This window comes from Pseudomonas sp. B8(2017) (assembly GCF_002113575.1).
GTDB classification, from domain to species: Bacteria; Pseudomonadota; Gammaproteobacteria; order Pseudomonadales; family Pseudomonadaceae; genus Aquipseudomonas; species Aquipseudomonas putida_Z.
In genome coordinates, this window is the sequence record NZ_NEIO01000026.1 from 1 (window position 1) to 50,667 (window position 50,667).

At 63.4% G+C, this 50,667-nt stretch carries 47 protein-coding genes, 5 tRNA genes and 2 pseudogenes; 25 read left to right on the plus strand and 29 right to left on the minus strand.

Translation table 11 applies throughout. From position 1 onward, the window contains the following. Positions 1–140: 140 nt before the first annotated feature. The gene (locus tag CAG22_RS24660; protein ID WP_085590133.1) at positions 141–929 is read left to right on the plus strand and encodes a hypothetical protein; all 789 of its coding nucleotides are present in this window, start codon (positions 141–143) and stop codon (positions 927–929) included. Positions 930–1,051: 122 nt separating this feature from the next. Here the strand turns inward: CAG22_RS24660 and murB are convergent, their stop codons facing one another. From murB to CAG22_RS24700, 8 genes are all read right to left on the minus strand, one after another. Continuing rightward, entirely contained in the window at positions 1,052–2,071 is a 1,020-nt protein-coding gene (murB, locus tag CAG22_RS24665) for a UDP-N-acetylmuramate dehydrogenase (protein WP_085590131.1), read from the minus strand. Continuing rightward, a complete protein-coding gene (locus CAG22_RS24670) occupies positions 2,068–2,532 on the minus strand; it encodes a low molecular weight protein-tyrosine-phosphatase (protein WP_003259973.1) in 465 nt (154 codons plus the stop codon). The genes murB and CAG22_RS24670 overlap by 4 nt, the downstream gene beginning before the upstream one ends. After that, entirely contained in the window at positions 2,532–3,296 is a 765-nt protein-coding gene (gene kdsB, locus CAG22_RS24675; protein WP_085590129.1) for a 3-deoxy-manno-octulosonate cytidylyltransferase, read from the minus strand. Before kdsB ends, CAG22_RS24670 begins: the two co-directional genes overlap by 1 nt. Continuing rightward, positions 3,293–3,478 (minus strand): Trm112 family protein, encoded by a 186-nt coding sequence (locus CAG22_RS24680; RefSeq protein WP_011532874.1) that lies wholly within the window; start codon positions 3,476–3,478, stop codon positions 3,293–3,295. The genes kdsB and CAG22_RS24680 overlap by 4 nt, the downstream gene beginning before the upstream one ends. A gap of 44 nt (positions 3,479–3,522) precedes the next feature. Next, complete coding sequence (gene lpxK / locus CAG22_RS24685; RefSeq protein WP_085706356.1) at positions 3,523–4,524, minus strand: tetraacyldisaccharide 4'-kinase; 1,002 nt, start codon at positions 4,522–4,524, stop codon at positions 3,523–3,525. After that, complete coding sequence (locus CAG22_RS24690) at positions 4,524–4,958, minus strand: biopolymer transporter ExbD (RefSeq protein ID WP_025338207.1); 435 nt, start codon at positions 4,956–4,958, stop codon at positions 4,524–4,526. Before CAG22_RS24690 ends, lpxK begins: the two co-directional genes overlap by 1 nt. Then, positions 4,955–5,590, minus strand: a complete 636-nt coding sequence (locus CAG22_RS24695) for a MotA/TolQ/ExbB proton channel family protein (protein ID WP_016391244.1) — start codon at positions 5,588–5,590, stop codon at positions 4,955–4,957. The genes CAG22_RS24690 and CAG22_RS24695 overlap by 4 nt, the downstream gene beginning before the upstream one ends. Positions 5,591–5,920: 330 nt before the next feature. Continuing rightward, positions 5,921–8,137 carry a DNA internalization-related competence protein ComEC/Rec2 gene (locus tag CAG22_RS24700; protein WP_085706371.1) on the minus strand — a complete coding sequence of 739 codons (2,217 nt, stop codon included), beginning with the start codon at positions 8,135–8,137 and terminating at the stop codon, positions 5,921–5,923. Between the two features lie 142 nt (positions 8,138–8,279). Here CAG22_RS24700 and CAG22_RS24705 point away from each other — a divergent pair. Continuing rightward, a pseudogene (locus CAG22_RS24705) lies at positions 8,280–8,786 on the plus strand (DUF2062 domain-containing protein); the annotation flags it as partial. A 9-nt stretch (positions 8,787–8,795) separates the two neighbouring features. Here the strand turns inward: CAG22_RS24705 and CAG22_RS24710 are convergent. From CAG22_RS24710 to CAG22_RS24720, 3 genes are all read right to left on the minus strand, one after another. Then, the gene (locus tag CAG22_RS24710) at positions 8,796–9,575 is read right to left on the minus strand and encodes an ABC transporter permease (protein ID WP_003260104.1); all 780 of its coding nucleotides are present in this window, start codon (positions 9,573–9,575) and stop codon (positions 8,796–8,798) included. Then, a complete protein-coding gene (locus CAG22_RS24715; RefSeq protein WP_085693398.1) occupies positions 9,572–10,504 on the minus strand; it encodes an ABC transporter ATP-binding protein in 933 nt (310 codons plus the stop codon). Before CAG22_RS24715 ends, CAG22_RS24710 begins: the two co-directional genes overlap by 4 nt. A gap of 144 nt (positions 10,505–10,648) precedes the next feature. Continuing rightward, positions 10,649–11,272, minus strand: coding sequence for a glutathione S-transferase (locus tag CAG22_RS24720; protein WP_013971559.1), 624 nt, complete (start codon positions 11,270–11,272; stop codon positions 10,649–10,651). 282 nt (positions 11,273–11,554) lie between these two features. Between CAG22_RS24720 and CAG22_RS24725 the strand changes: the two genes are divergently transcribed. The 6 genes from CAG22_RS24725 to CAG22_RS24750 all read left to right on the plus strand — a co-directional run bounded on the left by CAG22_RS24725 (position 11,555) and on the right by CAG22_RS24750 (position 19,703). Next, entirely contained in the window at positions 11,555–14,002 is a 2,448-nt protein-coding gene (locus CAG22_RS24725; protein ID WP_085706357.1) for an acyl-CoA dehydrogenase, read from the plus strand. A gap of 78 nt (positions 14,003–14,080) precedes the next feature. Continuing rightward, entirely contained in the window at positions 14,081–14,491 is a 411-nt protein-coding gene (locus CAG22_RS24730) for a PA2817 family protein (RefSeq protein ID WP_085590121.1), read from the plus strand. A gap of 187 nt (positions 14,492–14,678) precedes the next feature. Then, positions 14,679–15,230 (plus strand): fimbrial protein, encoded by a 552-nt coding sequence (locus CAG22_RS24735; protein ID WP_085706358.1) that lies wholly within the window; start codon positions 14,679–14,681, stop codon positions 15,228–15,230. Between the two features lie 62 nt (positions 15,231–15,292). After that, positions 15,293–16,015: a molecular chaperone gene (locus tag CAG22_RS24740; protein ID WP_085590117.1), complete on the plus strand. Its 723-nt coding sequence runs from the start codon at positions 15,293–15,295 to the stop codon at positions 16,013–16,015. A gap of 30 nt (positions 16,016–16,045) precedes the next feature. Continuing rightward, positions 16,046–18,547, plus strand: coding sequence for a fimbria/pilus outer membrane usher protein (locus CAG22_RS24745; RefSeq protein ID WP_085706359.1), 2,502 nt, complete (start codon positions 16,046–16,048; stop codon positions 18,545–18,547). A gap of 64 nt (positions 18,548–18,611) precedes the next feature. Further along, the gene (locus CAG22_RS24750) at positions 18,612–19,703 is read left to right on the plus strand and encodes a fimbrial protein (RefSeq protein ID WP_139833519.1); all 1,092 of its coding nucleotides are present in this window, start codon (positions 18,612–18,614) and stop codon (positions 19,701–19,703) included. Between the two features lie 44 nt (positions 19,704–19,747). Here the strand turns inward: CAG22_RS24750 and CAG22_RS28815 are convergent, their stop codons facing one another. Beyond that, positions 19,748–19,882: a hypothetical protein gene (locus CAG22_RS28815; RefSeq protein WP_256573549.1), complete on the minus strand. Its 135-nt coding sequence runs from the start codon at positions 19,880–19,882 to the stop codon at positions 19,748–19,750. Positions 19,883–20,081: 199 nt separating this feature from the next. On the opposite strand from CAG22_RS28815, the gene CAG22_RS28300 reads away from it, so the two are divergent. Next, positions 20,082–20,525: a hypothetical protein gene (locus CAG22_RS28300; RefSeq protein ID WP_139833520.1), complete on the plus strand. Its 444-nt coding sequence runs from the start codon at positions 20,082–20,084 to the stop codon at positions 20,523–20,525. 361 nt (positions 20,526–20,886) lie between these two features. Then, positions 20,887–23,076 carry an autotransporter outer membrane beta-barrel domain-containing protein gene (locus CAG22_RS24755; protein ID WP_139833522.1) on the plus strand — a complete coding sequence of 730 codons (2,190 nt, stop codon included), beginning with the start codon at positions 20,887–20,889 and terminating at the stop codon, positions 23,074–23,076. 203 nt (positions 23,077–23,279) lie between these two features. On the opposite strand, the gene CAG22_RS24760 is transcribed toward CAG22_RS24755, so the two are convergent. The 5 genes from CAG22_RS24760 to CAG22_RS24780 all read right to left on the minus strand — a co-directional run bounded on the left by CAG22_RS24760 (position 23,280) and on the right by CAG22_RS24780 (position 23,840). Further along, a tRNA-Gly gene (locus CAG22_RS24760) sits at positions 23,280–23,355 on the minus strand. Positions 23,356–23,440: 85 nt separating this feature from the next. After that, positions 23,441–23,516 (minus strand) — tRNA-Gly (locus CAG22_RS24765). A 3-nt stretch (positions 23,517–23,519) separates the two neighbouring features. After that, a tRNA-Glu gene (locus tag CAG22_RS24770) sits at positions 23,520–23,595 on the minus strand. Positions 23,596–23,684: 89 nt separating this feature from the next. After that, a tRNA-Gly gene (locus CAG22_RS24775) sits at positions 23,685–23,760 on the minus strand. 4 nt (positions 23,761–23,764) lie between these two features. Beyond that, positions 23,765–23,840 (minus strand) — tRNA-Glu (locus CAG22_RS24780). 377 nt (positions 23,841–24,217) lie between these two features. Here CAG22_RS24780 and CAG22_RS24785 point away from each other — a divergent pair. Next, a complete protein-coding gene (locus CAG22_RS24785; RefSeq protein ID WP_085664907.1) occupies positions 24,218–24,985 on the plus strand; it encodes a hypothetical protein in 768 nt (255 codons plus the stop codon). Positions 24,986–25,112: 127 nt separating this feature from the next. Here the strand turns inward: CAG22_RS24785 and CAG22_RS24790 are convergent, their stop codons facing one another. Together CAG22_RS24790 and CAG22_RS24795 are read right to left on the minus strand one after the other, a co-directional pair. Further along, the gene (locus tag CAG22_RS24790; RefSeq protein WP_003260813.1) at positions 25,113–25,595 is read right to left on the minus strand and encodes a GAF domain-containing protein; all 483 of its coding nucleotides are present in this window, start codon (positions 25,593–25,595) and stop codon (positions 25,113–25,115) included. After that, complete coding sequence (locus tag CAG22_RS24795) at positions 25,596–26,483, minus strand: ATP-binding protein (protein ID WP_085706361.1); 888 nt, start codon at positions 26,481–26,483, stop codon at positions 25,596–25,598. 204 nt (positions 26,484–26,687) lie between these two features. Between CAG22_RS24795 and CAG22_RS24800 the strand changes: the two genes are divergently transcribed. After that, positions 26,688–29,045: a response regulator gene (locus tag CAG22_RS24800; protein ID WP_085706362.1), complete on the plus strand. Its 2,358-nt coding sequence runs from the start codon at positions 26,688–26,690 to the stop codon at positions 29,043–29,045. Here the strand turns inward: CAG22_RS24800 and CAG22_RS24805 are convergent. Both CAG22_RS24805 and msrB read right to left on the minus strand, forming a co-directional pair. Continuing rightward, positions 29,035–29,523 carry a glutathione peroxidase gene (locus CAG22_RS24805; protein WP_015269382.1) on the minus strand — a complete coding sequence of 163 codons (489 nt, stop codon included), beginning with the start codon at positions 29,521–29,523 and terminating at the stop codon, positions 29,035–29,037. The genes CAG22_RS24800 and CAG22_RS24805 overlap by 11 nt on opposite strands. 13 nt (positions 29,524–29,536) lie before the next feature. Beyond that, positions 29,537–29,932, minus strand: a complete 396-nt coding sequence (gene msrB, locus CAG22_RS24810) for a peptide-methionine (R)-S-oxide reductase MsrB (protein ID WP_085590101.1) — start codon at positions 29,930–29,932, stop codon at positions 29,537–29,539. Positions 29,933–30,099: 167 nt separating this feature from the next. Between msrB and CAG22_RS24815 the strand changes: the two genes are divergently transcribed. After that, positions 30,100–31,311, plus strand: coding sequence for a pyridoxal phosphate-dependent aminotransferase (locus tag CAG22_RS24815; protein ID WP_013971543.1), 1,212 nt, complete (start codon positions 30,100–30,102; stop codon positions 31,309–31,311). Between the two features lie 292 nt (positions 31,312–31,603). Next, entirely contained in the window at positions 31,604–32,491 is an 888-nt protein-coding gene (gene htpX / locus CAG22_RS24820) for a protease HtpX (RefSeq protein WP_003259721.1), read from the plus strand. 169 nt (positions 32,492–32,660) lie between these two features. Here the strand turns inward: htpX and CAG22_RS24825 are convergent, their stop codons facing one another. After that, positions 32,661–33,311 (minus strand): thiopurine S-methyltransferase, encoded by a 651-nt coding sequence (locus CAG22_RS24825; protein ID WP_085706363.1) that lies wholly within the window; start codon positions 33,309–33,311, stop codon positions 32,661–32,663. A 101-nt stretch (positions 33,312–33,412) separates the two neighbouring features. Between CAG22_RS24825 and CAG22_RS24830 the strand changes: the two genes are divergently transcribed. Then, complete coding sequence (locus CAG22_RS24830) at positions 33,413–34,180, plus strand: class III extradiol ring-cleavage dioxygenase (protein ID WP_085706364.1); 768 nt, start codon at positions 33,413–33,415, stop codon at positions 34,178–34,180. 152 nt (positions 34,181–34,332) lie between these two features. Here CAG22_RS24830 and CAG22_RS24840 read toward each other — a convergent pair. Beyond that, positions 34,333–36,046, minus strand: a pseudogene (locus tag CAG22_RS24840) (DEAD/DEAH box helicase). Positions 36,047–36,452: 406 nt separating this feature from the next. Then, positions 36,453–37,208 (minus strand): spermidine synthase, encoded by a 756-nt coding sequence (locus CAG22_RS24845; protein ID WP_025338183.1) that lies wholly within the window; start codon positions 37,206–37,208, stop codon positions 36,453–36,455. A gap of 116 nt (positions 37,209–37,324) precedes the next feature. On the opposite strand from CAG22_RS24845, the gene CAG22_RS24850 reads away from it, so the two are divergent. Then, complete coding sequence (locus CAG22_RS24850) at positions 37,325–38,671, plus strand: class II 3-deoxy-7-phosphoheptulonate synthase (RefSeq protein ID WP_003247094.1); 1,347 nt, start codon at positions 37,325–37,327, stop codon at positions 38,669–38,671. A gap of 773 nt (positions 38,672–39,444) precedes the next feature. Here CAG22_RS24850 and CAG22_RS24865 read toward each other — a convergent pair. Further along, positions 39,445–39,663 carry a DUF1127 domain-containing protein gene (locus CAG22_RS24865; RefSeq protein ID WP_085590093.1) on the minus strand — a complete coding sequence of 73 codons (219 nt, stop codon included), beginning with the start codon at positions 39,661–39,663 and terminating at the stop codon, positions 39,445–39,447. Positions 39,664–39,759: 96 nt separating this feature from the next. Here CAG22_RS24865 and CAG22_RS24870 point away from each other — a divergent pair, with 96 nt between their 5' ends. Beyond that, positions 39,760–40,611 carry a LysR substrate-binding domain-containing protein gene (locus CAG22_RS24870; RefSeq protein ID WP_085706372.1) on the plus strand — a complete coding sequence of 284 codons (852 nt, stop codon included), beginning with the start codon at positions 39,760–39,762 and terminating at the stop codon, positions 40,609–40,611. Positions 40,612–40,722: 111 nt separating this feature from the next. Here CAG22_RS24870 and CAG22_RS24875 read toward each other — a convergent pair whose 3' ends face one another. Then, the gene (locus CAG22_RS24875) at positions 40,723–41,472 is read right to left on the minus strand and encodes a sulfite exporter TauE/SafE family protein (RefSeq protein ID WP_025338180.1); all 750 of its coding nucleotides are present in this window, start codon (positions 41,470–41,472) and stop codon (positions 40,723–40,725) included. A 114-nt stretch (positions 41,473–41,586) separates the two neighbouring features. Between CAG22_RS24875 and CAG22_RS24880 the strand changes: the two genes are divergently transcribed. From CAG22_RS24880 to CAG22_RS24890, 3 genes are all read left to right on the plus strand, one after another. Continuing rightward, positions 41,587–42,540 carry a LysR family transcriptional regulator gene (locus CAG22_RS24880; RefSeq protein ID WP_025338179.1) on the plus strand — a complete coding sequence of 318 codons (954 nt, stop codon included), beginning with the start codon at positions 41,587–41,589 and terminating at the stop codon, positions 42,538–42,540. 58 nt (positions 42,541–42,598) lie between these two features. After that, positions 42,599–43,054, plus strand: coding sequence for a MarR family winged helix-turn-helix transcriptional regulator (locus tag CAG22_RS24885; RefSeq protein WP_025338178.1), 456 nt, complete (start codon positions 42,599–42,601; stop codon positions 43,052–43,054). A gap of 141 nt (positions 43,055–43,195) precedes the next feature. Beyond that, entirely contained in the window at positions 43,196–43,624 is a 429-nt protein-coding gene (locus CAG22_RS24890; protein WP_085590091.1) for an organic hydroperoxide resistance protein, read from the plus strand. A gap of 217 nt (positions 43,625–43,841) precedes the next feature. On the opposite strand, the gene efp is transcribed toward CAG22_RS24890, so the two are convergent. Then, entirely contained in the window at positions 43,842–44,411 is a 570-nt protein-coding gene (efp, locus tag CAG22_RS24895) for an elongation factor P (RefSeq protein WP_013971530.1), read from the minus strand. Positions 44,412–44,459: 48 nt separating this feature from the next. Beyond that, positions 44,460–45,587, minus strand: coding sequence for an elongation factor P maturation arginine rhamnosyltransferase EarP (earP, locus tag CAG22_RS24900; RefSeq protein WP_085706367.1), 1,128 nt, complete (start codon positions 45,585–45,587; stop codon positions 44,460–44,462). 130 nt (positions 45,588–45,717) lie between these two features. On the opposite strand from earP, the gene CAG22_RS24905 reads away from it, so the two are divergent. Together CAG22_RS24905 and CAG22_RS24910 are read left to right on the plus strand one after the other, a co-directional pair. Continuing rightward, positions 45,718–46,116 (plus strand): hypothetical protein, encoded by a 399-nt coding sequence (locus tag CAG22_RS24905; RefSeq protein WP_085590087.1) that lies wholly within the window; start codon positions 45,718–45,720, stop codon positions 46,114–46,116. Positions 46,117–46,118: 2 nt separating this feature from the next. After that, positions 46,119–46,589: a GreA/GreB family elongation factor gene (locus CAG22_RS24910; RefSeq protein ID WP_085590085.1), complete on the plus strand. Its 471-nt coding sequence runs from the start codon at positions 46,119–46,121 to the stop codon at positions 46,587–46,589. A 115-nt stretch (positions 46,590–46,704) separates the two neighbouring features. Here the strand turns inward: CAG22_RS24910 and CAG22_RS24915 are convergent, their stop codons facing one another. Continuing rightward, positions 46,705–47,643 (minus strand): LysR family transcriptional regulator, encoded by a 939-nt coding sequence (locus tag CAG22_RS24915; RefSeq protein ID WP_085706368.1) that lies wholly within the window; start codon positions 47,641–47,643, stop codon positions 46,705–46,707. A gap of 118 nt (positions 47,644–47,761) precedes the next feature. Here CAG22_RS24915 and CAG22_RS24920 point away from each other — a divergent pair, with 118 nt between their 5' ends. From CAG22_RS24920 to CAG22_RS24930, 3 genes are all read left to right on the plus strand, one after another. Continuing rightward, the gene (locus CAG22_RS24920; RefSeq protein ID WP_085706369.1) at positions 47,762–48,511 is read left to right on the plus strand and encodes a 3-oxoacyl-ACP reductase family protein; all 750 of its coding nucleotides are present in this window, start codon (positions 47,762–47,764) and stop codon (positions 48,509–48,511) included. A 160-nt stretch (positions 48,512–48,671) separates the two neighbouring features. Next, positions 48,672–49,859, plus strand: a complete 1,188-nt coding sequence (locus CAG22_RS24925; protein WP_085706370.1) for an MFS transporter — start codon at positions 48,672–48,674, stop codon at positions 49,857–49,859. Positions 49,860–50,079: 220 nt separating this feature from the next. Beyond that, on the plus strand, positions 50,080–50,460 hold the full coding sequence (locus CAG22_RS24930) for a hypothetical protein (protein ID WP_085692434.1): 381 nt from the start codon (positions 50,080–50,082) through the stop codon (positions 50,458–50,460). Positions 50,461–50,667: the final 207 nt, after the last annotated feature.

Sequence of the window (50,667 nt, forward strand, 5' to 3'; positions counted from 1 at the left end):
TCGCAAACTCAACGTTAGCCAAGAACCACGATGACCATCCTCTTTCGCCCGCAGGGCGCCTTCGGCTGGTTCAGTTACACCACTTCCCGGGACACGATCGTTAAAGCGCACACTTCATCAAGCATTCACCGGAGACGTAAATGAAAAGTCAATCAGGCATCATGGCGTGCTTTTTCCGCTGCTGGCGCGACATCTCAGACGACCCGCTCAAAAACAAGGTATCCATGAGCGACTTACCGGAGGAAGTAGACATCGCATTACTCCGTACCAATGGCTCAGAGTCGGGTTTCTGGCCGGCACTCGAAGGAAAGATCATTCCCGCACTGCACAAGAAACAGATCAAGGTCGTCCGCTCACTGCCTATCAGTGAACTACTCAAACCTGATGCGACAGCAGAAGGTATCTTCGAAAAATTCTTCAGCTGGACCAAAGGCCTCGATGGCCTTTGTATTACTACCTTCAACCCCTTGCCAGAGCACGAACGCCAGCAGGCCGAAGCAATTTCAGCAAAGCTGAGAAACCTGCTTGGTAAAGACCGACTGTTCATCTACGACGCCAACGAGGAAGGCGATGTCGCCTTGATTCGCTCACAGGCGAAGAACATGGACTATCTGCTATTACATGCATACGGTCATCGTCCAGAGCGCACACAAGCAATATTCGACCGGGCGTTCGACGGATTTCTCCCTCCATCGAAATTTGTGCCTGGTTTCACGTTCTATGAGGAACACAGCGGCATGCCCAAGGGCGATGTGACGGAGCCGTTCGAAGGAAGTTTGGCCTACCAGAAGGCCAAGTGGCAACTAAACCAGGGAACCAAGGGAGGCATCTTTTCCTTTGCCGTTGACCGCGACGGCGTGAAGGAACGTGATGATAGGCTGCTACCAACCACCTTCGAGTGGACCAAGAAACTGAAAAGACTGCTCTAGGTAGCGCGCTGAGAATTGGCCGAAATGGCAACCATCCCCCCACAGGTACCGCGCGAACAACAAACCTGTGCGGTACCTGTGAGAGGGGCCTTAGCCGCGAAAGAACCCGCCCAGAGAATGATTCAGTAGAGATTAGGTTCCATCTCCAGTTCAACGCCGAACCGCTCGAGGATATCGGCCTGGATCCGCCGCGCCAGCGCATGCATCTGCGCCCCGCTCGCCTGGCCATGGTTGACCAACACCAACGACTGCAAACGATGCACCCCGGCATCCCCCTCGCGATGCCCCTTCCAGCCTGCCTGCTCGATCAGCCAGCCAGCCGCCAGCTTCATCTGGCCATCGGCCTGGGGATAAGCCACCACCCCTGGGTACTGCGCACGCATACCCTCGACCTGTTCCGCCGAGACAACCGGGTTCTTGAAGAAACTCCCGGCATTACCCAGCACGGCAGGGTCTGGCAGCTTCTCGCGGCGAATGCTGCAGATCGCCTCGCTGATCGCCTGCGCGGTCGGCTCGGTCACGCCCTGCTCTGCCAACCGCTGGCGCACCGGGCCGTAATCCAGGTGAGCCTGCAGCGTTCGGCTCAAGGCAAAGCGCACACGCAGGATCAACCAACGGCCGGGGTTGCGCTTGAACAGGCTGTCGCGATAACCGAAGGCACATTCCGCCAGGCCGAAGTCACGCAACTCCCCGGTCTCGCGATCCAGGGCGGTCAGACCGACGAACACATCCTTGATCTCCACGCCATAGGCACCGACGTTCTGCATCGGTGCGGCGCCCACGGTACCGGGGATCAGGCTGAGGTTCTCCAGCCCGCAATAGCCCTGCGCCAGTGCCCACTGCACGAACGGGTGCCACGGCTCCCCGGCTTCGGCCTCGACCACGATACGTTCGCCATCGTCGCTGAGCACGCGCCGGCCACGGCTGGCCATATGCAGCACCAGCGCATCGATATCGCGGGTCAGCAGCAGGTTGCTGCCACCGCCAATCACCAGCACCGGCACGCGGCCTCGCTGCGCCTGGGCCAGCGCCTGGCGCACCTCCTGGTCGTCATGTGCCTGGGTGAAATACCGCGCCTTCACGTCGATGCCAAAGGTGTTGTACGGCTTGAGCGATACCTGCTCCTGCCACTGCACTGTCATAGCCGCCCCTTGATTTCCAGGACCAGCGCCTGGCACGCCGCTTCAACCAGGTCGAGCACCTGCTCGAAGCCATCGGCGCCGCCGTAGTACGGGTCTGGCACTTCATCCAGTGCTGCGCCATAGCGGCGCAGGAACAGGTCGAGCTCCCCCACTGCCGTGTGCGGGCGCATCGCACGCAAATGGCCGAGGTTGCTCTCGTCCATGGCCAGGATCAGGTCATATTCGGCAAAGTGCGCCGCCTTGACCTGCTGGGCGCGTTGCTGCGAAAGGTCATAGCCACGCGCCAGCGCTGCCTTGCAGGTGCGGCTGTCAGGCGCCTTGCCGACGTGCCAGTCGCCGGTGCCGGCCGAGGCCACATGCACCCGGTCGGCAAGCCCGGCAGCCTGCAATTGATGGCGCAGCACGCCTTCGGCGGTGGGCGAGCGACAGATATTGCCGAGGCAGACGAACAGGACGCGCATCAGGCCTCCAGCAAGCGCCGTACGCGCTCCAGGTCTTCAGGGGTATCCACGCCCACGGCAGGCGCCTCGATGGCGTCTTCGACGTGGATGCGCACGCCATGCCACAGGGCACGCAGCTGCTCCAGCGCTTCGGTCTGCTCGAGCCAGCACGGGCCCCAGCTGACGAAGTCCTGCAGGAAGCCGACGCGGTAGGCGTACATGCCGATGTGGCGGCGATACGGCACGCCTTCCGGCAACAGGTTGCGGTCCTTGGCAAAAGTATCGCGGGCCCAGGGCAGCGGCGCACGGCTGAAGGTCAGGGCCAGGCCGTTCTTGTCGCTGATTACCTTGACCGCGTTGGGGTTGAACACGGTTTCCGGCTCATGGATCGGTTCGGCCAGGGTGGCGATGCCGGCTTCCGGATGCGCTGCCAGGTTGGCTGCCACCTGGTCGATGATCACCGGCGGGATCAGCGGCTCGTCGCCCTGCACGTTGACCACGATGGCATCGGCAGACAGGCCCAGGTGTACGGCCACTTCGGCCAGGCGGTCGGTGCCGGACTCATGGTCGGCACGGGTCAGCAGCACTTCGGCGCCGAAGGCCTGGCAGGCCTCTACGATGCTGGCGTCGTCGGTGGCGATGACCACGCGGCTGGCGCCGCTCTTGCGGGCCTGTTCCCACACATGCTGCACCATCGGCTTGCCGGCGATCGGCAGCAATGGCTTGCCCGGCAGGCGCGTGGAGCGCAGCCGGGCGGGGATCACCACGGTGAAATCCAGGCTCATTTGTCCAGACGCTCTTCATCAGTCAGGGTGCGCGCCTCGCTTTCCAGCATGACCGGGATGCCGTCGCGGATCGGGTAGGCCAGGCCAGCGCCCTTGCTGATCAGCTCGGTCTTGTCGGCACTGAGCTTGAGCGGGCCCTTGGTGATCGGGCAGGCCAGGATATCGAGCAGTTTGGTGTCCATTTGAGGCTTCCTTTAGGCCAGGTGGCCGGGAATTGAAAAAGGGCTCAGGGCTTGCGCAGCAAGCGTTGCAACTGGTTGTCGAACCAGGCGCTGAAAGCTGGCGTGGGCTGCGCCTCGACGGCCAGGTACCACCAGTCGTCAGCGGCGAAGGCCCGGCATTTCACCGCATCCTTTTCGGTCATGACCAGCGGCAGCGGCGGGCTGAAGGCCAGGCTCTGGGCGCTGAACTGCGCATGGTCGGCAAAGGGATGCGGCACCGGCTGCCAGTTTAGCCCCAGCAGGGTATTGAAGAAACGTTGCGGGTTGCCGATACCGGCCACCGCGTGCAGGCGTTGGCCTGCAGGGAAATGGTCAAGCGCGCGGCGCTCGCCGCTGCGCAGGTTGACCAGGGCTGACGGCTGCAGGCAGAAGCCGAAGCCATCGGCGCGGTCTGCGCTGGCGCCGTTGAACAGCACCGCGTCAGCCTCGTGCAGGCGTTCGGCCGGCTCACGCAACGGCCCCGCCGGCAGGCAGCGGCCATTGCCCAGACCGCGGGCGGCATCGATCAGCACCAACTCCAGGTCGCGGGCCAGGCGGTAGTGCTGCATGCCGTCGTCACACAGGATCAGGTCGAGAGGTTCGCTGGCCAGCAGGGCCTGCACGGCGCGGGAGCGGTCGGGGTCGATCATCAGCGGCACGCCGGTGCGCTGCACGATCAGCAGCGGTTCATCGCCGGCCTGCTCGGCAGACTGGTCGGCCTGCACGCGCCAGGGTAATTGCGGCGGCTTGGCGCCATAGCCACGGCTGACCACGCCCACCTTCAGCCTTTGCTGGCGGCAGTGCTCGATCAGCCAGAGGATCATCGGCGTCTTGCCGGTACCGCCCACGGTGATGTTACCCACCACGATGACCGGTACCGAGGCCCGGTAGCTGGCACTTTCGCCACTGAGAAAACGCGTCCGCTTGCGCGTGACCACGCGGCGATACAGCGCCTCCAGCGGGCGCAGCAGCGCCAGGGCCGGGTGCCCGGCGTACCACGCGGCGAGCAGACGGTCGGCGAAAGCCATCAAGGCGTGCCCTGAGCCGCCTCGACGGTGGTCATGCGCAACTGGCTGAAACCGAGCTTGCCGGCGGCATCCATCGCGGTGACCACAGCCTGGTGCGGGGTCTTGCCGTCGGCGCTGATGGCCAGCGGCAGCTTGTTGTCGCCGCCCGACTCACGCTCGATCGCTTCGCTCAGGGTGGCCAGGTCGCTCTTGGGCAGCAGGTGGTTGTTCACCGAGTACACGCCTTCGGCGCTGATGGTGATTTCCACCAGCTTGCCCTGGTCGGGCGGCGCCTGCTCGGCGCTGGCGGCTTCGGGCAGCTCGACGCGCAGCTGGGTCTCGCGGGTGAAGGTGGTGGTGACCACGAAGAACAGCAGCAGGACGAACACCACGTCGATCAGCGACGCCAGGTTGATGTCGACGCTCTCCCGCTGACGATTGCGCCGGAACTTCACGCCTTGCCTCCGGCCACTTCCACTTCACGGTCGCCCTGGATCACTTCCACCAGCTTGATCGCTTCCTGTTCCATGCCGACTACCAGCTCGTCGATGCGGCGCAGCAGGAAACGGTGGAAGAACACCGCCGGGATACCGACCATCAGGCCGGCCGCGGTGGTGACCAGGGCCTTGGAGATACCACCGGCCAGCACTGCGGCGTTGGCGGTCATCTGCGAGCCCATGAAGGCGCTGAAGATGTCGATCATGCCCAGCACGGTGCCCAGCAGGCCCAGCAGCGGAGCCATGGCGGCGATGGTGCCGAGGGTGCTGATGTAGCGTTCCAGTTCGTGGATGACGCGCGAGGCGGCCTCCTCGATGCATTCCTTCATGATTTCGCGGCCATGGCGCGAGTTGGCCAGACCGGCGGCAAGGATTTCGCCCAGTGGCGAATCGGCGCGCAGGGCCTTGAGCTTGTCACTGGTCAGTTGCTTGTCCTTGATCCACATCCACACCTGGCCCAGCAGGTGCGGCGGGGTGACGCGGCTGGCGCGCAGGGTCCACAGGCGCTCGACGACGATAGCCATGGCAGCGATGGAGCTCAGAATGATCGGCAGCATCATCCAACCACCGGACTTGACCAATTCCCACACAGTAAACGCCCCTTCGGAAAAAGGCCGCCACTCTACCATAGGCGCGCCGGGGGCTCATCTGCCGGAGGTCAGGGAATTGCCCTACCCGGTTTCTACCTTGAGCTGTCGGGTGGCTGAACTGGTCCTTTCGCGGGTGAACCCGCTCCCACAGATTCAGCATCAACTCGAAGCCAGCGCAGTACCTGTGGGAGCGGGCGCGCCCGCGAAAAAGACGACGCGGTGGATGGCACCGGCTTTGCCGGTGTTCGCGGGCATGCCCGCTCCCACAGGTACCGCGTGATCTCAAGTGCGACGCCGTCCCTGTGTGGGTTTACCCGCGAAAGGGCCAGCTCAGCCACCGCCCGCATCCCTCCAGAAACGCCTCTGTCGGCGCACACTCTCGACCTCCCCCTGCCTCCCCAACACCAACCGCAACGCCCCCTGCTCCGCTGTGTCATGCATCACCACCCCATGCCGCCGATAACGTTCGACCACCTGCGCGTGCGGGTGCCCGAAGCTGTTGTTGCGCCCGCGCGAGATCAGTACCCCGCGCGGCGCCGTGGCGCGGATGAAGGCCTCGCTGGACGAACTGCGGCTGCCATGGTGCGGCGACTGCAGCCAGTCGATCCGCGGCGCTTCTGTGGCCGCCAGCCAGGCCCGTTCGGCACCGGCTTCCATATCTCCCGCCAGCAACAACCGCTCACCCTGCGCCTCGACCAGCAACACACAGGAACGGTCATTGCTGCTCTGTCCATCAGCCCAGCGCCACAGCGAAAAGCGCACGCCATCCCACGTCCACTGGTCGCCACTGACACAAGGCTGCAGTTGCATGTCATCCAGCACTTCGCCGCCGATCACCCGTTCGACCGGCAGGCCACGCATGATTGCGCCAGCACCACCGGCGTGGTCGGCATGGGCGTGGCTGACCATCATCAGGTCCAGGCTGCCCACCCCCAGCTTGCGCAAGGTCGGCAACACCACCCGCTCGCCCAGGTCGCTCTCTCCCCTGGCCGGCCCGGCGTCGTACAGCAGGTCGTGATGCCGGGTGCGCAACAGCACCGCCAGCCCTTGGCCGACGTCCAGCTGCCAGACCTCGACCTGGCCGAACGGCACCGTCTCCCGGGGTACCCACAGCGCCAGCAGCATCACGCCACCCAACCCGCGCAGTGGTACGCCACGGGGCATCAAAACCAGCAACGTACCCAGGCACACCAGCAACCAGGCCCACAACGGCAGAACTGCTGGCAGCCACGCCGACTGCTGTTGCGCCACCAACTCCAGCAGCCGGAAAAGCCCATCGAGCAGACCACCCGCCAGCCACAACAGCACCTCCCCTACCCCGCCCAGCGGCAGCAGCAAGGTCCCCAGCAACGCCAACGGCAGTACCGCCAGGCTGACCCACGGCACCGCAACAAGGTTGGCCAGCGGCGCACTCAGGCTCACGGGCAAGCCCGTAGCCAGCAGCACCGGCAGCAAACCGATGGCAATCACCCATTGCGCCCGCGTCCAGGCTTGCCAGGGCCGCCAGCCGCCCAGGCGGGCACTGAAGCAATAGCCAAGCGTGGCCACGGCCGCGAACGACAGCCAGAACCCGGGCAGCAGCGCGGCCAACGGCTCCACCAGCAGCACGGCAACCAGCGCCAGCAGCAACGGCAAGGTCGCACCAAGGTGGCGAAAGCGCATGCGCCAGAGCAACACCACGGTCAGCATCAGGCAGGCACGCTGCACCGGTACACCACCACCGGCCAACCAACCGTAGGCCAGTGCCGCAGCCATGGCCAGGCCACACGCCCAGGGCAACCAGGGCAACCGAGCGGGCCACAGCCCCCAACGCGCCAGCCCGGCAACCAGGCCATACAGCAAACCGGCAACCAGGCCGATGTGCTGGCCAGAGATCACCAGCAGGTGCACCGTGCCGGTGGCCTGCAACGTTTGCCAGTCCTCCCGGGCCAGGCCCGTCCCGTCGCCAAGCACCAGCGCCACCAACGCTGCCTGCCGGCCATTGGCCTCGACTGCCAGCAGGCGCTGGCGCAACGTGTCGCGCCAGCCGCCGACAACCGGCGCCAGCAACTGCCCGGCCTTGACCGTACCGGTCGCACCGACGCGCCGCGCCAGCAATTGCGCCTCACGGTCCGGCCCATGCGGGTTGAGCAGCCCGGCCGGGCGCTGCAAGGTCACCGCCAGCCGCCACTGCTCGCCCGCGCGCAGCGGCGGGCCGTCGAACCAGCTCAGTTGCAGGCGCTGCGGCAGCTCTGCCCGCCGCGAGCGGGCCGCGTCCAGCTCGAAGCGCACACCCTGCGCAGTCCGGGTCGGCAGGCCGACCACCTGGCCCTCAAGCCACAAGGTGCGGCCATCCAACCCGGGTGCCAGGCGGTCATCCAGGGCCTGCTGCGCAGACCAGCAGGCCCAACACAGGCCCAACAGAAAACAGCCCAGCGGCCACAGTCGGGTGAACAGGCCGAGGCCACCGACTACAACCAGCAGCACCAGCCATCCGACCGATGGCAATGCGGGGAGAAAGCCCAGGCACAACAGCCCGAGCGCGAGCGCAAACATCCCTGTGCGCATGAAGTAGAGCTCCAGAAGCGAAATCACCTTCTGAGGCATAGCCCAATTGCCGGCAGCGCTTGCTCAACAATTGTCACAAACTCTAAACGAGGCTGAGCGGGAATCAGGGCATACTGCCCGGATCAACGCTCCGGGAGCCTACATGCCGCGCCGACTTTTCAAACGCTACATGCCGGACCCGACCAGTATTCGGGAACACAAGTCCTTACGCTTTTTCGGCAAGTTGCTGCATGACCCGAACCTCTGGCACCTGAACCGCCATTCGGTGGCGAGGGCCATGGGCGTTGGCCTGTTCGCGGCGCTGATCCCGATGCCGGCGCAAATGCTGCTGGCTGCCGCGCTGGCCATTCCGCTGCGCGGCAACCTGCCGATCGCGGTCAGCCTGGTTTGGCTGACCAACCCGCTGACCATGCCACCGGTGTTCTTCGTCACCTACATGACCGGCGCCTGGCTGATGCAGGTACCGCCGCGCACCCTGCCCGACGAGCTGACTTTCCAGTGGATCACCGACCAGCTGTCGACCTTGTGGCAACCTTTCCTGCTCGGCTCGGTAGTGTGCGGTGTGGTGCTGGGCATCCTTGGCTACTTCACCACCATGCTCTACTGGCGCTGGTGGGTGGGCCGGCAGTGGCGTCTGCGCCAATGCCGGTGCAAGGTTTCAGGCACGCATGCCGCGGCCGCTGACCAGCAGGCGAACGCACACCAGGTAGAGCACCGCGGTGGCGACCAGCATGAAGGTAATCGCCGTGCCAATGCTGATATCCGACACCCCTAGGATGCCGTAGCGGAACGAGTTGACCATGTGCAGCACCGGGTTGGCCAACGAAACGGTCTGCCAGAACGGCGGCAGCAAGTTGATCGAGTAGAACACCCCGCCCAGGTAGGTCAGCGGCGTCAGCACGAAGGTCGGGATGATCGAGATGTCGTCGAAGTTGCGCGCGAACACCGCGTTGACGAAGCCCAGCAGCGAGAAAATGGTGGCGGTCAGCAGCACCACGACCACGGTCACGCCCAGGTGGTGCACCTGCAGGTGGGTGAAGAACAGCGACAGGAAAGTCACGATCACACCCACCGCCAAGCCACGCAGCACGCCACCCAGCACATAACCGACGAGGATGGTGTGTGGCGATACCGGCGACACCATCAGCTCTTCGATGGAGCGCTGGAACTTGCTGCCGAAGAAGCTCGACACCACGTTGCCGTAGGAGTTGGTGATCACCGACATCATGATCAGCCCCGGCACGATGTACTCCATGTAGGTGAAGCCACCCATGTCGCCGATCTGCCGGCCGATCAGGTTGCCGAAGATGACGAAGTACAGAACCATGGTGATCGCCGGCGGCAGCAGGGTCTGCGGCCAGATACGCAGGAAGCGCCGCACTTCGCGGTAGACGATGGTGTTCAGGGCGACCCAGTTGGTGCGCAGTTCCACACTCATACGGCCACCTTCGACAGGTTTTTTTCCACCAGGGACACGAACAGCTCCTCGAGTCGGTTGGTCTTGTTGCGCAGGCTCTGCACCTCGATGTTCTGCAGCGCCAGCTGGCCGAACAACGCAGTGATGCCGATGTCCTTTTCCACCTGCACTTCCAGGGTGTGCGGGGTCAGCAACCGGCACGGGTAGCCCTGCAGCACCGGTGCAGTGGCCAGGTCCTGCTTGATGTCGAGGACGAAAGTTTCGACATGCAGCTTGCCCAGCAGTTGGCGCATGCTGGTGTTCTCGACGATGGTGCCGTGGTCGATGATGCCGATGTTACGGCACAGCTGCTCGGCCTCTTCCAGGTAGTGGGTGGTGAGGATGATGGTGATGCCCTTCTGGTTCAGCTCGGTGAGGAAGCTCCACATCGAACGGCGCAGTTCGATGTCCACACCGGCGGTGGGCTCGTCAAGAATCAGCAGACGCGGCTCGTGGATCAGCGCGCGGGCAATCATCAGGCGGCGCTTCATGCCCCCCGACAGCGAACGCGACTGCACGTCACGCTTGTCCCACAGGCCGAGCTGGGTCAGGTACTGCTCGGCACGCTCCTTGGCCACCTTGGGCGGGATGCCGTAGTAACCGGCCTGGGTCACGACGATGTCGAAGGTTTTCTCGAACTGGTTGAAGTTGAACTCCTGCGGCACCACGCCCAGGCAACGCTTGAGCGCCGACGGCTCGCGGTCCAGGTCGTGGCCGAACACGTTGACCGTGCCGCTGGTCTTGTTGACCAGGGTGGAGAGGATGCCGATGGTGGTGGACTTGCCCGCGCCGTTGGGGCCGAGCAAGGCGAAGAAGTCGCCTTCGGCAACATCCAGATCGATGCCCTTGAGGGCCTGGAAGCCGTTGCCGTAGGTCTTGGTCAGCTGTCGGATGGACAGGGCGGAACTCATAGCGGGTCACTTACCGAGAAAAAGGTGCAGGACACGCCAGGTAAAGGCACTGGCGCAGTGAGTGCGGCCAATGGTGCTTGGCCTGGCCGCACAAGTACAGTCATGTGTATTGATAATGACTATCGAAGTAGCCGTGGTGTTCGATCAGGTCAGCGCAGTCATTACCGCTGCCTGGTACGCAGGGCGGGCCTTGAGGCGCTCGTACCAGGCCTCCAGGTGATGCATGGCCGGGCGCTCGATGGGCATTTCGAACCAGGCATAGATGAAGCTTCCCAATGGGATGTCGCCCATGCCGATCTGGTCACCGGAAAGGTACGGTTGTTTGGCCAGGGCTTCGTCGGCAATGGCCAGCAGCTGGGCGCATTGCTTGTGCGCAGCGTTGATCGCCACCCAGTCGCGCTGGTCTTCCGGGGTGCGCAACAGGCCCCAGAACAGTGGGCGGAACGGCGTGGCGAAGGACGAGGTGGTCCAGTCCATCCACTTGTCCGCCAGGGCGCGCTGACGCGGGTCGTCCAGGTACCAGCCCTGCTCCGCACCGTATTCGGCGCACAGGTAGCGGACGATGGTGTTGGATTCCCACAGGGTCAGGTCGCCGTCTTCCAGCATCGGCACCAGGCCGTTGGGGTTGCGCGCGCGGTAGTGCGGCTCGTTGACCACGCCGAAGGCGCCGCCGGCGTCGATCGACTCGAAATCCAGGCCCAGTTCGTGGGCGATCCATAGCGCCTTGCGCACATTGCTCGAATTCTTGCGGCCCCAGATCTTCAGCATGGCAACGTCCTTATGAATGCGGAGGTGGTGCAGTCTACTCCAGACTTTCGTCGCCTGTACCGGCCTCTTCGCGGGCACGCCCGCTCCCACAGGGATCGCACCAGGCCTCAGGGCGGTGCAGTACCTGTGGGAGCGGGCGTGCCCGCGAAGAGGCCGGTACAGGCAAACACCGGACTGAAACTCCCGCCGCCATACCCTGTCACTGTTCTGACCCGGCCGTTCGCAGCGTTGCGTCTAAGCTGTCTGGGACGGCTTACCCCCTGGTTCCAAGGAGGACCGATTATGTTGCTGTTGTGGTTGGTAGTGCTGGTGATCGGCGCGGCGTACCTCACGCACCGGCGCCTGGCGCCCTTGCATATTCTCGGCATCATGGCCGCTTATGTGCTGCTGATGGGCATTTTCAGCAGCGCTCCCGGCTGGCTGCTGACCCTGATCTGGATCGTGCTGGCACTGAAAGTCGCCCTGGTGGCGCTGCCGGAATGGCGCCGCAAGGTATTCACAGGCCCCGTGTTCAAGTGGTTCCAGCGCACCCTGCCGCCGATGTCGCAAACCGAACGCGAGGCGATCGACGCCGGCACCGTATGGTGGGACGGCGAACTGTTCAGCGGCCGTCCAGATTGGCGCACCCTGCTCGCCTACCCGGCGCCGAAGCTGACCGAAGAAGAACAGGCCTTCATCGATGGCCCGACGGAACAGCTCTGCGCCATGGTCAGCGACTGGCAGATCGGCCAGGACATGGACCTGCCGCCCGAAGCCTGGGCACATATCAAGCAGCATGGCTTCTTCGCCCTGATCATCCCCAAGGAATACGGCGGCAAGGGCTTTTCAGCCTACGCCCACTCCCAGGTGGCGATGAAGCTGGCCACCCGCAGCGGCGACCTGGCTTCCACCGTGATGGTTCCCAACTCGCTCGGCCCGGCCGAACTGCTGTTGCATTACGGCACTGACGAACAACGCAACCACTACCTGCCACGCCTGGCGCGTGGCGATGAAATCCCCTGCTTCGCCCTCACCGGCCCGCTGGCAGGTTCCGATGCTGGCGCCATGCCTGACACCGGGGTGGTCTGCAAGGGGCAATGGAACGGCGAAGAGGTCATCGGCCTGCGCCTGAACTGGGAAAAGCGCTATATCACCCTCGGCCCCGTCGCCACCCTGCTGGGCCTGGCGTTCAAGGCCTACGACCCGGACCACCTGCTCGGCGAGCAGGAAGAACTGGGTATCAGCCTGGCGCTGATCCCTACCGACACGCCCGGCGTCGAAATCGGCAAACGCCACCTGCCACTGGGCGCCGCGTTCATGAACGGCCCCAACAGCGGCAAGGACGTATTCGTGCCGCTGGAATTCCTCATCGGTGGCCAGGCCATGCTCGGCAAGGGCTGGATGATGCTGATGAACTGCCTGTCGGTAGGCCGCTCCATCTCCCTGCCGGCCGTGGGCACTGGCGCTGCCAAATACACCAGCCTGGTCACCGGCCAGTACGCCAACATCCGCGAACAGTTCAATGTTCCGCTGGCTGCATTCGAAGGCATCCAGGAATCGCTGGCACGCATCGGCGGCAATGCCTGGCTGATGGACAGCGCGCGGCTGCTGACCGCCAAGGCCGTGGACCTGGGCGAGAAGCCTTCGGTGCTGTCGGCGATCCTCAAGTACCACCTCACCGAGCGTGGCCGCGAGTGCATCCAGCACGCCATGGATGTACACGGCGGCAAGGCCATCATCATGGGCCCGAACAACTACCTGGGCCGTAACTGGCAAGGTGCACCGATTTTCATCACCGTCGAGGGGGCGAACATTCTTTCGCGCAACCTGATGATCTTCGGCCAGGGCGCCATCCGTTGCCACCCGTTCGTGCTCAAGGAAATGGCCCTGGCCGGGCGCGAGGACCGCGATCAGGCATTGAGGGAATTCGACGATCTGTTGATGAAACACATCATGTTCGCCGCGAGCAACGCGGCCAGCACGCTGGTGTTGAACCTCGGCCTCGGCCGCCTGGAAAGCGTACCGGGCGATGCCTTGAGCCAAGGTTACTTCCGGGCGCTCAACCGCCAGGCCGCGGCCTTCGCCCTGCTGGCCGACCTGTCGATGATGCTGCTGGGCGGCGCGCTGAAACGCCGTGAAAGGCTGAGCGCAAGGCTGGGGGATGTGCTGAGTTACCTTTACCTGTCCAGCGCCGCGCTCAAGCGCTATCACGACCTGGGCTCACCGGAACACATGCAGCCCCTGCTGCGCTGGGCGATGGAAGAGAGCCTGGGCCAGGCAGAAAAGGCCCTGGACCGGTTGCTCGACAACTTCCCCAACCGCTTTGTCGGCTGCGCACTGCGGGTACTGGTGTTCCCCTTCGGCCGCCGCCATACCGGGCCAAGCGATGAGCTGGATGCCGAGGTGGCGGCGCTGATCGGCCGCAGCAAGGGCGACCCGGCGCTGGAGGAGTTGCTTGCTGGTTGCTTCAGGCCACAAGCCGACGGCGACCCGGTGGCGACGCTGCAACAGGCCTACGACTTGCTGGATGAAGCGGCGCCCCTGCACAAGGCGCTGCATCAGGCAATCAAGGAAGGCAAGGTACGGCCGGCACCTGGGCAGTCGTTGATCGATGCAGCCGTTGAGGCCGGTGTATTGCAGGCTGGCGAAGAGCAACGGCTGCATGCCGCGGAGCAAGCTCGTCGGGCAGTGATCGATGTGGATGCCTTCGACAAGGCGCAGTTGCTGCCAGAGCAAGGCAAGGTGCGCTGAACCAAGGGGCCGCTTTGCGGCCTCATCAGCAACGGACGTATACTCCGCGCCCGTTTCAACCACCCCGAGGACCGCCCCATGGCCACCCCCCAACTGGAATATCATCTGCAACTGTTGAGCCACCTGCGTACCATCCTGGTGGCCCTGGGTGAAGCCGAGCAGGTACCGGAGGAAAGCCACGCCCTGTTCCTCGAACGATTCGATGAACTGCTGACCTTGCTGCCGCAAGACCCGCTGGAAAGCCAGTATCTGGGCCAGGACCTGATCTGCCAGGTGATCCTGCGATATCCGCAAATCGCCCACCTGGTGCCGCGCGACCTGCTGTGGTTCTTCGCTGGCGATTGCCTGCACTACATGCCCGACGAAGAGCTGGAGCTTTACCAGCAACTGGAAGAGCGCCGCTACGAAGCAGAACAGAACGGTGAGCCATTCGATTGGCATCAGCAGAAGCAGCTGTTGAACACGCCGAAACAGGCACCGGGCCACTAATCCCGAGCAATAGCCGCACCTGAAGTGCGGCTATCCCTGTTTCCATATCCCGATAACGAAAAGTATTACAGCCCCGCATAACTCATATCCATAGCCTGTCGTGGTCACGAAAGCTCTCGGTTCACTTCCCTTTCGCTGACCTGTGGAGAGCCTCCGCAGCCAACACTTCAACTGTATGGATATATCAATGAAAAAGCTCACACTAGCTATTGCCCTGGCACTTTCAGCTGGCACGGCAATCGCTGCTCCCGAAGAAGGACAGATCGAGTTCACCGGTTTCATCAACCCGGGTGGTACTTGCCCGATCGACCTGGTCAACCCGGGCCTGGGCGATGTGCCATGGGTTTCGTTGGGCACCCCCAATGCCAACAAGTTTGAAAAAACAGGTGATACCAGCGAGGAAGTAGCATTTGCCCTGCGGGTTACCCCTGGCGCAGGCTGCGTGCTTCCGCCCAACCCTACAGCCACGGTCAAGTTCGAGCCTCTGCACGGGATCGTTGGCCCAGGCTCCGACCTCTACGGTATTCGCCAGGGTGGCAGCGCGGCCACCGGCGTTGGTATCGCCATCAAAGATGATACCGGCACCAAAATCACGCCAAATACCGACTCCAAAGCTTACGACCTGTACCAGTCCTCGCCAACCGACATGCTGTTCTACGCGAACTACGAGTCGATTGTCGACGATGTCACACACGGCCTGGCCCAGACCTTTGTGAAATTCACCGTCGCCCTGCCTTGATCAAGTTGCCAGGTGCTTTCGCACCTGGTTCCTGTCGCCCGGATCTCACTCGGTCACTCCTCATGTCACTCTTCTCCCACACCTCGGTGCGCCTGGGCTGCCTGCTGGCGCTTGTCTGCACGCTTGGCAACGCCCATGCCGCCCTGACCATCAGCAGCACCCGTATCGTCTACAACAGCGACAAGCGCAGTGCGTCAGTGGTCATTGCCAACCCAGGCAAGCAACCCTATGCGGCCCAGGCCTGGGTCAACACCGCAGCCGATGACACCATTACCGCAGTACCCTTCGCCACTGCCCCGAACCTGTTCCGCCTGAACCCCGGCAAGGAACAGACCGTTCATATCAGCGGACTGCCCAACGACCTGCCACAGGACCGCGAATCGCTGTTCTTCTTCAACCTGCAGGAAATCCCCCAGGCGGTCGGCGATCAGGGCAACGCCCTGAACGTCGCCCTGCGCACACGCATCAAGCTGTTCTACCGACCAAGCCAGGTCAGCGGTGACCCCGTCCGCCGCCTGACCGACCTGCAAATCCACAGGACCATGCTTGACGGCGTTGCGCACCTGCGCATCCACAACCCCACCCCCTACCACTACACCTTCAACCGCCTGGAGGCGGTCAACGGCAAGCAGAACCGCCCGCTGGCCAACGCCGACATGCTTGCGCCCCTGAGCGAACAGCTGTTTGTCCTGCCCACGGCCGCCAAGCAGGTACTGGTCAGCATCATCAACGACTACGGCGGCACCAGCGAGCCCTTGATCCTGCCTGTTCACGACGCGCCCTGACACCGATCGGCACGCTCCAGGAGCACCCGTATGCCCAATTTCCCCCTTTGCCGCGGCCGTCAACGCTTACGCCGCGCTTGCCTGCTGCTGGCCGCCTTACCCGCTGCAGTGGCCTTCGCCGAGCCAGAAACACCCGGCGAAATCGACTTCCAGGCCGGCTTCATGTTCCAGCACCCAGACCAACCGGCCAACAGCGCGCAACTTGCCCTGCGCCTGCTGGCGAGCACGGTCGACCTTGCACCCGGTACCTACCGGGTCGAGCTGTCGGTCAATCTCGAATACGTGGGCCAGCGCGAAATCGCGTTCGAACTCGACAGCAGCGGCGACCGCTTGCAGCCCTGCCTCTCGCCTGCCTTGCTCGGTGAACTGGGCCTGCGCCTGGATGCCCTGCCAGACCCGGCACTGCTCGAACAACCCTGCCTCGACTTGCCAGCCGTGGTCCCTGGTGCCCGCGTGGACTTTGACGGCAGCCGGCTGCGGCTGGCGGTGTCGATCCCGCAGATTGCCCTGCGCCGTGACATCCGCGGGCAAGTCGACCCCGCGCTGTGGGACAGCGGTATCACCGCCGCTTTCGTCAACTACCAGGCCTCGACCTTGCAGCGCCAGAGCCGAGGGCAGGGGCGCTTCGACAGCCACGACCTGTACCTGCACAGTGGCGTGAACCTGGGCGACTGGCGCTTGCGCAGCAGCCAGACGTGGCGCCAGGACAGCCAGGGCCACAGCGAATGGACCCGGGCCTATACCTATGCACAAACCGACCTGCCCGGCACCTGGGGTAACCTGACCATCGGCGAAACCTTCACCGACAGCGATGTCTTTCGCGGCATACCGGTCACAGGCGTGCGCCTGGCTTCGGACTTCGACATGCTGCCCGACACCCATCGCAGCTACGCCCCGACCATTCGCGGTGTGGCCCAGACACGGTCCAGACTGGAGATCTGGCAAAACGGCTACCCGCTCTATTCCACCTACGTCAGCCCGGGTCCCTATGCCATCGATGATCTGGCAGTCGGCGGCACCGGCGAACTGGAAGTGGTACTGACCGAGGCCGATGGGCAGGTCCGCCGCTTCATCCAACCCTATGCCAATATCGGCAACCTGCTGCGCCCGGGCGTGGCGCGCTACAGCACCACTGCCGGGCGCTACAACCCCACTGGCGATCTGCTGACGCCGCCGTTGTGGCAAGGCACCGCAGCGCTCGGCACGGCCTGGAATACCACCCTGTATGGTGGCCTGATGGCCAGCGAAGGCTACCAGGCAGAAGCACTGGGTATCGCACGCGACCTGGGCAGCCTCGGCGCGGTGTCATTCGATGTGACCCACTCGACCAGTGAGTTCGCCGGCCTGCAAGGCAGCGACCTCGACGGCCTGAGCTATTCGTTCAAGTACAGCAAGACCTTCACTGCCGGCACCAACCTGCGCTTCGCCGGCTATCGCTATTCCACCGAAGGTTACCGCGACTTCGACCAGTGGGTACGCCAGCGCAGCCACGACCAGCAGTTTCGCGGCGGCCAACGCCGACGCCTGGAAGCCTCGCTGTACCAGACGTTTGGCGAGCGTAGCTCGGTGAGCCTGAACCTGACGCAACAGGACTACTGGCAACGTCAGGATGTCGAGCGCCAGTTCCAGGTTAACCTCAGCACATCGCACGGCGGTATCAGCTACCACCTGTATGCCTCGCAGTCACTGCAGGACAACGGCTACGGCAAGGACCGCCAGATCGGCCTGAGCCTGTCTTTTCCGCTGGCATTCGGCCGCCGCAGCAACATGAGCATGAACACCCAGCAAACGCGCAATGGCTCCCGGCAGCAGGCCAATCTGACCGGCAGCTACGACGAGCAGTTGAGCTACCACCTCAGCGCCAGCCGCAATGAACGCCAACAGCACGACTTCACGGTCGGCGCCGGCTACCAGACGGCACACGCCACCCTGGGTGCCGGGCTGAGCAAGGGCGAGGACTACCACAGCCTGTCATTGAGTGCCAACGGCGCCTTGCTGGCACATGCGGACGGCATCGAGACAGGCCCATACCTGGGTGAAACCATTGCCCTGGTGCAAGTACCCGACATCGCCGATGTGGGTTTGCAGAACGCCGCGGCAGTGCGCACCAACGACAAGGGTTATGCGCTGCTCCCCTACCTGCGCCCCTACAAAAGCAACTCGCTGGTGCTGAACACCGACCGCCTGGGGCCAGATGTGGAGATTGACAACGGTACGGCCCAGGTAATCCCACGCCGTGGCGCTGTAGTGAAGGCCACGTTCCAGGCCCGTCGGGTAAACCGTATTGTGCTGACCACCGTGCTGCCCAATGGCCAGCCCCTGCCGCTCGGCGCCCAGCTGATGGACAGCGCTGGCGAAATGCTCGCCACGGTTGGCCAGGCTGGCCAGGCCATCCTGATCACCGGCCTGGAAGCCCAGCAGGTTACCGCTCACTGGGGCGAGGACGCTGCGCCCCGCTGTAGCCTGCAACTGGACCCTGCCGCAGTGCCTGTCACCCAGGGTTACCGCATGCAAACCCTGACGTGCCTTTGACTATCCCATCTCGCAATGCGCTACGTGGCGAATACGTTCGCTGCGTGGCACCAGGATCGCACACATGAAACTTCTTAGTCATGCCGCGTGCATTGGCCTGCTGGCTTCGCTCACCTTGCACGCTGCCCCCGCGCTGGCCTTAGCGGACCCGAACAATTACTGCATCTGGCGCGGGACAGGTAGCCCACCCATGGTGTTCACGCGCAACCTGAACACCGTTCACATTGCCAGAGATGCACCAAAGGGCAGCGTTATCGGTGAGGTCAAAGGCGGCTTCACGATTGTCGACGGGAGCTCCAGTCTGGACCTGCGCTGCGTCAGCCTCGACGGAAAGCCTGCAACCCCCATGCGCTACAGGTTCGTAGCTGAAAGCGTTCTCCTCGACCCCTTGCCACCGTTCGAGGATGGCCACGTGCTCAAGACCAACGTCGAAGGCATCGGTGCCAGGGTGGAGCTTTCAGTCCCATTCAACGGCTCTGCAAAAAACTACTTCGACCCGGATCAGGGCCACACCGTGGTTCCCTTCAGCTCCAGCCTGAACCGGCCGAACGGCTTGGGGGTCGAGGTGGGTGGCGTGCTGTACAACGATATAACCCTGATAAAGACCGGCGACATCGCGCCAGGGGTGCATGCTGTCGATTCCTTGTTATTCCGCAGCTTTCAGGACTTCGATGGCATTGGCGAAGTGTTCCAGTACCGGGTTGCCGCCACCGTCGTTCAGGCACAGTGCCAGATCGCCGGCGACCCGGTAAAACCCAATCCGGTAGACTTGGGGTCATGGGAGCGCAGCGACTTTACCGGCCCGCCATTCACCACCCCTACCGCAGCCTTCGAGATTGCCCTGACCAGTTGTCAGACCGACCCGGCAGGCCTTACACAGGTGTCCATCGAACTGGATCCGACCAATGGTTCACGCCCACTCGACCCGGAAAACGGCGTAATGAGCCTGAGCAACGATGACACCGGCACCGCCGGTATCGCCATACAAGTGGTCAAAGATGGTAGCCCGATGCCTCTGAAGCGCGAGGTCAAGCTGCTGCCGATCAGCCCTGGCAACATGGCCCTGAGGTTTGGCGCCCATTTCATTCAAACCGGCGCACACGTCAAGGCCGGTAAAGCCGAAGGTGCGGTGAAGTTCACCTTGCGTTACCGATGAAATGCTCCCGGCACCTGTTGCAGGTGCCGGGAAAGCTCCGGGCATCAATCGCTGAGGGTACCGCTCAAAATGTCCTTGGCATCGTATATATAGTGCTGAACTTCATCGTCACGCTGCGCCTTGATCAGCTGGTTGAGTGCGTTGTAGGTCATCTTGAGACCCTGGCCATCATCGGTCATGTTGCCATAATCGTCATACTCCAGTTCGAATGCCTGAGGTGGAGCATCTGCAGGATCATGCGTATAACCTGTAAGTTGCGCCGGATCGTCAGCATTCTCGAATTGATACTTGGTCCTGTGCAGCTTCTTGTCGGTATCCCTCGTCGTCAGTGTTGTGATGTTGTTGACTGCGTCGAACCCGAATATCTGGTTGTAAATCTTGAATGGTGAACATGTCGCTGGAAAAGACTATATGGTGGATACCGGTGATGCATCTCCCATCGAAGTGGAAATTCCTTGGTCCGACATCGAAAAAGCAGGCAATGCCGCCGCCCTGCCCGTGCATTACGCAATCAGTGACAAGGACGGCCGTAACGCCCAAAACGCGCCTGCAACCGAGGTTAAAGTCGAGGCGGTAATCGTTGTTGCACCCAAGCCTGAGTTCTTGGGCTTGAACCAAGATAATGGCCGCTTGGTCTGCAAGTCGCTGAAAGACCCAGACAATCCGACAGCTCCTCCCGCCTTCCGCCTGCAAGTGCCAGACTTGAGCAAGTTCAATCTATCGGCAGGTGCAGAGATAACACTGATTTGGCGACTTTATTGGGGGAGACTGGTGATACCCCGCTCCCCCGGAACATGTGAAAGAAGAAATAGTAAAAATTGATGCTGACCACCCTGTTACCGGCTTTGTATGGCGCATCGAGCCTTACGAAAAACATATTCTACCGATCTACGAGGACGTAGATGGCCGACGCAGGGGCCGTGGAAGGGGGTTCTATTCATTCACTTACCAATCCACGAAAGTCAGCTCTGCACCGTTTGATACCGTGGTGAATATTGGTGGGGCTGGTGGAACATGTGAAATTTGAGGCGGCTTGAAATATCGGGTGCATAAAGTCTTGCACCCGATTTTCTCTACTCAGCCAAATCATTGATCAGACTTTTCCTACATAAAACACCGGGAATTCCGACTAAGGTGCCTGCAGATTCCATCTGCATCACTTAAGTTCGAGGAAGAGACCATGATGAACGCCTGCATCCATCCTGGGCGATATACGGCTATAGCCGTGGCCATAGCCTCTGCCAGCGCCATGTTGCTGTTCAGCAACACCGCCGAGGCCGCTATTCCCATTACCAAAGATACGGTGATCGATAGCGCTGCACCCCTCGACAGCTATCACGTGCATGGCGCCAAACTTACCGCCAACGGCGCTGTCACCAATGAGATCGACGGCGAAAAGGGCTCGACCCTGGAGTTGAACGGCACCACCGTGACCGGGGCCGGTGGTGCCAGTGGCATGACACTGGACGGCACCACCGCCACCCTTCGTGACAGTACGATAAGCGGGCCCAGAAACCAGGGCATCAGTGCCCGCGGTGGCTCACAGGTCACTGCTCTGACTAGCCGGATCAGTGGCGCGCTGCGGGGTGCCACCCTGAACGCAAGCAGCTTGACACTGGAAAACAGCGAACTGCGTGGTACCAACAGCACAGCCCAGGGCGCAGTGTTGATGGGCGGCACGCTGAATGCGCGCAACAGCATCATCAGCGGTGGCCAGGAAGGCATCAGCGTTACCAATGTCCGTGGCCAAGCCTCCGGGCCGAGCAGCATCGTGCTGGACGGTACTAGTGTTATCGGTGAGCGCGGTTCTGCCATCGTGGTCGGCGCTGGGGCTGGCAACCCGGTCAACGCCAGCATCGACATCCTCAATGGCTCGACCTTGAGCGCCGGCAGCGGCCCCCTGGTGTCGATTGCCGCTGACGGCAACGCCACGCTGAGGGTCAGCGCCAGCCACCTGGTGGGCGACATCGTTGCCGAACAGGGCGGGCGCGCCGATCTCACCCTGGAAAACGGCAGCACCCTCAAGGGCAACCTGGAAAACATCGAGAAACTGACCATCAACAGCCAGGCCGAGTGGACGCTGAGCCGTGACGCCAAACTCAACGACCTGGCCATGAACGGCGGGGCCATCCGGCTCGGTGCCGCAGCAGGCGACTTCAATACCCTGTCGGTAGCCAACCTTGAAGGCAGCGGCAAGTTCATCATGGATGTCAAATTCGACACTGGCGAAGCCGACCATCTGCAGGTTACCGGGCACGCCACCGGCAACCACCAGCTGCTGGTCAGCAGCAGCGGCAGCGACCCGCAGGCCGAAAGCAGCCTGCATCTGGTGCACACCGCCAGCGGCGATGCGCAGTTTTCGCTGGAAGGGGGGCCAGTAGACCTCGGCGCCTACTCCTACAGCCTGAAACAGAGTGCAGACGGCAACGACTGGTACCTCGACACCACCACCCGCACCGTCAGCCCCGGCACGCAAACCCTGCTGGGGTTGTTCAACAGTGCCCCGACCGTGTGGTATGGCGAACTCACGACCCTGCGCAGCCGCATGGGTGAAATCCGCCGCGACACCGGCAAGACCGGTGCGTGGATGCGCAGCTATGGCAACAAGTTCAACGTGTCCTCCAGCGCTGGCACAGGCTACCAGCAAACTCAGCAAGGCCTGTCGTTTGGTGCCGACACCCCGCTGCCGCTGGGCGATGGCAACTGGCTTGCCGGGGTAACTGCCGGCTACAGCAACTCTGACCTCAACCTGCCTCGCGGTGCCTCGGGCAAGGTCGACAGCTACCATGTCGGTGCCTATGCAACCTGGCTGCAACCGCAAAACGGTTACTACCTGGACGCGGTGGCCAAGTTCAACCGCTACCAGAACCAGGCCGATGTACGCCTGAGCGATGGCAAGCAGGCCAAAGGGGACTACGACAGCAATGGGTTTGGCGCTTCGGTGGAATTCGGCCGCCACCTGCGCCTGGCCAATGACTACTTCATCGAACCCTACGGGCAGCTTTCGGCAATGGCCGTGCAAGGCCAGAGCATAACCCTGGACAACGGCATGCGTGGCCATGGCGACAGTGCCCGCTCGCTGCAGGCGAAACTGGGCTCGGTAGCTGGCCGTGACTTCGATCTGGGCCGGGGCCGCAGCGTGCAACCTTACCTGAAGGCGGCGTTGGCCCACGAGTTTGCTCAGAACAACGACGTCAAGGTCAACGACAACACGTTCAAGAACGACCTGTCCGGCTCGCGCGCAGAGTTTGGCGCAGGTGTATCCGTGGCCTGGGCCGAGCAGTGGCAGGCACATGCCGAGTTCGACTACAGCCACGGCGAAAAGATAGAACAGCCTTGGGGCGTAAGTGCCGGGCTGCGTTACAGCTGGTAATACACGAATACGGGGAGGCATTTGCCTCCCCTTTTTATTGAGGAGTTACCCCATGACAGCTTCAAGATCCCCCTCCTCCCCTCCTGAAGCCGACATTGCCATGCCGTGATAGCGACAAACAGGCATTCGGCCGATAGGCTGCTGCGCTACAGAAATGATGGCCAAAAAAAAAAGCCACTCTCGAAAGAGTGGCTTTTTTAAATTGGAGCGGGAAACGAGACTCGAACTCGCGACCCCGACCTTGGCAAGGTCGTGCTCTACCAACTGAGCTATTCCCGCATTGTGAAGCTTTACCGCTATCGGCGTGAAGCGCCTTGAAGACCTTCACCACCACTGCACCGCATAGACGCCACAGTATTTAAACTGGAGCGGGAAACGAGACTCGAACTCGCGACCCCGACCTTGGCAAGGTCGTGCTCTACCAACTGAGCTATTCCCGCAAATGGCGTCCCCTAGGGGACTCGAACCCCTGTTACCGCCGTGAAAGGGCGGTGTCCTAGGCCACTAGACGAAGGGGACACACGACACTTTTCAGTGCACCAGGTTTGAACCTCACGATTCAGCCTGGATTTTCTTTTCCTGCCTCGCCGAAGCGCTGCCGGAGAAACTGGAGCGGGAAACGAGACTCGAACTCGCGACCCCGACCTTGGCAAGGTCGTGCTCTACCAACTGAGCTATTCCCGCAATTTGGCGTCCCCTAGGGGACTCGAACCCCTGTTACCGCCGTGAAAGGGCGGTGTCCTAGGCCACTAGACGAAGGGGACACGCTGCTGGCATTACTGCCTGCTTTCACTCCCTGCCGCGTTTCGCTGTGTGCTTTACGCTGCAAGTGGCGCGCATTCTATGGATGGTTCGGACAGGCGTCAACCCCTTTGTAGAAATTTATTTAAATCAATGACTTCCGGGTGAGTTGGGGTGCAGATGCGGGATGGGTTGCCGATATAAAGAGAGGCAATCCTGTGCCGGCCCTTTCGCGGCTAAAGCCGCTCCCACAGGGACCGTGCGCAGCTTGAAGGCAGCGCCGTACCTGTGGGAGCGGCTTTAGCCGCGAAAGGGCCGGTACAGGCATATAGCCGCTATTCGCCCCCCGGCAAACTCACTACACTCAAAGCTGTAATTCTTCTTCAATGAGGCATTAACGGTGACACCACTTCTGATCACCCTGCTCATCGTGGCGGGTATCGCGTTGCTGATCGTGATCGGCTACCTAAACAATGTGGTCGAGAACGGCAAGCTCGAGCGCGCCCGGATGAAGGTCGAGCTGGCCGACCGCCTGCGCCGTTGTGGCGAAATCACCGAGACCTTCCCCGGCCAGTTCATGACCCCGGCGCTTAAGTTGCTGCTGACCCGCCTGGAGCTCAACCTCAACCAGCGTCAACTGGCGATGGACAAGCACAATGCCGAGATCAAGGCGCGCATCGCCGAACTGGAGAGGCTGATTGCCCAGGGCGGGCAGATTCCGGTAAACAACCCGCCCAACCCGATCCAGACCGAGATCAAGGCCAAGGATGTCCGCTTCCTGCTGGAGGCGTTGCACAACCAGGTGACCCGCGCCGCCCAGGAGGGCTTCCTGCCCACGCCCGAGGCCAAGCAATGGATCAAGGAAATCCGCCATATCCTGGTGCTGCTGCATATCGAGTTCTTCAACAACCTCGGCCAGCAGGCCCTGCAGCAGAACCAGCCAGGCCAGGCGCGCCTGGCCTTCGAGCGCGGCGTGCAGTACCTGCGCAAGCAGCCGGAGCCGAAGGTATATGAAGAGCAGCTGACGTACCTGGAGAAGCTGCTGGCCCGGGCCAACGCCCAGGTGCTGGACCGCATGGCCCCGGCGGAGGACGAGCAGAATGAACTGACCCAGGGGCTCAAGACCGATGAGGAAGAGACCTGGAAGAAGAAGGTGATGTACGACTGATGCTTTAACCTGTACTGGCCTCTTCGCGGCTAAAGCCGCTCCCACAGGGACCGCACTGCCTTCAGGCTTGATGCCATCCTTGTGGGAGCGGCTTTAGCCGCGAAGAGGCCGGTACAGGCAACGACCATCAGCAGTCGGTCAGCTCCAGAAAAATCGCCGCCAACCGCTCCAGCCCCACCTGATCCGCCTCACTGAAGCGCCCAAGCTTCGGGCTGTCCAGGTCCAGCACACCAATCAACCTGCCCTCCTTCACCAACGGGATCACCAGCTCGCTGTTGGACGCGCTGTCACAGGCAATGTGCCCCGGGAACGCATGCACGTCCTCGACCCGCTGGGTCTGCCGGGTGGCCGCTGCCGCCCCGCACACGCCCTTGCTGAACGGGATGCGCACGCACGCCACCTGGCCCTGGAACGGGCCCAGCACCAGCTCTTCGTTGCGGTTGAGGTAGAACCCCGCCCAGTTCAGGTCGTCCACCTGGTTATAGAGGAATGCCGAAAACTGCGCGGCATTGGCGATGAAGTCACGCTCGTCGGCAAACAGCGCCTGCACTTGCGCCGCCAGCAGGTTGTAGCCGTCGAGGCCGGCGCCACTGGCATTGAGGTCGATCATTTACTTTTGCTCCAGCAATTGCAGCCCGACCCAGTAGCGGGCGAACTGATAGGCACAACGGCCATTACGGTTACCGCGGCCGGTGGCCCAGCGCACGGCGAGGATGTCGAGTTCTTCGCTGCGCTGCCAGGCCAGGCCGGCAGTTCGCGCGAGTTGGCCGATCCAGTGCTCGACCACGTTCAGGAAGTGTTCCTGGGTGAAGGGGTAGAACGACAGCCACAGGCCAAAACGGTCGGACAGGGCAATCTTGTCTTCCACCGCTTCACTGGGGTGCAGCTCGCCGTCCACGCGCTTCCAGTTCTCGTTGTCGCTCTCCTTCTCCGGCACCAGGTGGCGGCGGTTGGAGGTGGCGTACAGCAGCACGTTGTCGGGGGCCTGCTCGAGCGAGCCGTCGAGCACGCTCTTGAGCACCCGGTAGTCGCCCTCCCCGGCTTCGAACGACAGGTCATCGCAGAACAGGATGAAGCGCTGCGGCAACTTCTGCAGCTGCTCGACCACCCGTGGCAGGTCGGCCAGGTGGTCGCGTTCGATTTCGATCAGGCGCAGGCCGGCACCGGCGTGCTCGGCCAGCAGGGCACGTACCAGCGACGACTTGCCGGTGCCGCGCGAGCCCCACAGCAGTGCATGGTTGGCCGGCATGCCGTTGATGAACTGATGGGTGTTGCGGCCCAGCTGGTCACGCTGCTGGTCGACGCCGATCAGGTCGCTGAGGCGGATGTCCAGGCTGACTTCCAGCGGCAGCAGGTAGCCGCTGCGGCCATCGCGCTGCCAACGCGCGGCCAGGGTGTTGGCCCAGTCGATGTTCGGGCGCTGGGCCGGCAACAGGGGTTCGAGGCGGGCCAGTACCGATTCGGCGCGGTCCAGGAAAGCAATCAAGCGAGCGTCCATGACGACTCCTACGAATTTCAGTTTTTTGGGGCCGCTGCGCGCCCCTTCGCGGGCTTGCCCGCTCCCACAGGTACACTGCAAATCTCGAGGGCAGTGATATACCTGTGGGAGCGGGCAATCCCGCGAAGGGGCGCAAAGCGGCCCCCGCTTGGCAATCAACTGAAATGAACAGACAGACCCACCAGCAGCCGGGGCTATTCGGCTATGCTTGCGCAGCGCAAGGGACGTGAAACCGGCTCGGGACACATGGATATCAAGTTCACCAATCGCCTGTCATACAAGCAAGCCCGGTTGACAGTCCTGGTCGGCTTCATCCTGGGAACATTGCTCAGTCTCTTCCAGATCGGCATCGATTATGCCAGCGAAGACGCGTCCATCAACCGTGAAGTGCGTGCCTTGCTGCAAATCAGCCACAACCCGGCCTCGCGCATCGCCTACAACATCGACTCGGAACTGGCCCTGGAGCTGACCCGCGGCCTGCTGCAATCGCCGGCGATCATCCGTGCGCGGCTGATCGACAACAACGAAACAGTGCTGGCCGACGTCGAACGGCCGCGCCTGCAGGACCGCTACCGGCCGCTCAGCGACTTCCTGTTTGGCGACCAGCGCCAGTTCAAGGAACGCCTGTACCTGACCCACATGCCCGAGGAATACCTCGGCACCCTGTACCTGGAGGTGGACACCTACGCCTTCGGCAGCCGCTTTCTCGACCGTGCCGGCATCACCTTGCTCAACGGTTTCGCCCGCAGCCTGGTGCTGACCGGCATCCTCCTGGCGCTGTTCTACATGATGCTGACCAAGCCGCTGGTGACGGTGATCGGCGCGCTCAGCGGCAGCGACCCGCGCAAGCCCCGGCAAACCCGCGTGGCCTGCCCGCACGGCCACGAACACGACGAGATCGGCGTACTGGTGAAGGTCGCCAACCAGCAGTTCGTCAGCATGGCCACCGAGATCGAGCAGCGGCGCACCGCGGAAAACCGCCTGACCCAGTACCTCAACGAGCTGGAAGATATCGTCTCGGCACGCACCAACGAGCTGAAGGCCAGCAACAGCAGCCTGAGCCTGTCCAACCAGGAGCTGGAAGAAGCCCGTCGCCGGGCGCTGGACATGGCCCAGGCACGCGCCGCCTTCCTCGCCAACATGAGCCACGAAATCCGTACCCCGCTCAACGGCATGCTCGGCATGATCGCCCTTGCCCTGGACAGCCCGCTGCCCAGCGAACAACGCCAGCAGCTGGCGATTGCCCATGACTCGGGCAAGGTACTGGTGGAGTTGCTCAACGATATTCTCGACCTGTCCAAGTTCGATGCCGGCCAGCTGGAGCTGGAGCGCATTCCGTTCGACATGGGCTCGATGGTCGAGGACACTGCCAACCTGCTGTCGCAGAACACCGCGCAAAGCGTGGAGCTGACCTGCCTGATCGCCCGCGACTTCCCCAGCAGCGTGCTTGGCGACCCCACGCGGGTACGGCAGATCGTCAGCAACCTGCTGTCCAACGCCCTCAAGTTCACCCGCTTCGGCCGCGTGGATGTGCGCCTGGCGACCATCGTCGGCGGTGTGCGCCTGGAAGTGCGCGACACCGGCATCGGCATCCCCGAAGAAGCCCAGGCGCGGATCTTCCAGCCGTTCACCCAGGCCGGCGCCGGCATCACCCGCCAGTACGGCGGCACCGGCCTGGGCCTGGCGCTGACACGCAACCTCTGCAAGGCCATGCAGGGCCACCTGCATATCAAGTCCGACCCGGGCTTCGGCAGCCGCTTCACCGCCGAGCTGCCGCTGGCCGTGCACACCGAAGCCATCCCGCCGGCACCGTTGCACGGGCGCGTGGCTGCGCTGAGCGCGGCCGGCAGCGGGCTCGATGAACTGTTGCAGGACCTTTTGCCCGCCTGGGGCCTTGCCTATCAGCACCATGACAGCAGCGCGGGGCTGGACGCCACGGCCATTGACCTGCTGATCACCGACAGCCTGGACCAGCTGTTCGAACTGCGCCCGGCACTGAAGACACCGATCCTGCTGGTGACCGCCTACGGCAACTTCCTGCCCAGCGAACAGTCGGTCACCCTCGCCCCCCTGCACCAGCTGGCCCGGCCGCTGGCGCGCAACGCCCTGTACCAGACCTTGCGCCGCACCTTGCAGGGCCACGAGCCCGAACACCCGCTGGCCACCCCGGCCATCACCCTGGAACAAGGCCGCGCGCGCATCCTGCTGGTGGAGGACAACCCGGTGAACCAGCTGGTGGCCAAGGGCATGCTGGCCAAGCTCGGTTGCCAGGTACAGCTGGCCACCCAGGGCGCCGAGGCCCTGGAGCTACTGGAACAGGACGAATTCGACCTGGTACTGATGGACTGCAACATGCCGGTGATGGACGGCTACGAGGCCAGCCGGCGCATCCGCCAGAGCGGCCGCTGGCCCGACCTGCCGATCGTCGCCCTCACGGCCAACGCCATGCCCGAGGAGCGCGAGCGCTGCCGGGCAGCGGGCATGAACGACTACCTGGCCAAGCCGTTCCGCCGTGAAGAGCTGCTGGCGCTGGTCGACCACTGGGTGCCGGTCAACGGCTGAGCAGGCGCTCGATGTCCGCTTCCAGGGCCTGCGGCTTGGTGGTGGGGGCGTAGCGCGTTACCTGGCCAGAGGCCGGGTCGACCAGGAACTTGGTGAAGTTCCACTTGATCTTCTGGCTGCCCAGAATGCCCGGGGCGCGCTGCTTGAGTTCGACGAACAGCGGGTGGCTGCCGGGGCCGTTGACCTCGACCTTGCGGAACAGCGGGAAGCTCACGCCGAAATTGCGCTCGCAGAACTGGGCAATTTCCCGTGCATCGCCCGGCTCCTGCTTGCCGAACTGGTTGCAGGGGAAGCCCAGCACCACCAGGCCGCGTGCGCGGTAGGCCTGCCACAGTTGCTCCAGGCCCTTGTACTGCGGGGTAAAGCCGCACTGGCTGGCGGTATTGACCACCAGCAGCGCCTTGCCGGGGAAGTCGCCGAGCTTCTTGTGCTCGCCGCCCAGGGTCACACAGGGGATGTCCAGTATCGATCCAGCCATGGTCGGGCTCCGGTCAGTCGCGCGGGCGCAGGTCGATGCACACCGAGTTGATGCAGTAGCGCAGGCCGGTCGGTGGCGGGCCATCGGGGAATACGTGGCCCAGGTGCGCATCGCAGCGGGCACAGGTGACTTCGGTGCGGATCATGCCGTGGGAGGTGTCGCGGATCTCGATCATCGCGCTTTCCTCGATGGGCGCGTAGAAGCTCGGCCAGCCGCAGCCGGAATCGAACTTGGTCTGCGCATCGAACAGTGCCAGGCCGCAGCAGATGCAATGGTAGATGCCGTCGCGGCGCTCGCTGTTGTACTTGCCGCTGAACGGCCGCTCGGTGCCCTTGAGGCGGCACACCTGGTACTGCTCGGGGTCGAGCATCGACCGCCATTGTTCCAGGGTTTTCTCGATCTTTTGCATGTAGGGACCTCGGCAGGCTGAATTTCACTGCGCACCGTCTTTTCCGGGGCGCGGGTGGCACGTATATTAGTTGGCTTCGTGTGCCAGGCGTTCAGTCTGGCACCCGCTTCCTGCCCTTTCAAACCTTTCGGCGGGGCGTAGCGCGTTTTCTCAATCGGGATCCCATCATGCAGTTCAGCAAATCGAACAAGCTCGCCAATGTCTGCTACGACATTCGCGGCCCAGTGCTCAAGCACGCCAAGCGCCTGGAAGAGGAAGGCCACCGCATCCTCAAGCTGAACATCGGCAACCCGGCGCCGTTTGGCTTCGAGGCGCCTGACGAAATCCTCCAGGATGTGATCCGCAACCTGCCCACCGCGCAGGGCTACAGCGACTCCAAGGGCCTGTTCAGCGCGCGCAAGGCGGTGATGCAGTACTGCCAGCAGAAGCAGATCGAAGGCGTCGGTATCGAGGACATCTACCTGGGTAATGGTGTGTCCGAGCTGATCGTGATGTCGATGCAGGCGCTGCTCAACAACGGCGACGAAGTGCTGATCCCGGCCCCCGACTACCCGCTGTGGACCGCCGCCGTGAGCCTGGCCGGCGGCAAGCCGGTGCACTACCTGTGCGACGAGCAGGCCGACTGGTTCCCCGACCTTGAGGACATCAAGGCCAAGATCACCCCGAACACCAAGGCCCTGGTGATCATCAACCCGAACAACCCGACCGGCGCGGTGTACTCCAAAGAGCTGCTGCTGGGCATGCTGGAACTGGCCCGCCAGCACAACCTGGTGGTGTTCTCCGACGAGATCTACGACAAGATCCTGTACGACGAAGCCGTGCACATCAGCACCGCCTCGCTGGCCCCCGACCTGCTGTGCCTGACCTTCAACGGCCTGTCCAAGTCGTACCGGGTGGCGGGCTTCCGTTCCGGCTGGCTGATCATCTCCGGGCCCAAGCACCACGCGCAAAGCTACATCGAAGGCATCGACATGCTGGCCAACATGCGCCTGTGCGCCAACGTGCCGGCCCAGCATGCCATCCAGACCGCGCTGGGCGGCTACCAGAGCATCAACGACCTGGTGCTGCCGCCGGGCCGCCTGCTGGAGCAGCGCAACCGCACCTACGAGCTGCTGAACGACATCCCGGGCGTGAGCTGCGTCAAGCCGATGGGTGCGCTGTATGCATTCCCGAAGATCGACCCGAAGGTTTGCCCGATTCACAACGACGAGAAGTTCGTGCTCGACCTGCTGCTGTCGGAGAAGCTGCTGATCGTTCAGGGTACGGCGTTCAACTGGCCGTGGCCGGACCACTTCCGCGTGGTCACCTTGCCGCGGGTGGATGACCTGGAGGCGGCGATTGGCCGGATCGGGAATTTCCTGAAGGGTTATTCGCAGTAAGTGATGGCCCTGGGGGCGCTTTGCGCCCCTTTCGCGACACAAGGCCGCTCCTACAGGATTACGCGATCAGTTGTAGGAGCGGCCTTGTGTCGCGATGGGCTGCAAAGCAGCCCCAAAACCCCACAGGACGTTTCTTACATCCTGCAACGCTCTATCCCACAGCCCCCGCGCCATCCTCTGCCATACTCCGCCGTACACAGTTTGAAATAGTCGCCCGATTGAATCGGCACGGCCGGCACCTTATATACCCCGCAGTAAGCGACAACTCATCCGTCAGGAGAACGTAACAACCATGATGCGCATTCTGTTGTTTGTAGCCACCAACCTCGCGGTGGTGCTGGTTGCAAGCATTACCCTGAGCCTGTTCGGTTTCAACGGGTTCATGGCCGCCAACGGGGTCGACCTGAACCTCAGCAGCCTGCTGGTGTTCTGCGCCGTGTTCGGCTTTGCCGGCTCCCTCGTCTCGCTGTTCATCTCCAAGTGGATGGCGAAGATGACCACCGGCACCCAGATCATCAGCCAGCCGCGCACCCGCCACGAACAGTGGCTGCTGCAAACGGTCGAAGAGCTGTCCCGTGAAGCGGGCATCAAGATGCCCGAGGTGGGTATCTTCCCGGCGTACGAGGCCAACGCCTTCGCCACTGGCTGGAACCGCAACGACGCACTGGTAGCCGTGTCCCAGGGCCTGCTGGAGCGTTTCTCGCCCGATGAAGTGCGGGCAGTGCTGGCCCACGAGATCGGCCACGTGGCCAACGGCGACATGGTCACCCTGGCGCTGGTGCAAGGCGTGGTGAACACCTTCGTGATGTTCTTCGCACGCATCATCGGCAACTTCGTCGACAAGGTGATCTTCAAGAACGAAGAAGGCCAGGGCATTGCCTACTACGTGGCGACCATCGTTGCCGAGCTGATCCTGGGCATTCTGGCCAGCATGATCGTGATGTGGTTCTCGCGCCGCCGCGAATACCGCGCCGACGAAGCCGGTGCACAGCTGGCCGGTACCGCGGCGATGATCGGCGCCCTGCAGCGCCTGCGCGTGGAGCAAGGCCTGCCGGTGCACATGCCCGACACCATGAAGGCCTTCGGCATCAATGGTGGCCTGAAGCACGGCCTGGCCGGGCTGCTGATGAGCCACCCGCCGCTGGAAGACCGTATCGAGGCCCTGCGCCGTCGCGGTTGATCCAACCGGTAAAAACAAAGGGCGACTTCGGTCGCCCTTTTTTGTACACCTGTGCCGGCCTCTTCGCGGGCTCGCCCGCTCCCACAGGTTCACCACATACCTTGAGGATTGTGCAGTACCTGTGGGAGCGGGTTCACCCGCGAAAGGGCCGGTGCAGGCTACACACCTGTCATCGGCTGACCCGGTAAACCCGCTCCAACAAACTGGAAGCTCCGGCCTGCAGGAACTTCGGGCTTTCCTTAATCACCTCCACAGCCTCCAGCTCATCCACCTGCCACCCGGTAAACCCCTGCCGCAGCTCTTCATCCCCGACCGAAAACGGCGGCCCGCCCAACAAAGCCTGATCATAATCCAGAGTCACCACCACCCCCTGGCAACCCGCCGGCAGCAAGCCCGACAACAACTGCATGTAAGCCACACGCATCTGCGCCGGCAAGGCAATCAGCGCCGCCCGGTCATACAGCCCCGCGCAGTCGCCGATATCCCCTGCCTGCAACGCAAAGAAATCCCCACACCAGAGCTCCACGTCACCACTGCGCCAAACCTCGAAAGCCCCGCGCTGTTGCACCTCGGCTTCAAGCCCATGCTCGCGGAAGAAAGCCTCCACCGCCCGCCGCGACAGCTCTACGCCCAACACGCGGTGCCCCTGCCCAGCCAGCCAGGCCAGGTCCAGGCTCTTGCCGCACAACGGCACCAGCACGCGGCTGCCCGGCGCCAGGCCAAGCGCTGGCCAATACTTCTGCAGATAGGGGTTCACCTGCGCCTGGTGAAAGCCGATCTGGTTGTCGGCCCACCGCTGCTGCCAGAACGCTGGCTCCATGATCACTCCCGATTTTTAGATGGTTTGTCGGTAAAAGTTGGTTTGGATTCCGATCTGTAGTTGATCGAAGATGAGTGCATCTTAACCGTCAGGACCCTGCCATGCTGCCCAGCCTGTTCATTTCCCATGGTTCCCCCATGCTTGCCCTGCAACCCGGCGCCAGCGGGCCGGCGCTGGCCGGGCTGGCCAACGCCCTGCCCCGGCCGAAAGCGATCGTGGTGGTGTCGGCGCACTGGGAAAGCCGCGAACTGCTGGTTACCGGTAGCGCACGACCAGAGACCTGGCATGACTTCTACGGTTTCCCACCGGCGCTGTATGCGGTGCAGTACCCGGCGCCGGGCGACCCCACACTTGCCGGCCAGGTCAGTGAACTGCTGCAGGCTGCCGGGCTGCCTGCCCGGCTGGACGCGCAGCGGCCGTTCGACCACGGCGCCTGGGTACCGCTGTCGCTGATGTACCCGGATGCGAATATTCCGGTGGTGCAGGTTTCACTGCCCAGCCACATGGGGCCGGCGCTGCAGGTCAAGGTAGGCCAGGCGTTGGCGGGTTTGCGCGACCAGGGCGTGCTGCTGATCGGCTCGGGCAGCATTACCCACAACCTGGGCGAACTGGACTGGCATGCCGGGCCGGACGTGATCGAGCCTTGGGCACTGGCGTTCAGGGATTGGGTGGTGGAAAAGCTGCGGGCGGATGATCAGGAAGCGCTGCTGGGTTATCGGCAACAGGCGCCGTTTGCGGTGCGTAACCATCCCAGTGATGAGCATTTCCTGCCGCTGTTCTTTGCCTTGGGGGCTGGGGGCAAAGTCGGGGTGGTGCACCAGGGGTTTACCCTGGGGGCGTTGGGGATGGACATTTATCGGTTCGACTGAAGGGCCTCTTCGCGGGCTTGCCCGCTCCCACAGGTCCTCCACAGGCCTTGAGAGCTGTGATGCACCTGTGGGAGCGGGCAAGCCCGCGAAGAGGCCGGCACAGGCAAAAAAAATCCCCAGCCAAAGCCGGGGATTTTTTCATTGCGCCAGGATCAATCCTCGCGGTAGCGACGCAGCTTCAGCTGCTTGCCAGCCACGCGGGTGTCCTTGAGCTTGGACAGCAGCTTCTCCAGGCCATCTTCCGGCAGCTCGACCAGGCTGAAGCTGTCGCGCACCTGGATGCGGCCAATGGCGTCACGGGCCAGGCCACCTTCGTTGAGGATCGCGCCCAGCAGGTTCTTGGCAGCGATGCCGTCACGGGCACCCAGGGCAGTACGGCAACGCACACGGCCTTCGGCCAGCGGCATCGGCGCACGGCGCTCGCGGTCACCACGCTCCGGACGCTCGCCACGCTCACCACGTTCGGTACGCTCACCACGCGGGGCGAAGCTCGGCACCAGCGGCTGTTCACGCTCTACCGCAGCCAGGTCCAGCGCCTGGCCATTGGTGGCCTTGCGCAGCAGGGCAGCAGCCAGGGCACGCGCGCTGCAACCCAGGTCGGCGGTCAGGCGGTCGAACAGCTCGCCGTGGGTGGCTTCCGCTTCGGCAACCAGCGGCGCCAGGCTCGAGGTCAGCTTCTTGATGCGGGCGTCCAGCACGGCCTGGGCATTCGGCAGGCGGGCTTCGGCAACTTTCTGCCCGGTTACGCGCTCGATCACCTGCAGCATGCGGCGCTCACGCGGGGTGACCAGCAGCAGTGCACGGCCATCGCGACCAGCACGGCCGGTACGGCCGATACGGTGTACGTAGGACTCCGGGTCGTACGGCATGTCGACGTTGAACACGTGAGTGATGCGCGGTACGTCCAGGCCACGGGCAGCGACGTCGGTAGCGACAACGATGTCCAGGCGGCCATCCTTGAGCGAGTCGATCACGCGCTCACGCTGGTTCTGGGCGATGTCGCCGTTCAGAGCGGCAGCCTTGTAGCCCTTGGCTTCCAGCGCGGAGGCCAGGTCCAGGGTGGCTTGCTTGGTACGCACGAAGGCGATCAGCGCGTCGAACTCTTCCACTTCCAGCAGACGCAGCACAGCCGGGATCTTCTGGTCGGCGTGGACCATCAGGTGGGCCTGCTCGATCGCGGTAACGGTCTGGGTCTTGCTCTGGATCTTGACGTGCTTGGGCTCGCGCAGGTGGCGTTCGGCGATCGAACGGATCGACGACGGCAGGGTGGCGGAGAACAGCACGGTCTGGCGGCTGGCCGGGATGGCATCGAAGATCACTTCGAGGTCGTCCATGAAGCCCAGCTTGAGCATCTCGTCGGCTTCGTCCAGTACCAGGTACTGCACGGTCGACAGGACTTTTTCGTCACGACGCAGGTGGTCGCACAGACGGCCCGGGGTGGCCACGACGATTTGCGCGCCGTTGCGGATCGCTCGCAGCTGTGGGCCCATCGGGGCACCACCGTAGACGGCGACCACGTTCACGCCCGGCATCTGCTTGGCGTAGGTTTCGAAAGCGGTAGCAACTTGCAGCGCCAACTCACGGGTTGGCGCCAGGATCAGGGCTTGCGGTTCGCGCTTGCTCACATCGATCTTGTTGAGGATCGGCAGGGCGAAGGCAGCGGTCTTGCCGGTGCCAGTCTGCGCCTGGCCGATCATGTCGTGACCGGCGAGGATGATCGGGATCGATTGTTGCTGAATGGCGGACGGCTCTTCGTAGCCGGTCGCCAGAACGGCAGCAACAATATTCGGATTGAGATCGAGAGCGGCGAAGCCGCCGGTTTCCTGGGTCATGGGTCTGCCTCTAGGTGCATCCGCAAAGACCCATGCTCCAAAGCTGCACAAGCCATGAAAGACCGACAGGTCACCCAGGCAGCTTTGGCGGCGGGGATTTGCGAAAACGATTGAAAAAGAAAACGTGGGAAAGTCCGCCTAGCGGACGTGCAGCCGAAGCTGGACTCGGAGGGTTTGCACCACCTGATTTTGCGGTCCGCTAAAAGACCGGCGCGTACTATACCCGAAATCGTGCGCAGACGTGAGGAATATTTTCAGGGTGCCTGGCCAGTGTCGGGCCATCAATTACCTGGAGCTGAATCGATAATTCTTTATTGCCTGTATCGGCCTCATCGCCGGCAAGCCAGCTCCCACAGGGACAGCGCATGGCTTGAGGCCAACGCGGTCGGTGTGGGAGCTGGCTTGCCGGCGATAGGGCCAGCAGCCTCGCCACAGATTCATCAGGTAGCCGGCCGAATCTCGCGGATCAGCCCCTCGAGGCTGTACCCCAGGCGCGGCGCCAGCGCCTCGGCCCGGGCTTTCAGCCCATCCAGGTCCAGCGTCTGCTCCAGGTCCGCCGGCACCAGCAGGATCACATTGCCCTCCTTCACCGGCAGCTCCCAGTAATGCCGGTGGTACAACCCGCGCAGCAACGCCGCGCCCAGCGGCTTGCCATCGTCGGTGGCCCACTGGTTGATCACCAGCCAACCACCCGGGTTCAGCTGCTGCTGGCAGTTCTCCAGGAAGTTCCACGCCAGGTGGCCGACCCCCGGCCCATGGTCGGTGTACAGGTCGACGAATAGCAGGTCGGCCTTCTCCGCCGTGGGCAAAAGCTCCAGGGCATCGCCGATACGTACATACAGCCGCGGGTCGTCGTCCAGGCCCAGATACTCCATGGCCAGGCGCGGTACGTCCGGGCGCAGTTCGATGGCCTCGATGTCGTCCAGCGGCAGGAACTTCATGCAGGCCTGGGTCAGCGTGCCGGCACCCAGGCCTAGAAACAGCGCGCTCTCCGGCTGCTCGTGGCACAGCGCCCCCACCAGCATGGCGCGGGTATAGTCGTACTCCAGCCAGCTGGGGTCGGCCGTGAACACGCAGCTCTGCTCGATCGCATCGCCGAATTCCAGAAAGCGGTAGTCGTCGACTTCATACACGCTGATGACGCCAAAGGCGTCCTCCACCCGTGCCAGTAGCCGCTCTTCCCGTTCCGCCGCCATGCTCACCACCCACCCGCGCAAAAACGCGCATTGTCCGTCAACACCCTCGATGCAACAAGCGCAGCGCCAACTGTTACCATGGCCCATAGCCTACAACCGACAAGACCGAGCCCGAGATGAACCAACCGTGGAGCCCCGACAGCTGGCGCGCCCTGCCGATCCAGCAGCAACCGACCTACCCCGATGCCGCGCACCTGCTGAAGGTCGAACAGACCCTGGCCAGCTACCCGCCGCTGGTGTTCGCGGGCGAGGCGCGCGAGCTGCGCCGGCAGTTTGCCGAGGTCACCGAAGGCCGCGCCTTCCTGCTGCAGGGTGGCGACTGCGCCGAGAGCTTCGCCGAGTTCTCGGCGGCGAAAATCCGCGACACCTTCAAGGTGCTGCTGCAGATGGCCATCGTCATGACCTTCGCCGCCGGCTGCCCGGTGGTCAAGGTCGGGCGCATGGCCGGGCAGTTCGCCAAGCCGCGCTCATCGGGCGATGAAACCATCGGCGACATCACCCTGCCCGCCTACCGTGGCGACATCGTCAACGGCATCGGCTTCGACGCAAAAAGCCGCATCCCCGACCCGGAGCGCCTGCTGCAGGCCTACCACCAGGCAACTGCCAGCCTCAACCTGCTGCGCGCCTTCGCCCAGGGTGGGTTTGCCGACCTGCACCAGGTGCACAAGTGGAACCTGGACTTCATCGCCAACTCGGCGCTGGCCGACAAGTACCACCAGCTGGCCAACCGCATCGACGAAACCCTGGCATTCATGCGCGCCTGCGGCCTGGACAGCGCGCCGCAGCTGCGCGAAACCAGCTTCTTCACCGCCCACGAAGCACTGCTGCTGAACTATGAGGAAGCCTTCGTGCGCCAGGACAGCCTGACCGGCGACTACTACGACTGCTCGGCGCACATGCTGTGGATCGGCGACCGCACCCGCCAGCTGGACGGTGCCCATGTGGAGTTCCTGCGCGGCGTGCACAACCCGATCGGGGTGAAGGTTGGCCCGAGCATGAACCCCGAAGAACTGATCCGCCTGATCGACACGCTGAACCCGGCCAACGACCCCGGGCGCCTGAACCTGATCGTGCGCATGGGCGCCGGCAAGGTCGGCGACCACCTGCCGGGGCTGATCCGCACGGTCGAGCGCGAAGGGCGCAAGGTGCTGTGGAGCTCCGACCCGATGCATGGCAATACCATCAAGGCCAGCAGCGGCTACAAGACCCGCGACTTTGCGCAGATCCTGGATGAGGTGAAACAGTTCTTCCAGGTGCACCAGGCAGAGGGCAGCCATGCCGGCGGCATCCACATCGAGATGACCGGGCAGAACGTCACCGAATGCATCGGCGGCGCCCGGCCGATCACCGAGGATGCGCTGTCCGACCGCTATCACACCCACTGCGACCCGCGGATGAATGCCGACCAGTCCCTGGAGCTGGCGTTCCTGATTGCCGAAACCCTCAAGCAGGTGCGGCGCTGAGTGCTTTTCGCTTTTCGCTTTTCGCTTTTCGCTTTTGATCTTGCTTCTAGGCGCGCGATAGTTCAGGCGCCGCCGATTGCGACTTCAGGAGGCCGAGCGAAGGGCTTGCGGAGGGAGGTGACGGGCATGGATGCCCGTCAAGCGCTGAGGCCCCATGGATGGGGCCTGCAGCGCGTACTCCCGGGAGCGAGCCCGTAGCGAGGGAACCCCGAAGCGCAGCGTAGGGGCCGGATGATGGGAGCGAACGGTTTTTGGTTCCTTTTTGCCACGACAAAAAGGGACCCGCCGTAAGGGCGGAAGGGTGAGCCAGCGTCGCCATCGCAAATGGACTGTTCGCCCTATCAAAACCGGCGCTTAAGCTTTTGGCTTTTGGCTTTTGGCTTTTGGCTTTTGGCTTTTGGCTTTTAGGATGTGGGCATCCAAACCAAGCAGACATTCATTCGCGATGGTGGCGCAAAATCACCTTTCCGCCCTTACGGCGGGTCCCTTTTTGTCGTGGCAAAAAGGAACCAAAAACCGTCGGCTCCCATCATCCGGCCCCTCCGCTTCGCTCCGGGGTCCCCTCGCTACGGGCCTGCTCCCGGGAGGACGCGCTGCAGGCCCCATCCATGGGGCCTCAGCGCTTGACGGGCATCCATGCCCGTCACCTCCCTCCGCAGCCCCTCCGCTCGGCCTCCTGAAGTCGCAATCGGCGGCGCCTGAACTGTCGCGCGCTTAGAAGCAAAAGCAAAAGCCGAAACGAGCAAGAGCAAGAGCTGCTGCCACGCTTGGCATCACTTACTCAGCGGGTCATCCCAAAAATGCCGCTCGGCCTCCTGCTGGATATCCGCCCGGCTCAACCCCAGGTCGTGCAGGGTCGCATCACTCAGGCTGGCCAGTTCCTGGCGCTGGCGGTACAGCTGCAGCCAGCGCGCCGGGCGCTGCAGGGCAGTATGCCACAGGTGGTTCAGGGAAAAGGCAGGTTGCTGGATGCTGCTGACATGACCTTTCATCGTGAAGCCCTCCGTGTTGATGGCTCCAGTCTCCTGCCAGGCATAAGATCAATCCAACGAATGTTTCTGATGCCATGCATCTCGGAGATTGATGCAATGTCCCAGTACCAGAGCCTCGATGCGGACGTATTGCGCACCTTCGTGGCCATCGCCGAGCAGGGCGGCTTCACCCGCGCCGGCGAGGTGGTCAACCGCACCCAGTCGGCGGTGAGCATGCAGATGAAACGCCTGGAAGAAGACATTCTGCAGCGCCAGCTGTTCGAGCGCGACGGCCGCCAGGTGCGCCTGACCGCCGAAGGCCAGGTGCTGCTCGGCTATGCGCGGCGCATCCTCAAGTTGCATGGGGAAGTGTTCAACACCCTGCGCATGCCGCACATGGTCGGGATCGTACGCATCGGTACGCCGGACGACTATGCCATGCGTTTCCTGCCGACCATCCTCTCGAGCTTTGCCCAAGCCTACCCGCTGGTGCAGGTGGAGGTGCATTGCGACTCCTCCAAACAACTGATGCTGCGCCAGGACCTGGACCTGACCATCGTCACCCGTGAGCCGGGTAACGAGATTGGCCAGTTGCTGCGCCAGGAACGCCTGGTCTGGGCCGCCGCGGAAGGCTTCTGCCCGCAGGAGCAACGCCCCATGCCGGTAGCCTTGTTCAACACCGACTGCTTCTGCCGGGCCTGGACCTGCAATGCCCTGGAGGCCCAGGGCATCGACTACCGCATCGCCTATACCAGCCCGAGCCTGGCAGCGATCTTCGCCATCGTCACCGCTGGGTTGGCGGTGACCGCACAGTTGCAGAGCCTGATTGGCGGGAATATCCGCATTCTGGGCGAGAGCGAAGGGTTGCCGCAGTTGCCGATGGCCAATGTGATGCTGGTGCGCAGTACCCAGAACCCTTCGCCGATTACCGACTGCATGGCCGACTACATTGTCGAAGGGTTCAAGTGAGCCGGGGCTGCTGCGCAGCCCATCGCGACACAAGGCCGCTCCTACAAGGGCACGCGATCCCCTGTAGGAGCGGCCTTGTGTCGCGATGGGCCGCAAAGCGGCCCCAAAATCTCAAAGCTCGAACCCGAGCATCACCGCACACCCCACCAAAAACACACAGAACATCGCCCGCAACACCTTCTCCGGCAACGCATGGGCCAATTTCACCCCCCAGCTGATACTCAACAGGCCGCCCACCGCCAATGGAACCCCCACCCCCCAGTCAACACTGTGGTGCACCCCATAGGTCACCAGGGTTACCAAGGTACTCGGCGCCGCCAGCGCCAGCGACAGCCCCTGCGCCACCACCTGGGTGGTACCGAACACACTGGTCAGGATCGGCGTGGCCACCACGGCCCCACCCACCCCGAACAAGCCGCCCATGGTGCCGGCAAAGCTGCCCAGTACACCCAGCCACGGCCAGGCATAGCGCAACTCGGCGCTGGGCGGCGTCACCTTCATGAACATCCGCGCCACGTTCCACACCGCCAGGGCCACCAGGAAGCCGACAAAGCCCAGGCGCATGGATTGCGCATCCAGCCCCACCGCCCAGATCGACCCCAACCAGGCGAACACGAAACTGCACAGCGACAACGGCACCGCATGGCGCAGCTCGATGCGGTTACGCTGGTGATAACGCCACAGCGCCAGCAGCACATTGGGCACTACCATCACCAGCGCCGTGCCTTGCGCCAGTTGCTGGTCCAGGCCGAACAGCACGCCCAGCGCCGGAATCGCGATCAGCCCGCCGCCAATGCCGAACAGGCCACCCATGGTCCCCAGGGCTGCGCCCAGCACGATATACAACAACCACTCGATCATCAGGGGCCTCATCCGCCTTTACACATAATGCGAGCATGCTAACGATTGCGGGCTGGCGGGGAAACGCACAGCAGCGCACAATGGCTGTGCGTTTTTCGCAAAAGCAAGGCAGCCATGAGCCCCGATACCCTGACCGACCAGCTAAGCCTGTTCCTCGATGTGCTGGAAACCGGCAGTTTTTCTGCCGCCGCCCGCCGCCACCCGCTGACCCCGTCTGCCGTGGCCCGGCGCATCGACAACCTGGAAAGCGCCGTGGGCAGCCGCCTGTTCACCCGCAGCACCCACGCCGTGCGCGCCACACCTGCAGGCAACGCCTTTGCCGAACGGGCCAGGCGCATCATCGAGGAGCTGCGCCTGGCCCGCGCCGAAGCGGTGTCGCTGAGCAATGCCCCCGAAGGCCTGATCCGCATCGACGCCCCCGCCGCATTCGGCCGCCGCCACCTGGCCCCGGCCATCGCCGATTTCCTGGTCGCCTACCCGGGCCTTGATGTGCAACTGCGCCTGATCGACAGCTTCGTCGACCTGCATGGCAGCCACCTGGGCGAGGTCGACCTGGTGCTGCGCGCCGGCCCCCTGGCCGACACCCGGCTGGTCGCCACGCCATTGGCCTACATGGTGCGCATCGCCTGCGCCAGCCCGGCCTACCTGGCCAGCCGCGGCATGCCCACCTGCCCCAGCGAACTGCCCGGGCACGACGGCCTGGACTGGGACGGCCTGGCGCCGCCATTCGCCTGGCGTTTCAACGTGGCCGGGCAAACCCGCCTGTACCGCCCCTCACGCATGCGCATGGCCGCCAACAACGCCGAAACCCTGCTGTTCGGTGCCCTCGCCGGTTTAGGCATAGCCCACCTGCCCACTTGGCTGATCAGTGAATACCTGCTGCGTGGCGAGCTGATACCTTTGTTTTGCGACGGTGGCTTGCCCCAAGCGGAAACCAGCGGTATCTACGCGCTTCGCCTGGAACATGAAACGAACTCTCGCAGTCGTTTGCTGCTCGAATTTCTCAAGAGCCGCTTCAGCCCGATTCCACCCTGGGACCTGGCCTTGCGCAGTGAACTGCGCGAATAAAGCGCGCACTAACGATCCGCGTGCCAGACTTTCCCATTGATTACCTTCAAGGACCTGCATGAACGCCAACACCCAAGCCTCCTGTGACGAGCTGCTGCTGGACAACCAGGTCTGTTTCGCCCTGCACTCCACCTCGTTGCTGATGACCAAGGTCTACAAACCGCTGCTGCAGGCCCTGGGCCTGACCTACCCGCAGTACCTGGCCATGCTCGTGCTGTGGGAGCACGACGGCCTGACCGTAGGCGAGATCAGCCAGCACCTGCTCACCGACCCCGGCTCGCTGACCCCCCTGCTCAAGCGCCTGGAAAGCGAAGGCCTGCTGCAGCGCAACCGCAGCCGCGAGGACGAACGGGTGGTACTGGTGCAGCTGACCGACAAGGGCCGCGCCTTGCAGCAGCAGGCCAAAGAAGTGCCGCAGTGCATCCTCAAGGCCAGCGGACGCAGCCTGGAACAGTTGCAACAGCTGCAGGCCGACCTGCTGGCGCTGCGCGAGAACCTGCAGAAAACCCTCTGACAGCTATGCTGTGCAATGGCCGTTCGGATGAGCGGTGACGATTTATCTTGCGCGCTAACTAATTGCGCGCTAATTTAAATCCCACACCAACCCGCGCCTTCCTCCAGACGGGGAGCGCACAGCACATTAGCGAGGCTCAAGATGCAAAAGGTCACTCCGCTGTACATCGCAGAAGCTACCTCCACCGGTGGGCGCGACGGCAAGTCCCGTTCCAGCGACGGCAAGCTGGTGGTCAGCCTGAGCACCCCCAAGGAACTGGGCGGCGCAGGCGGTGACGGCACCAACCCCGAGCAGATGTTCGCCGCCGGTTACTCGGCGTGCTTCATCGGTGCCCTGAAGTTCGTGGCCGGGCAGGAGAAAAAAGCCCTGCCGGCGGACGCCTCGATCACCGCGAAGGTGGGCATCGGCCAGATTCCAGGTGGTTTCGGCCTGGATATCGACCTGCACATCAACCTGCCGGGCCTGGCCCAGGCCGATGCTGAAGCGCTGGTGGAAAAGGCGCACAAGGTGTGCCCGTACTCCAACGCCACCCGCGGCAATGTGGATGTGCGCCTGCACGTGACCGTGTAAGGCTGTGGGAGCGGCCTTGCGTCGCGATGGGGCGCGAAGCGGCCCCGGAATCTCGGGGACACCTTGAGATCGCCGGGGCCGCTTTGCGGCCCTTTCGCGACACAAGGCCGCTCCCACAAAAGCAAGAGCGAGAGCAAGAGCAAGCATCGAGAACTGCAAAAATGCAGGCATGAAAAAACCCGGCCAAGGCCGGGTTTTTTGCGTTTCACAAGAAGGATTACTTCTTGGAACGGCCTTTGAAGCTGTTGTCGCGAGTGTCGATATCGATCCACTCGTCGATCTGGATGAAGTCGGCAACCGAGATCTCGGTACCGTTCTTCAGCTTGGCAGGCTTCATGACCTTGCCCGAGGTGTCGCCGCGTGCAGCGTTCTCGGTGTAGACAACCTGGCGGCTGATGGTGGTCGGCAGTTCAACCGATACCAGGCGGCCTTCGAAGAACACGGCTTCGCAGACGTCTTCCATGCCTTCTTCGATGTACGGCAGAACGGCTTCGATGTCCTCGGCGTTCAGTTCGTACATGGTGTAGTCGGTGGTGTCCATGAAGGTGTATTCGTCACCGTTGATGAACGACAGGGTCGCTTCTTTGCGATCCAGGATCACGTCGTCCAGCTTGTCGTCTGCACCGTAGACGGTTTCGGTCTTGTAGCCGGTCAGCAGGTTCTTCAGCTTGGTCTTCATGATCGCGCTGTTACGGCCCGACTTGGTGAACTCAGCTTTTTGAACCAGCCACGGGTCGTTGTCGATCCGCAGGACGGTACCGGGTTTCAGTTCTTTACCAGTTTTCATTACGAAGTATCCGAATCTGGATGGATTTATAAAAATCGAGGCCGCGTATCATAGCGAATTTCGGTAAAAGTGTACTAGCGCTGTGGCAAGGTCCGGCTGAGCGGCCTGTCGCGCTGCCCAAAGCCGGGCATGCTGCTGCAGTTCCGGCCAGTGCTGGCGGGCCGCCTGCCAGGCCTGACCCATGTCGCGGTCCATGTTCCAGGCACGCCACAGGCCAAGCAGGGCGGCATCGGCATCGCCTGACAACCCGTGTCGATAATGCGCGAGAAACGCTTCGAGCTTTTCCCAATGGGCATTCTCGTCCTGCACGTAGATGTGCCACAGCATCGGCTGCCCGGCCCACTGCGCGCGCACGAACGAATCTTCGCCGCGCACGGCATTGAAATCACAGCTCCACAGCAACCGGTCGTAGTCGTCCTGGCTGACGAAAGGTAGCACCTGCACGGTCAGCGCCCCTCGCTTGCGCACGCTGCCCACTTGCAGGGCCGCCTCGCCAAGCCAGTGGCCGAGCCCCGCGACAACGCGCCCTTGCGGCACCAGCAGGTGGCAAGGTTGCTCGCCTGAGGCCAGGGCATCAAGCCAGTTGCCCAGTTGCGGGTTTTCGTAGGCGAACAGGGAAATCAGCAATGTCCCCGCTTCAGGGTTTACGCCAAGCCCCTGCAAGAAGGCCTGCCGTGCCCCTTGCTGGAACGCATCACGCCGCGCCAGCAGCGAGCCCTCGCGCAGCAGGCCACCGGTCTTTTCGGTAAAGCCGGGAAAGAAAAACACCTTGCGCAAGCCATTGGGCTGCGGCGAAGGCAAGCCATGGCAGCCCTCCACCCAGTCCTCGGCACTGAGGTATTCGAGGTTCAACCACAGCGGCGGCGTGGCGCGAGCGCGCATTGCCTCTACATAAGCTACTGGCAACTGGCAGGCGAAGGCACCGATTACCACATCAGCCGGCGCCACCGGCAACCAGGTCACCGGCCACTGGCGCACTTCCACACCGTGTTGCCACTGCTGCGGGGCGGTGGCATCGGCCCCGGGGCACATGGGCGTGAACGCATTGAGGTCATCCACCCACAGGCGCACTGCCAGGCCGTGCTCGGCCACCAGCTGCCGGGCCAGGCGCCAGGTCACGCCTATATCGCCGTAGTTGTCGACGACGCTGCAGAAGATGTCCCAGGTGGCTTTCATGTGCCCTGCCCTCGCCCAGCGGAAAAACCGCGCATTCTGCGCATAAATTGTCGCTGACAAAAGCACCTGCACGGAAAAATGCCCAGGCGCATGCGACAATGCACCCCGAACACCCTGCCAGGAGGCTGCCATGCCGCGCCACCGTGAACTGAAGATCACCCTCAAGCCGCTGCCGTTGATCGCGTGCGTTGCCTTTGGCCTGTGGCTGGGCGCCGTGGCGATCGCCGCCAGCCTGTGGCTGGCCCTGCAACTGTGGCCACAGCAGGTACAGCCACTGGCCCAGGCCGTGGCCCCCGCCGCGTACCGGCCTGCCGCGCCGCCAGCGCCAGCCCCTGCGGCGGATGCCCAGGCGGAAATGTTCGAACGCTACAAGGACATCCTGCACAAGCAGGAGCTGCAACAGGCCGCCGAGGCCGCCCAGGGCAACCCGCGCAACCTCAACAGCCCCAAGTGCCAGTTCTGGCTGCAGCAGAACCGCACCGCGCCCACCGACAAAAGCCAGGCCAACGTGCTGGAGTTCTGTTACTGACCATGGACAAGCCCAGCCTGCTGGCGCAGATCGTCGCCACCCTCGAGCATGACCTGGATGTGCTGACCCGCGCGGCGCAAACGGCGTACGAAGCCGCCACTGCCGAAGAGAACATCGCCGAGAACAAGTACGACACCCTGGGCCTGGAAGCCTCGTACCTGGCTACCGGCCAAGCCCGCCGCAGCGCCGAGATCCGCAAGGCGCTGGTGACCTACCAGCAACTGCTGCTGCGCGATTACGACCCGGCACGCGGGGTGCAGGTGAGCAACCTGGTAACGCTGGAGGATGAAGATGGCGGGCAGCGCCGACTGTTCCTCGGGCCTGAGGCGGCGGGGTTGAAGATTGGCGAGGGGGATGGGCTGGTGACGGTGATTACCCCGCGCTCGCCGCTGGGGCAGCAGTTGATCGGCAGGAAGGTTGATGATGAGGTGAGCCTGGGGGCACAGGCATTGTTCATAGTCGATGTTGTCTGAACCGGCCCTATCGCCGGCAAGCCGGCTCCCACGGGTGCAGCGTTGATCTCGGGGTTGTCGCTGTACCTGTGGGAGCTGGCTTGCCGGCGATAGGGCCGCTACAGGCAATACACTTCTAAAGGGTTTGCAAGGCATCGAACCGCCGCGCCAACCCCTGCTCTTCGAACTGCTCCACCACGAAGTCGATAAACGCCCGGGTCTTGCCCGGCAACAGCTTGTGCTCGGCGAAATACAGGCTGATATGCCCATCGTCCACGTACCAGTCCGGCAGCACCCGCCGCAGCCGCCCGCCCTCCAGGTACGGCACGGCAAACGGCAGGCTCACCAAGGCAATCCCCAAGCCCTGCTCGGCCACCGCGCAAGCCGCATCCGAATCGCTCATGGTCATCGTCTGGCGCAACTGCAATGGCTGCTGCACCTGCCAACGGCTGGTCAACGGCCATGAGCGCACCCGCCCGGTCTGCGGCGAGCGGATCAGGATACCGTCATGCCGTTGCAATACCTGCGGGTCGTCAATCGGCGCGTGCCGGCCCAAGTACGCCGGCGCCGCCACCAGCACCCGGTGCGCCGGGGTCAGCTTGCGCGCCACCACCCCCGGCGGCAGATCGAAGCCACCACCAATCGCCGCATCGAAGCCCTGGCCGATCAGGTCGACCTGGCGGTTGTCGAAATGCCAGTCCGGGGTAATGGCCGGGTAGCGACGCAGGAACTCGGCCAGCAATGGCAACACATACAAGCGCCCGAACACCGTACCCATGCTCACCCGCAACAACCCGGCCGGCTGGCCTTCGCTGCTGGCCAGGTTGGCCACGGCGTACTGGATGGTGCGGAAGCTGTCACTGACCTCCCCCAGAAATCGCTGCCCGGCCTCGGTCAGGGTCAGCTTGCGGGTACTACGCTGGAACAACCGCACCCCCAGGCGCGCTTCCAGCTGGGCAACATGCTTGCCCACGGCAGCCGGGGTAATGCTGAGGCGCCTGGCGGCCTCGGCAAAGCTGCCGACTTCGGCACTGCGGATGAAGCATTCCAACGCGTTGAACGATTCCATGGCCATGATTGGCAACCAAAGGTTTACTCTGCTGATAGTGATTGCCATCTTATCAGCAGGTAATCAAGCGCCGATACTGCGCCCATCCAAGGCATTCCGGCCTGGCTTCCAGCAGGAGATCAGCATGTCCAAGCAACACACCCTCGAAGGCAAAGTAGCCCTGGTACAGGGCGGTTCCCGCGGCATCGGTGCAGCCATCGTGCGACGCCTGGCCCGCGAAGGCGCACAGGTGGCCTTCACCTATGTCAGCTCCGCCGGCCCGGCGCAGGCGCTGGCTGAGGAAATTACCGAAAACGGCGGCAAGGCCCTGGCCCTGCGGGCCGACAGCGCCGACGCGGCGGCCGTGCAACTGGCCGTGGATGACACTGTGAAGGCCCTCGGCCGGCTGGATATCCTGGTCAACAACGCCGGTGTGCTGGCGGTAGCACCGGTGACCGAATTCGACCTGGCCGACTTCGACCACATGCTGGCGGTGAACGTGCGCAGCGTATTCGTCGCCAGCCAGGCCGCGGCACGCTACATGGGCCAAGGTGGGCGCATCATCAACATTGGCAGCACCAATGCCGAACGCATGCCGTTTGCCGGCGGCGCCCCCTATGCCATGAGCAAATCGGCGCTGGTCGGCCTGACCCGCGGCATGGCCCGTGACCTGGGGCCGAAAGGCATTACCGTGAACAACGTGCAGCCAGGGCCGGTGGATACCGACATGAACCCGGCCAGCGGCGAGTTCGCTGACAGCCTGATCCCGCTGATGGCGATCGGGCGTTATGGCGAGGCGGATGAGATTGCCAGCTTCGTGGCTTACCTGGCGGGGCCTGAGGCGGGGTATGTCACTGGGGCCAGCCTGACGGTCGATGGCGGGTTTGCTGCCTGATTGAAGGGTTGCCTGTGCTGGCCTCTTCGCGGGCGCGCCCGGTCCCACAGGTATCCCACCGGCCTCAAACCCTGTGATAATCCTGTGGGAGCGGGCAAGCCCGCGAAGGGGCCGGCACAGGTTGACCCCGCTCCTACCTCCCGTCTGCCTCGAGAACCCCATGAATACCCCCACGCTCAGCCGCGCCCTGATCCTGCTGATGGCCACCGCCACCGGCCTGGCCGTGGCCAGCAACTACTATGCGCAACCACTGCTGCACAGCATCGCCCAGCAGTTCGGCCTGAGCACCGCCAGTGCCGGCAGCATCGTCATTGCCGCGCAACTGAGCTATGGCGCCGGCCTGTTGCTGCTGGCGCCGCTGGGCGACCTGTTCGAGCAGCGCCGGCTGATCACCGTGATGACCGCCATTTCCACCCTGGGCCTGATCATCAGCGCCTGCGCACCGAGCCTGCCCTGGCTGATCCTTGGTACGGCGCTGACCGGGCTGTTCTCGGTGGTGGCGCAGATCCTCGTGCCCATGGCCGCGACCCTCAGCGAGCCACACCAGCGCGGGCGCGCGGTCGGCACGTTGATGAGCGGGTTGCTGCTGGGCATCCTGCTGGCACGTACCGCCGCCGGGTTCATGGCCGAACTGGGTGGCTGGCGCAGCATCTACGTGCTGGCTGCAGTGCTGATGGCCATCACCGCCGTGGCGCTGTACCGCAGCCTGCCGCAACACCACAGCCATGCCGGGCTGAAATACCCGGCGCTGATCGGCTCGGTGTTCCGCCTGTTCGTCGAAGAACCGGTGCTGCGCCTGCGCTCGCTGCTCGGCCTGCTGGCATTCAGCCTGTTCGCGCTGTTCTGGACGCCACTGGCGTTCCTGCTGGCGAAAGGCCCGTACCACTATTCGGACGCGGTGATAGGCCTGTTCGGCCTGGCCGGTGCAGCGGGTGCGCTGTCGGCCAACTGGGCCGGGCGCCTGGCCGACCGTGGCAAGGGTTCGCTGGGCACCACCGTGGGCCTGGTGGTATTGCTGCTGTCGTGGGTGCCGCTGGGCTTTGCCGAGCAATCGTTGCTGGCCTTGCTGCTGGGCGTGCTGATGCTCGACCTGGCAGTGCAACTGGTGCACGTGAGCAACCAGAACGCGGTGATTGCCCTGCGGCCCGAGGCGCGCACGCGGCTGAATGCCGGGTATATCACCTGCTACTTCATTGGCGGGGCATTGGGGTCGTTGCTGGGCACGCAGTTGTTCCAGCGCCAGGGCTGGATGGGGATTGTGGTGGCCGGGTTGGTGATTGGCGGGCTGGCGTTGCTGGCGTGGGGTTTGGCCGAGCGCAAGCGCAGGAACGCTTTGCAAGCGGCCTGAAAAATCTTTGTTGGATTCTTCGCGGGCACGCCCGCTCCCACACGTTTGTCACTGGCATGAAGCATGTGATGTACCTGTGGGAGCGGGCGTGCCCGCGAAGAGGCCATCAGCCATGGCGACAATGCACCGCACGACCCTCCGTCGCATGGCCGTTGACTTGCCTGCCCGGGCAGCGCTCAGTAGGCGCTGGTCAATGCCCTTTCCCTGACAGGACGACGTTATGACAAGACTCACGGTGCAATCCGGCGATTTCTTGCAAGGCGAAGGCGAGTATCGCAATGGATCGCTCACACTCAAGACCCCGCGCAGCCCCTCCCCGGGCGAGCGGATTTCCCTGGCACGCATCAGCGAGCTGCGGCTGGCCAGCCTGGAATCCAGCCGTAGCCTGGGCAGTGCCCTGGGCTGGGGCATGGCCGGGGCCCTGGTGGCCGGGCCGGTGGGGTTGCTGGCCGGGCTGTGGCTGGGTGGCAAGGAAGAGGAAGCCACCTTCCTGGCCACCTTCAAGGACGGGCGCAAGCTCATGGCCATTACCGATGGCAAGACCTGGTCGAAGATCGATGACAACTGGCGGCAGCACAGGCGGCCGGCCCGCAAAGGCTGACTGGATATCGCAGGGCCCGGATCGTTTTATGTTGAAGGCGGCTGTAAGATGCCGCCTTTTTCATGGCCTGTGCCGGCCTCTTCGCGGGTGAACCCGCTCCCACAGGGATATCACTGCACCTGAGGATAGTGATTTTCCTGTGGGAGCGGGTTCACCCGCGAAGAGGCCGGCACAGGTGTCGCGCATCCAGGAGCCCCACCGCATGCC

Bases quoted from the DNA above. Each gene is read 5' to 3' on its own strand.
- CAG22_RS24830 (WP_085706364.1), top strand. From the start codon at position 33,413: ATGCTGCCCAGCCTGTTCATTTCCCATGGTTCCCCCATGCTTGCCCTG.
- CAG22_RS24885 (WP_025338178.1), top strand. From the start codon at position 42,599: ATGAACGCCAACACCCAAGCCTCCTGTGACGAGCTGCTGCTGGACAAC.
- CAG22_RS24790 (WP_003260813.1), bottom strand. From the start codon at position 25,595: ATGATCGACCTCAATGCCAGTGGCGCCGGCCTCGACGGCTACAACCTG.
- CAG22_RS24910 (WP_085590085.1), top strand. From the start codon at position 46,119: ATGGACAAGCCCAGCCTGCTGGCGCAGATCGTCGCCACCCTCGAGCAT.
- CAG22_RS24915 (WP_085706368.1), bottom strand. From the start codon at position 47,643: ATGGCCATGGAATCGTTCAACGCGTTGGAATGCTTCATCCGCAGTGCC.
- CAG22_RS24795 (WP_085706361.1), bottom strand. From the start codon at position 26,483: ATGGACGCTCGCTTGATTGCTTTCCTGGACCGCGCCGAATCGGTACTG.
- murB (WP_085590131.1), bottom strand. From the start codon at position 2,071: ATGACAGTGCAGTGGCAGGAGCAGGTATCGCTCAAGCCGTACAACACC.
- CAG22_RS24755 (WP_139833522.1), top strand. From the start codon at position 20,887: ATGAACGCCTGCATCCATCCTGGGCGATATACGGCTATAGCCGTGGCC.
- CAG22_RS24865 (WP_085590093.1), bottom strand. From the start codon at position 39,663: ATGAAAGGTCATGTCAGCAGCATCCAGCAACCTGCCTTTTCCCTGAAC.
- CAG22_RS24890 (WP_085590091.1), top strand. From the start codon at position 43,196: ATGCAAAAGGTCACTCCGCTGTACATCGCAGAAGCTACCTCCACCGGT.
- CAG22_RS24825 (WP_085706363.1), bottom strand. From the start codon at position 33,311: ATGGAGCCAGCGTTCTGGCAGCAGCGGTGGGCCGACAACCAGATCGGC.
- CAG22_RS24815 (WP_013971543.1), top strand. From the start codon at position 30,100: ATGCAGTTCAGCAAATCGAACAAGCTCGCCAATGTCTGCTACGACATT.
- CAG22_RS24875 (WP_025338180.1), bottom strand. From the start codon at position 41,472: ATGATCGAGTGGTTGTTGTATATCGTGCTGGGCGCAGCCCTGGGGACC.
- CAG22_RS24740 (WP_085590117.1), top strand. From the start codon at position 15,293: ATGTCACTCTTCTCCCACACCTCGGTGCGCCTGGGCTGCCTGCTGGCG.
- lpxK (WP_085706356.1), bottom strand. From the start codon at position 4,524: ATGGCTTTCGCCGACCGTCTGCTCGCCGCGTGGTACGCCGGGCACCCG.
- msrB (WP_085590101.1), bottom strand. From the start codon at position 29,932: ATGCAAAAGATCGAGAAAACCCTGGAACAATGGCGGTCGATGCTCGAC.
- CAG22_RS24725 (WP_085706357.1), top strand. From the start codon at position 11,555: ATGTTGCTGTTGTGGTTGGTAGTGCTGGTGATCGGCGCGGCGTACCTC.
- htpX (WP_003259721.1), top strand. From the start codon at position 31,604: ATGATGCGCATTCTGTTGTTTGTAGCCACCAACCTCGCGGTGGTGCTG.
- CAG22_RS24745 (WP_085706359.1), top strand. From the start codon at position 16,046: ATGCCCAATTTCCCCCTTTGCCGCGGCCGTCAACGCTTACGCCGCGCT.
- earP (WP_085706367.1), bottom strand. From the start codon at position 45,587: ATGAAAGCCACCTGGGACATCTTCTGCAGCGTCGTCGACAACTACGGC.
- CAG22_RS24660 (WP_085590133.1), top strand. From the start codon at position 141: ATGAAAAGTCAATCAGGCATCATGGCGTGCTTTTTCCGCTGCTGGCGC.
- CAG22_RS24700 (WP_085706371.1), bottom strand. From the start codon at position 8,137: ATGCGCACAGGGATGTTTGCGCTCGCGCTCGGGCTGTTGTGCCTGGGC.
- CAG22_RS24720 (WP_013971559.1), bottom strand. From the start codon at position 11,272: ATGCTGAAGATCTGGGGCCGCAAGAATTCGAGCAATGTGCGCAAGGCG.
- CAG22_RS24880 (WP_025338179.1), top strand. From the start codon at position 41,587: ATGAGCCCCGATACCCTGACCGACCAGCTAAGCCTGTTCCTCGATGTG.
- CAG22_RS24680 (WP_011532874.1), bottom strand. From the start codon at position 3,478: ATGGACACCAAACTGCTCGATATCCTGGCCTGCCCGATCACCAAGGGC.
- CAG22_RS24735 (WP_085706358.1), top strand. From the start codon at position 14,679: ATGAAAAAGCTCACACTAGCTATTGCCCTGGCACTTTCAGCTGGCACG.
- CAG22_RS24930 (WP_085692434.1), top strand. From the start codon at position 50,080: ATGACAAGACTCACGGTGCAATCCGGCGATTTCTTGCAAGGCGAAGGC.
- CAG22_RS24920 (WP_085706369.1), top strand. From the start codon at position 47,762: ATGTCCAAGCAACACACCCTCGAAGGCAAAGTAGCCCTGGTACAGGGC.
- CAG22_RS24800 (WP_085706362.1), top strand. From the start codon at position 26,688: ATGCTTGCGCAGCGCAAGGGACGTGAAACCGGCTCGGGACACATGGAT.
- CAG22_RS24710 (WP_003260104.1), bottom strand. From the start codon at position 9,575: ATGAGTGTGGAACTGCGCACCAACTGGGTCGCCCTGAACACCATCGTC.
- kdsB (WP_085590129.1), bottom strand. From the start codon at position 3,296: ATGAGCCTGGATTTCACCGTGGTGATCCCCGCCCGGCTGCGCTCCACG.
- CAG22_RS24870 (WP_085706372.1), top strand. From the start codon at position 39,760: ATGTCCCAGTACCAGAGCCTCGATGCGGACGTATTGCGCACCTTCGTG.
- CAG22_RS24730 (WP_085590121.1), top strand. From the start codon at position 14,081: ATGGCCACCCCCCAACTGGAATATCATCTGCAACTGTTGAGCCACCTG.
- efp (WP_013971530.1), bottom strand. From the start codon at position 44,411: ATGAAAACTGGTAAAGAACTGAAACCCGGTACCGTCCTGCGGATCGAC.
- CAG22_RS24925 (WP_085706370.1), top strand. From the start codon at position 48,672: ATGAATACCCCCACGCTCAGCCGCGCCCTGATCCTGCTGATGGCCACC.
- CAG22_RS24715 (WP_085693398.1), bottom strand. From the start codon at position 10,504: ATGAGTTCCGCCCTGTCCATCCGACAGCTGACCAAGACCTACGGCAAC.
- CAG22_RS24750 (WP_139833519.1), top strand. From the start codon at position 18,612: ATGAAACTTCTTAGTCATGCCGCGTGCATTGGCCTGCTGGCTTCGCTC.
- CAG22_RS24850 (WP_003247094.1), top strand. From the start codon at position 37,325: ATGAACCAACCGTGGAGCCCCGACAGCTGGCGCGCCCTGCCGATCCAG.
- CAG22_RS24845 (WP_025338183.1), bottom strand. From the start codon at position 37,208: ATGGCGGCGGAACGGGAAGAGCGGCTACTGGCACGGGTGGAGGACGCC.
- CAG22_RS24670 (WP_003259973.1), bottom strand. From the start codon at position 2,532: ATGCGCGTCCTGTTCGTCTGCCTCGGCAATATCTGTCGCTCGCCCACC.
- CAG22_RS24805 (WP_015269382.1), bottom strand. From the start codon at position 29,523: ATGGCTGGATCGATACTGGACATCCCCTGTGTGACCCTGGGCGGCGAG.
- CAG22_RS24905 (WP_085590087.1), top strand. From the start codon at position 45,718: ATGCCGCGCCACCGTGAACTGAAGATCACCCTCAAGCCGCTGCCGTTG.
- CAG22_RS28815 (WP_256573549.1), bottom strand. From the start codon at position 19,882: ATGACCGATGATGGCCAGGGTCTCAAGATGACCTACAACGCACTCAAC.